Origin of the sequence: Vibrio sp. 1CM24A, from assembly GCF_023161725.1 — a bacterium.
Lineage (GTDB): Bacteria > Pseudomonadota > Gammaproteobacteria > Enterobacterales > Vibrionaceae > Vibrio > Vibrio coralliirubri.
In genome coordinates this window covers 274,926-332,596 of the sequence record NZ_JALNTS010000004.1, presented here as the reverse complement: position 1 = coordinate 332,596, position 57,671 = coordinate 274,926, and the positions used below count along the sequence as shown (strand labels likewise).

At 45.7% G+C, this 57,671-nt stretch carries 39 protein-coding genes, 3 tRNA genes and 1 pseudogene (1 of these 43 only partly in view); 24 read left to right on the top strand and 19 right to left on the bottom strand.

Annotated elements, in window-relative coordinates:
- The 3 genes in view from MSG38_RS11375 to MSG38_RS11365 are tightly spaced (each overlapping or abutting the next) and all read right to left on the bottom strand, a layout consistent with a single transcriptional unit that may run on beyond the window.
- A protein-coding gene (locus tag MSG38_RS11375) for a beta-ketoacyl synthase N-terminal-like domain-containing protein (protein WP_248401888.1) crosses the window boundary here: on the bottom strand, positions 1-5,531 show its 5' portion. 382 nt of this gene lie to the left of the window's left edge; only the first 5,531 of its 5,913 coding nucleotides appear in the window; its start codon is at positions 5,529-5,531; its stop codon lies off the left edge, out of view.
- Positions 5,528-7,576 carry a PfaB family protein gene (locus tag MSG38_RS11370; protein WP_248401887.1) on the bottom strand — a complete coding sequence of 683 codons (2,049 nt, stop codon included), beginning with the start codon at positions 7,574-7,576 and terminating at the stop codon, positions 5,528-5,530. Before MSG38_RS11370 ends, MSG38_RS11375 begins: the two co-directional genes overlap by 4 nt.
- On the bottom strand, positions 7,576-15,417 hold the full coding sequence (locus MSG38_RS11365) for a type I polyketide synthase (RefSeq protein ID WP_248401886.1): 7,842 nt from the start codon (positions 15,415-15,417) through the stop codon (positions 7,576-7,578). The genes MSG38_RS11370 and MSG38_RS11365 overlap by 1 nt, the downstream gene beginning before the upstream one ends.
- 709 nt (positions 15,418-16,126) lie before the next feature.
- Here MSG38_RS11365 and MSG38_RS11360 point away from each other — a divergent pair.
- Complete coding sequence (locus tag MSG38_RS11360; RefSeq protein WP_248401928.1) at positions 16,127-16,954, top strand: 4'-phosphopantetheinyl transferase superfamily protein; 828 nt, start codon at positions 16,127-16,129, stop codon at positions 16,952-16,954.
- Positions 16,955-16,974: 20 nt separating this feature from the next.
- Here MSG38_RS11360 and MSG38_RS11355 read toward each other — a convergent pair whose 3' ends face one another.
- Positions 16,975-17,382, bottom strand: a complete 408-nt coding sequence (locus MSG38_RS11355; protein ID WP_009847292.1) for a thioesterase family protein — start codon at positions 17,380-17,382, stop codon at positions 16,975-16,977.
- A gap of 346 nt (positions 17,383-17,728) precedes the next feature.
- Here MSG38_RS11355 and MSG38_RS11350 point away from each other — a divergent pair, with 346 nt between their 5' ends.
- From MSG38_RS11350 to MSG38_RS11340, 3 genes are all read left to right on the top strand, one after another.
- Positions 17,729-18,724 carry a TRAP transporter substrate-binding protein gene (locus MSG38_RS11350; protein ID WP_016788636.1) on the top strand — a complete coding sequence of 332 codons (996 nt, stop codon included), beginning with the start codon at positions 17,729-17,731 and terminating at the stop codon, positions 18,722-18,724.
- A gap of 64 nt (positions 18,725-18,788) precedes the next feature.
- Positions 18,789-19,544: a TRAP transporter small permease gene (locus MSG38_RS11345; protein ID WP_048607896.1), complete on the top strand. Its 756-nt coding sequence runs from the start codon at positions 18,789-18,791 to the stop codon at positions 19,542-19,544.
- Positions 19,545-19,546: 2 nt separating this feature from the next.
- Positions 19,547-20,908 (top strand): TRAP transporter large permease, encoded by a 1,362-nt coding sequence (locus MSG38_RS11340; RefSeq protein WP_048661477.1) that lies wholly within the window; start codon positions 19,547-19,549, stop codon positions 20,906-20,908.
- Positions 20,909-20,954: 46 nt separating this feature from the next.
- Here MSG38_RS11340 and MSG38_RS11335 read toward each other — a convergent pair whose 3' ends face one another.
- From MSG38_RS11335 to MSG38_RS11325, 3 genes are all read right to left on the bottom strand, one after another.
- Complete coding sequence (locus tag MSG38_RS11335) at positions 20,955-21,128, bottom strand: hypothetical protein (RefSeq protein ID WP_170930203.1); 174 nt, start codon at positions 21,126-21,128, stop codon at positions 20,955-20,957.
- A 78-nt stretch (positions 21,129-21,206) separates the two neighbouring features.
- Positions 21,207-22,556, bottom strand: coding sequence for a sigma-54 dependent transcriptional regulator (locus MSG38_RS11330; protein ID WP_248401885.1), 1,350 nt, complete (start codon positions 22,554-22,556; stop codon positions 21,207-21,209).
- Positions 22,557-22,585: 29 nt separating this feature from the next.
- On the bottom strand, positions 22,586-24,406 hold the full coding sequence (locus tag MSG38_RS11325) for an ATP-binding protein (RefSeq protein ID WP_248401884.1): 1,821 nt from the start codon (positions 24,404-24,406) through the stop codon (positions 22,586-22,588).
- 163 nt (positions 24,407-24,569) lie between these two features.
- Here MSG38_RS11325 and MSG38_RS24035 point away from each other — a divergent pair.
- The 8 genes and pseudogenes from MSG38_RS24035 to MSG38_RS11290 all read left to right on the top strand — a co-directional run.
- A pseudogene (locus tag MSG38_RS24035) lies at positions 24,570-24,752 on the top strand (hypothetical protein); the annotation flags it as partial.
- A 294-nt stretch (positions 24,753-25,046) separates the two neighbouring features.
- Positions 25,047-26,345: a trigger factor gene (tig, locus tag MSG38_RS11320; protein WP_017106221.1), complete on the top strand. Its 1,299-nt coding sequence runs from the start codon at positions 25,047-25,049 to the stop codon at positions 26,343-26,345.
- A gap of 105 nt (positions 26,346-26,450) precedes the next feature.
- On the top strand, positions 26,451-27,077 hold the full coding sequence (clpP, locus tag MSG38_RS11315) for an ATP-dependent Clp endopeptidase proteolytic subunit ClpP (RefSeq protein ID WP_004736080.1): 627 nt from the start codon (positions 26,451-26,453) through the stop codon (positions 27,075-27,077).
- Between the two features lie 81 nt (positions 27,078-27,158).
- Entirely contained in the window at positions 27,159-28,439 is a 1,281-nt protein-coding gene (clpX, locus tag MSG38_RS11310) for an ATP-dependent protease ATP-binding subunit ClpX (RefSeq protein WP_009847283.1), read from the top strand.
- Positions 28,440-28,571: 132 nt separating this feature from the next.
- On the top strand, positions 28,572-30,923 hold the full coding sequence (gene lon / locus MSG38_RS11305; protein ID WP_019824784.1) for an endopeptidase La: 2,352 nt from the start codon (positions 28,572-28,574) through the stop codon (positions 30,921-30,923).
- Positions 30,924-31,091: 168 nt separating this feature from the next.
- Positions 31,092-31,385 (top strand): HU family DNA-binding protein, encoded by a 294-nt coding sequence (locus MSG38_RS11300; protein ID WP_012604504.1) that lies wholly within the window; start codon positions 31,092-31,094, stop codon positions 31,383-31,385.
- A gap of 218 nt (positions 31,386-31,603) precedes the next feature.
- Positions 31,604-33,469, top strand: a complete 1,866-nt coding sequence (gene ppiD / locus MSG38_RS11295; protein WP_048607903.1) for a peptidylprolyl isomerase — start codon at positions 31,604-31,606, stop codon at positions 33,467-33,469.
- A 225-nt stretch (positions 33,470-33,694) separates the two neighbouring features.
- On the top strand, positions 33,695-33,994 hold the full coding sequence (locus MSG38_RS11290; protein ID WP_248401883.1) for a ComEA family DNA-binding protein: 300 nt from the start codon (positions 33,695-33,697) through the stop codon (positions 33,992-33,994).
- On the opposite strand, the gene rrtA is transcribed toward MSG38_RS11290, so the two are convergent.
- Complete coding sequence (gene rrtA, locus MSG38_RS11285; protein WP_248401882.1) at positions 33,985-34,533, bottom strand: rhombosortase; 549 nt, start codon at positions 34,531-34,533, stop codon at positions 33,985-33,987. The genes MSG38_RS11290 and rrtA overlap by 10 nt on opposite strands.
- 9 nt (positions 34,534-34,542) lie before the next feature.
- Here rrtA and MSG38_RS11280 point away from each other — a divergent pair, with 9 nt between their 5' ends.
- Positions 34,543-35,142, top strand: a complete 600-nt coding sequence (locus MSG38_RS11280; RefSeq protein WP_248401881.1) for a DTW domain-containing protein — start codon at positions 34,543-34,545, stop codon at positions 35,140-35,142.
- Positions 35,143-35,168: 26 nt separating this feature from the next.
- On the opposite strand, the gene MSG38_RS11275 is transcribed toward MSG38_RS11280, so the two are convergent.
- The 3 genes from MSG38_RS11275 to MSG38_RS11265 all read right to left on the bottom strand — a co-directional run bounded on the left by MSG38_RS11275 (position 35,169) and on the right by MSG38_RS11265 (position 38,554).
- On the bottom strand, positions 35,169-36,512 hold the full coding sequence (locus MSG38_RS11275; RefSeq protein ID WP_248401880.1) for an anti-phage deoxyguanosine triphosphatase: 1,344 nt from the start codon (positions 36,510-36,512) through the stop codon (positions 35,169-35,171).
- 55 nt (positions 36,513-36,567) lie between these two features.
- Positions 36,568-37,152 (bottom strand): 5'-deoxynucleotidase, encoded by a 585-nt coding sequence (gene yfbR / locus MSG38_RS11270; RefSeq protein WP_017060613.1) that lies wholly within the window; start codon positions 37,150-37,152, stop codon positions 36,568-36,570.
- A 169-nt stretch (positions 37,153-37,321) separates the two neighbouring features.
- Complete coding sequence (locus MSG38_RS11265; RefSeq protein ID WP_048613093.1) at positions 37,322-38,554, bottom strand: pyridoxal phosphate-dependent aminotransferase; 1,233 nt, start codon at positions 38,552-38,554, stop codon at positions 37,322-37,324.
- A gap of 296 nt (positions 38,555-38,850) precedes the next feature.
- Here MSG38_RS11265 and MSG38_RS11260 point away from each other — a divergent pair, with 296 nt between their 5' ends.
- The 6 genes from MSG38_RS11260 (at position 38,851) to menE (ending at position 46,230) form a co-directional block, all read left to right on the top strand.
- Positions 38,851-40,158, top strand: a complete 1,308-nt coding sequence (locus MSG38_RS11260; protein ID WP_061039306.1) for an isochorismate synthase MenF — start codon at positions 38,851-38,853, stop codon at positions 40,156-40,158.
- The gene (gene menD / locus MSG38_RS11255) at positions 40,155-41,879 is read left to right on the top strand and encodes a 2-succinyl-5-enolpyruvyl-6-hydroxy-3-cyclohexene-1-carboxylic-acid synthase (protein WP_248401879.1); all 1,725 of its coding nucleotides are present in this window, start codon (positions 40,155-40,157) and stop codon (positions 41,877-41,879) included. Before MSG38_RS11260 ends, menD begins: the two co-directional genes overlap by 4 nt.
- 9 nt (positions 41,880-41,888) lie before the next feature.
- Positions 41,889-42,689, top strand: a complete 801-nt coding sequence (menH, locus tag MSG38_RS11250) for a 2-succinyl-6-hydroxy-2,4-cyclohexadiene-1-carboxylate synthase (protein ID WP_248401878.1) — start codon at positions 41,889-41,891, stop codon at positions 42,687-42,689.
- 102 nt (positions 42,690-42,791) lie between these two features.
- The gene (gene menB / locus MSG38_RS11245; RefSeq protein ID WP_017060170.1) at positions 42,792-43,658 is read left to right on the top strand and encodes a 1,4-dihydroxy-2-naphthoyl-CoA synthase; all 867 of its coding nucleotides are present in this window, start codon (positions 42,792-42,794) and stop codon (positions 43,656-43,658) included.
- Between the two features lie 75 nt (positions 43,659-43,733).
- Positions 43,734-44,741, top strand: a complete 1,008-nt coding sequence (gene menC / locus MSG38_RS11240) for an o-succinylbenzoate synthase (protein ID WP_248401877.1) — start codon at positions 43,734-43,736, stop codon at positions 44,739-44,741.
- 52 nt (positions 44,742-44,793) lie between these two features.
- Entirely contained in the window at positions 44,794-46,230 is a 1,437-nt protein-coding gene (menE, locus tag MSG38_RS11235; protein WP_248401876.1) for an o-succinylbenzoate--CoA ligase, read from the top strand.
- Positions 46,231-46,355: 125 nt separating this feature from the next.
- On the opposite strand, the gene nagE is transcribed toward menE, so the two are convergent.
- A complete protein-coding gene (nagE, locus tag MSG38_RS11230) occupies positions 46,356-47,801 on the bottom strand; it encodes an N-acetylglucosamine-specific PTS transporter subunit IIBC (protein ID WP_170930211.1) in 1,446 nt (481 codons plus the stop codon).
- 193 nt (positions 47,802-47,994) lie between these two features.
- Between nagE and MSG38_RS11225 the strand changes: the two genes are divergently transcribed.
- Both MSG38_RS11225 and MSG38_RS11220 read left to right on the top strand, forming a co-directional pair.
- Positions 47,995-48,873, top strand: a complete 879-nt coding sequence (locus tag MSG38_RS11225) for a LysR substrate-binding domain-containing protein (protein ID WP_048613079.1) — start codon at positions 47,995-47,997, stop codon at positions 48,871-48,873.
- A 106-nt stretch (positions 48,874-48,979) separates the two neighbouring features.
- On the top strand, positions 48,980-49,147 hold the full coding sequence (locus MSG38_RS11220; RefSeq protein WP_248401875.1) for a hypothetical protein: 168 nt from the start codon (positions 48,980-48,982) through the stop codon (positions 49,145-49,147).
- Positions 49,148-49,280: 133 nt separating this feature from the next.
- Here MSG38_RS11220 and MSG38_RS11215 read toward each other — a convergent pair whose 3' ends face one another.
- The 3 genes from MSG38_RS11215 to MSG38_RS11205 all read right to left on the bottom strand — a co-directional run bounded on the left by MSG38_RS11215 (position 49,281) and on the right by MSG38_RS11205 (position 52,830).
- Positions 49,281-50,201: a putative sulfate exporter family transporter gene (locus MSG38_RS11215; protein WP_248401874.1), complete on the bottom strand. Its 921-nt coding sequence runs from the start codon at positions 50,199-50,201 to the stop codon at positions 49,281-49,283.
- A gap of 146 nt (positions 50,202-50,347) precedes the next feature.
- Positions 50,348-52,222: an MFS transporter gene (locus MSG38_RS11210; protein WP_248401873.1), complete on the bottom strand. Its 1,875-nt coding sequence runs from the start codon at positions 52,220-52,222 to the stop codon at positions 50,348-50,350.
- A gap of 17 nt (positions 52,223-52,239) precedes the next feature.
- The gene (locus MSG38_RS11205) at positions 52,240-52,830 is read right to left on the bottom strand and encodes a TetR-like C-terminal domain-containing protein (RefSeq protein WP_248401872.1); all 591 of its coding nucleotides are present in this window, start codon (positions 52,828-52,830) and stop codon (positions 52,240-52,242) included.
- Between the two features lie 196 nt (positions 52,831-53,026).
- Here MSG38_RS11205 and MSG38_RS11200 point away from each other — a divergent pair, with 196 nt between their 5' ends.
- From MSG38_RS11200 to tsgA, 3 genes are all read left to right on the top strand, one after another.
- Positions 53,027-53,935: a TIM44-like domain-containing protein gene (locus tag MSG38_RS11200; protein WP_248401871.1), complete on the top strand. Its 909-nt coding sequence runs from the start codon at positions 53,027-53,029 to the stop codon at positions 53,933-53,935.
- 267 nt (positions 53,936-54,202) lie between these two features.
- Positions 54,203-54,910, top strand: coding sequence for a purine-nucleoside phosphorylase (gene deoD, locus MSG38_RS11195; protein ID WP_081230547.1), 708 nt, complete (start codon positions 54,203-54,205; stop codon positions 54,908-54,910).
- A 72-nt stretch (positions 54,911-54,982) separates the two neighbouring features.
- Positions 54,983-56,155, top strand: a complete 1,173-nt coding sequence (gene tsgA / locus MSG38_RS11190; protein ID WP_081230546.1) for an MFS transporter TsgA — start codon at positions 54,983-54,985, stop codon at positions 56,153-56,155.
- Positions 56,156-56,205: 50 nt separating this feature from the next.
- On the opposite strand, the gene MSG38_RS11185 is transcribed toward tsgA, so the two are convergent.
- The 4 genes from MSG38_RS11185 to MSG38_RS11170 all read right to left on the bottom strand — a co-directional run bounded on the left by MSG38_RS11185 (position 56,206) and on the right by MSG38_RS11170 (position 57,502).
- A complete protein-coding gene (locus MSG38_RS11185; protein WP_248401870.1) occupies positions 56,206-56,880 on the bottom strand; it encodes a Crp/Fnr family transcriptional regulator in 675 nt (224 codons plus the stop codon).
- A gap of 163 nt (positions 56,881-57,043) precedes the next feature.
- Positions 57,044-57,128 (bottom strand) — tRNA-Tyr (locus MSG38_RS11180).
- Positions 57,129-57,230: 102 nt separating this feature from the next.
- Positions 57,231-57,315, bottom strand: a tRNA-Tyr gene (locus MSG38_RS11175).
- Between the two features lie 102 nt (positions 57,316-57,417).
- A tRNA-Tyr gene (locus tag MSG38_RS11170) sits at positions 57,418-57,502 on the bottom strand.
- Between the last annotated feature and the right edge of the window lie 169 nt (positions 57,503-57,671).

The window sequence follows — 57,671 nt, the reverse complement described above, 5'->3', positions numbered from 1 at the left end:
AGGTAACCAAGACCATCTTTACCGCCATCACTGGTGATTTGCACGGTATCGATGAAGTTCAAGCGACCGCCAGCCAATTGGTAGTGCTCTTGCACTTCACCAGTAGCAGAAACCGGTGCGTTGAAGTAACGAGTCGTTTTATCTAGCAGGTTGATGTTTACATCCGGCGTGCGGTTGTTATCAACGTGCCAAGGGTGCGTCACTTTACCGTTGTCCAAACCAAGTTGATCTTTCAGTGCAGCGCCTTTGAAGTAACCAAATACCGCCGTACCTTGGTAGAAAGGCACGCCGTCAGTACTCAGTTCGAAGCTGAAGCTCTGTACGATGTTAGTGCCCATCATTACGGTTGAAAGCAGACGAGAATCGTTGGTAATCGTTTTGCCACGCAAGTCGACGTTACGCAGCATTTTGCCGCTGCCATCTAGGTTGCGGAAAAACAGTTCTTCACCCGGGAAGCCCAGTGTTGTACCCATGTAGCCAGAGATGAAGCCGTTTGGCTGCAGTGAAATCTCCATCAATACCGAATAAGGCATCAATGTGTGGTGGCTGTTTTCATCAAAGTACCATGCATTTTCTGGCACTTCGTATTCTGCGATACACGATGAAGGCTTCTTGAAGTCGCCACGCTTGCCATCAATCTCTACGACACGAGTGGTTAGCTGTAGGTCGCCACACGGAGTACGTGGTGGAATCATCCCACGGTAGATTGAGAAGTCAGGGCCGAAACATTTCTCGATATCACCGGTTGCGAATTCGAACATGTGGTAAGGCGTGAACGGAACCGTATCGGGTGTGCGGTTCGGGTAATCAGGCGTCACCGGCGCTTCAACGTGTTGAAGTGGAATCACGCCTTTGTTTGGCGCAGTTTCTAGGTCTTCAATTTGCGCCATCAATGGCGCATTCGCTGAAGCCTGTTGGTTCACTGCTGGTGTATGGCCCAAGCTTTTATGGTCCAAGCTTTCGATAACAGGGGTCGCGACAGCTGTTTCTAAAGAAGGCAGGTAACGAGTACATTCGTCGTCTTCTTTGATCATCACACCCAAGTTTTGGAAATCAACAATCACTTTGCCGTTCAGTAAGATATCAATATTAGCTTTCGCATATGGGCGAGGGCTTAGACCAATCTCGGTCACTTCCATGCGGTAAGTCAGTTCTGCCGATTGCGGTAGAACTTGGCCACGACAACGTACTTGTTGAGGGGCATTTTCAAGCGGTTGGAAACGACCATTTTGAACAAGCGTGTGCATGCCAAGGTGCATCATGAAAAACTGAAGTAGTTGACCACAACCTTCTGCCATCAAAGATCCAGCCATTACCGAGTCATCTTTGAAGTGACAAGGGAAGTACCAGTGCTCAGGCTCTAGCTGTTTGTGACCTTCAATCAGACCGAGTCCCCATGTGCCGCCTTGTGGTTCAACGCGGCTAACCTTTTCGATCATCATGAACTTCTCTGAGCTGAAGCACAAAGAAGGCTGGTGGCGATTGGATTGGTGAGTTGGACCAAAACACTCTGCAATGTTGGCAGTCAGCAGGTGGCGCAGTTCTTGGTGGTTAAACTGGGTTTTAGGGCAGTGCAACATAGGGTCGAAGCGTTGCTTAGTCGCAAGCTTACGAGCCTTGATTTCATCTTCAGTGTGAATCACACCTTTGCCATCTGCTAGCTCTTCATCAGTGAAGAAGCCCGCACAGCCGTTATCCATTTTCAGGATCATCTTGTCGCCAACGAAACATTCGTACGAGAAGAAGAACAGCAGCGTGTCGCCATTGCGAGCAAAGCTGTTGATTGAGATATCGTAACGCAGCGTATCGCCACCACGAGGCAAGTCACCAAGGAAAGTCAGCGTACAATCAAGCAGGCGATAAACACGCTCACCTTTGTTTTCAAAATCAATGCCTAAGTAGCTGATCAGCATGAGGTCACACTGACCTGATTCTACCGCCACTGCCCAAGGGATCTGACCATCGACAAGATACGGCGCATCAACTGGGATGTCGTATTCGGTGGTCATTGTGCTTGGCTTGTACTCGTTCACGGTCGCGTTGAGCTTAGTGACACGAGATACCAATAGGTAGTCTGTGGTTGGTAGGCGAACGCGGCGCGAGTAGCTATCGATGATCGCGTAGTCAGGGCCAAATACATTGGCGATGTCGCCTTCAGCGTATTCAACCAAATCATCGTAATCCCAGATACATGGTTTACGGATAGGTTTTACTGGTGCAGGTGTCGCAAGTGCGTTTACTGGCGCTGACTGAACCTGAGCTGGTGTTTCGGCTGAGCTATCTAAACCAGACGTCACTGCGTTTAGCTGTGCTTTTAATAGCGCATCAGCCATCTGCATGCCTTGGGCACGAGTGTGCAGGAATGCTTTGTGTACCTGTTGAGCTGCTTGCTGATTTTGAGCAAAAGCTTGGTTGTGTGGTGTTACAGACGGCTGTAATGCTGCATCCGTCTTAGCGTCGATTTGAGACGCGCCATTTTTAGCGGATAGGACATGAGTCATATTGCTGTGGTTACCTGTTAGCTGACTGTGGCGAGTTGGCGCCAGAGTAGGGGATACTGATGTAGGAGTTTCGATGACTGGGTCTATCGTGTTCTGCGTTAGTGCTTTCTTCTCTAACTCTTTTTGCGCAAGGGCTGCTTGAATGCTTGCTGTCGTTGGAATCGACGCCACTCTTGCGGCTTGTTTGCCAGAAGCTTTCTGCTGAATCGTTGCTAAGTTAGTCACTGCGGTTTGGGCAATATGTTGATATATATCGCGTCCACCAAGAGTCACTTGTTTAACCAATTGACGCTTAGCATCACTTGCCAGTTCACTGTTTAAACGAACCGAAAGTGATTGAGATTCGACACTCGATTGGCTCAGTAGCAGCTGTGAACATTGTCCTTCGCTGATGTTGGCAACAATCGCATTCTTAGAGCGGACATTTGGATTCAGAGACTCAAGGTTCAGATTGAGCAGACCGTGTAGCAGGCTTGCCATGCCAGAAGCAGCAGAGCAATGACCAACACGTTGACTCGCTTGAGTGGTCTTTGTGTTCGCGAAACTTAGAGACGAAGACTGATGAGATGAAGACTCTGGTGCATGGTTAAGCTCAAGCAGAGAAACATCGTTCGAGCTCATACCGACCTGAGTCAGTAACTCATCAGCAACGGCGTTGTTATTCTCGCTTGAACCAAAGGCCAATGCGTTGATGCTGCCGTAAGCCGTATCTTGGTTAGTCGTTACTCGACTCTCGTCAACAAGAACAATTGCACCTGCGCCTTCGCCCACATTCCAACTGCCGTCTTGCGGTTGTCCGAATTTTGGAGAAAGTGACACTGGGCTCACGCTGTTCTTCAGAATCACATGTTCTGCACTGCCGCTTAGGTCAACGGCTGCAATCACGACTGCGTCCATTGATTCTTGCGACATTAGGTTTTGCGCAACATCGATACAACGAGCAACTGACTGTTCAGCGGCTGAAATCGTAAAGGCAGGGCCGTTAAAGTCCCACAATGACGAGATACGCGAAGCCATGATATTGCCGATGAAACTGGTGTATTGGTTCAGCTTGGCTGCGTCCATCACACTGTCCATCGCGATGGTTTCTAGCGATTGGTATTCATCTTGTGTTAGCTCAATCCCCATGTTGGCAAAGCTGTCAGCCAATTGGCTATGCAGGTTTACGCGTCCACGGAATTGGTGCATTTCAAGCTCAGTTTCCATCGCGACTAAAACCGCAACCTTTTGGCCAGCAACAAGCTTGGCATCTTTGATCGCTTCGTCTGCCACTTTCATCAGTAGCAACTGCTGAGAGATCAAACGGTCATCTTCATTAGGCGGCACTTTGAAGCGTAGGAAATCGAGATCGAATTGATCGATGTACGCTCCGTTTGGAATTCCGTGTAAACCAAACTGATTCAGTAGTTCTGGATGTTGGTCTAAACCTTTCCAGCGTTTCTTAGGCAAAGCAATGAAAGCATCGTTGTTGGTTTCAATCGCAGTGCTCAGTGCGTTGATGCTTTGCAGAGAACCGAAGTGAGACGCGAGACCAGTAATACTTAAATTAGACGCTTGTAGGCTTGGAGATGCCGACTCTAAAGTCTGGGTTACATGACTGGTGTCTGAATAGGCTTCAAGCAGTAAGTGTGCGTTACAACCACCGAAACCAAATACAGAAACACCCGCACAGCGCTCTTGGTTGCCCGCTTTACTTGGCCAAGGTTGAACCTGTGTTGGTAGCGTCTGTGAACCAAATAAACCTTCTGGTGAAGACAGTGGCTTGTCCAAATTAATACTTGGCGGAAGTACACCTTCTTTCATCGCAAAGATCATCTTCATGATCCCCGGCATACCTGCCGCAGTCAGTAAGTGACCGAGGTTTGACTTCGCAGAGCCAATCAATGGCGGGTTAGAACCATTCAATTTGTCAGCAAAGAAACGCTCCATTGAGGTTAACTCAACCTTGTCACCTAATGGCGTGCCGGTTGCGTGACACTCAATCACTTCGATGCTGTCTGGTGATAGGTTAGAAGCTTCGTATGCGCGTTCAAAGGCTTGCACTTGTCCTTTGCTATTTGGACTTAATACGAACTGGCCACGGCCATCGTTCGACAAGCCAATACCGCTGACAACTGCATAGATATTGTCGCCATCACGTTCTGCATCAGCTAAGCGTTTTAGGACTAAAACACCGGCACCTTCGCCAGCAAACAGCCCTTTACTGTTGCTATCAAACGGAACTGAAACACCGTGGTCTGGGTAAGCGTGGAAAATGGAGAAACCCATGTTGATAAAGAATGGGTCAGCACCTGATACCGCGCCTGCCAACATCATGTCGGCTTTGCCCGTGTTCAAGTAATCACACGCTAGCTTTAATGAATAGACTGAGCTTGCACATGCCGCGTCTAGGCTAAGTTGCACGTTGCCTAAACCCAATGCATCAGCCACTAATTTAGAGGCGTTATGTGCTGCAGCACCATTGATCGGATTAAGGTCTTGCGCGGTTTCATTGGTTGGCAGCAGTGAAAACTGGTCATTAGCCAATTTATCTTTAAGTGCTTTCTCGACCACTGAGTGATACATCGGCAGAAACAAGTCGTTTGAGCGTGTGGTTGGGAACGAAAGGGCACCCATGATCACGCCTGTGCGCTCTAAAACATCGGCATTTAAATTAATGCCTGCGTCGACTAACGCCTTACGACTGGTATCCAAAGCCCATAGGAAACTTTGGTCGACACCGTTGAACGATTCTGCTGTTAAGCGGTAGCCATTGCTATCGAAATTGAAGTTTTCGATGTAGCCGCCTTTGTCACAGTAAAAGCGGTCTGACTCACCTTGAACGCCCTGATAGCTTTCAGGTTTAGCACCTAACTTTTCAGCGCTTAATGTGGTTCGAGAATCTTTTTTATCCAGCAAGTTTTGCCAAAAGTCTTTTGGCGTATCCGCTTCTGGGTATTGGTTAGCAATACCGACAATCGCGATCTTATTGCACTTCACTTGCTGTTTGTTCTGAACTTGAGCCTGATACTGGTTCGATTGAGAACTCATACTAGCTCTCCTTGATGATTCACTGCACTGCCTTGAGACACACCATTTAATTGCTTAATGGTGGTGATCTGTTGTTCTAGCCCTTGAATAAGTGGCTCGACAGACAGTGGAATTTGATGAGTAATGAGCTGACCAATGCATTTGATGAGCGTGACAATATCGTCACCGCCTTTGGCATTGGAAGCGATTGTGCAGTATTGGTCTGCTACGTTGTCGCTACGATTGATCTTGTCGATCAATGTGCTGGTTTGACGATCGGCACCTACTTCGACAAACAGGCGCGCACCTTGTTGACGTGCACTTTGAATCAACGCGGTGAAATCCAGCGTCGAACAGAAGGTGTCGGCAATCGAAAGGGCGATGCTGTCGCTGTCGATATTGATTGGTGCGCCAGTCGGTAGACCTGCTGCGCTGATAAAGCGGATATGCTTTGGCAATTCGTCGAACAGTGGTTGCGTGTAAAATTCACGCACTTGGCTATGTTGGCTTAATGCTGGTGTAGTGTGCATTGCAGTAACACGATTCGCGGCAATGCCACGTTTACCCAGTTTTTTGAGCAATGCACGACATGTGCTTTCACAACCGGCCAGTACGCAGGTGTCACCTTGGATAATGGCAAGGTAAGCGCGTGGGAATTCTGGTAACAGAGCCTCAATCGCTTTCGCATCACTGCGAACCACAAAGCTATTCCATTGGATGCTTTCGTCACCGTTCAGCTGCCAATCTTGACGTACTGCGGTGAGTTCGCCAGAAATAGCCGTGGTGAAGATAGGACTGGTTTGAGTCATCTCAATCAGCGCATGTGGGTTCTTCCAAACATTCAAGCTAGCCCACATGGAAGCTTCACCCTTGGAGTAGCCCAAGGCGAAATCTGGCTGCACTTTGAATTCATCACATAGCAGTTGTGTTAACAGATAACTACTGCCTACACCGGCAATTGCCAATTCACTAAGCGACATTTCTTGCGAGTCTTCAGCGTAGGTTTTCTCTGCCTGCAGCATCTCTTTCAAGTTACCTTCACGTTCTAAACGAGCAAATAACTGTGGGAAATGGTGGTGAAAATCGCGCAACATACCGGGATAAACCGTGCCAACACCAGGGTAAACAAATGCAACGCCACCTTTGCTTTGAGGCTTTGGTGAGAAACAACTGCCTGCTGGCGTTTTGTAGTGGCTATTGTCAGCCATTACTTTTGGCAACGCATTTTCTAGCGCTGTGATCTCTTGCAATGCAGCCTCAACTGAAGCTGCCTGAATCACGACGTTCGCGCTAAGGCCAGCATTGTGCTGAACGCTTTGAAAGTGGCTTAGGTTTGAATGTATCAAGGTGGCGATAGCGAGTTCACGGTCTGCCGAATCACTAACGCATTTAAGCTCTTCTCTTAGTGAGGCCAACTGAGAAGCCAATTCAGCTTGTTCGTTGCCTGAAACCACAAACATCAAACGCTCGCTGGATAGCAAGGGCTTTGGTTCGTGCAAACCGGTCGCTTGAGTCAATATCAGACTGGTGGCTTTTTGGCTATCGTCATTGAAAGTTAACGCAGCAACACGTGCTTTGTTCGGCTCAGTGAACCAATAATGGCCCGGTAAAGAATGGTTTGGCAATGAACGGCGCGATATTGCCTCAATCATATTCAACAACTCATTAAACTGCTGCGAAGCAGATAGGGTTGAGTATTGTTGTTGATGGCTTAAATCTGAAGCGGGGCGGCGTGCAATATCCAGAGAAAGCTGAACGCTATCTTCGGTAGCTGCATCTACAAAACTCGCTAGATAAGCGTGTGGGTGAATCTTGTTTTGAGCCGCGGTCAGTGCACTCAACATCACCAATGATGGAGAGTGATGATCCAAACAGAGCTTAACAGCACTACCTTGATGGACTGCCTCAATTGCTTGAGTAAGTGCTTGATTAAAATTGCCATCAACCACAACAGTAACTATCTCTGGAAGCGAAGGTGATAAGTCGGCAGAAAGCTCAGCCGCGTTTGCTGGCTGAGCTAAAAGAGCGATGCGCAATGGCATCGCTTTATTAGTAGGAACAGTCACTATGACAATTGCTCCTTTTCTGCGTTCTTAGTCGCCTCTTTCTTTGATACTGCAGAGCTAGACTTCGGCAAAAATGCGTCGTTTAAGCTCTTGCTGATGGTGACTTTGGCACCTTTCATTACCGCACTTAAACGACCATCTTGGTGGTAAAGCGAGATATCAGCCTGCAGTGAACGAGCCGTGCTTTTTATCACGCTCAGCTCTAGCCAACCTTGGTCACCATTGTGCATCGGTGCGTAACAAACAAACTCACCGATTGCAGACGGTAGGCTTGCCGCGCCGTATTTCAATCGAGCCCATACCAGCATGGCTTGCAACAGATAATCTTCAGCAAATGGTTGGCTATCGCCAAAGCCTTGCTTAGGAATAAATGATCCGCAGTCGCTGTTTTCAATCTGAGGCAACTGGCATTGAGCCAATAAGCCTAAGTCGTCAAAGCGTTCAACTGAGGTAATACCTTGCAGTCTTGGTCCGTGAAACAGAGTACCGTCACTGTATAGAGCTTGTGCCGTTGTTACAGGTGCTGAAGTGTTGGTTGCAAAGCGTTTTTCTGACGCTTGTTGAACATCTTCAGACACTTGCACAGAGGCAACTTGCAACTGAGCTTGATACTGTGGTCGCCCTTGGCAACTGATCACTGCTTTTAGCTGATCTTTTGATTTAGCGTCTGAAGACAAGACAAGCGTTAGCTCTTGCACTTCATCAGTATCAAAAATCACACCTTTCAGCAGTTTGTAGTTGTGAACGCTAACGTTCACCCCTAACAGTTGCTCAGCGACTTCACGCATCCATTGGATGGCACACACTGTCGGTAACACTGGGTTACCGGCAATGCAGTGATCTTGAATGAAAGGCAATGCCTTTGGATCAAGATGACGTGTCACAGTAATGCTTGTATTCAGCGGACTCTCTGCAAGATGCACAGACTCCGCATTAAGCTTTTTTACAGCAGCTTCCTTGTTGTCAGAACCTTGCATGCTCGTGCCAACCAGCAGTTGAATACCAGTTTCGTTCAGTAGTTGAGAACTAAACAACTCTGCACCCGCTTGAAGAGGAATTACGTAAACACCGCGCTCTGTGAACATACGTTTCAGTGCTGCGTTGACCATGCCGCCGTCCCACGGTCCCCAGTTGAAGCTCATCACTTTCGCTTGAGGGTTACGAGCTGACAGTTGTAGAGCCGCTTTGTTTAGGATCTCGTTAGACATTGAGTAATCACTTTGGCCTGTGTTTCCGTAGAAACCCGCCGCCGAAGAGAACATCGCAATCAGTTTTAGCTTGCTGCTATCAAGACCACCAAGAACGGCTTCTAGTCCGCCCACTTTCGTGCCGTAAACCATGTTCAGCTCATCAAGCGTTTTATCTTGAATATGTTTGTCAGCCAGTACACCTGCACCGTGGATAAGGCCTGTAATGTCGTCGAAGTTTGCCAGCGTTTTCGCTACTGACTCATGGTTCGACACATCTAAGCTTAGGTATTCAGCGCTCGCGCCAATCTTGTTGAAAGCAGTAAGTGCTGCGTTGATTTCAAGGCTGCTCAATACCGGTTTTAGCAGAGCATCAACTTTTTTCGGTGTTGGTTTGTCACCTGTTGCTTGTAGGTGAGCGATAGCTGCTGGTTTTAGCTCTTTCTCTTGCTTGTCTTGAGCCCATTGAGGTAGCTCTTGTGATGTAATGTGTTTGCTACGACCTGCAAGAATGAAGTGAGACTTACATTGCTTAGCAAGTGTTAGTGCACATTCAAACGTCACGCCTTTAGCGCCACCCGTCACCAGAACTTTGTCGCTCTTGGTGAGTTGAGCTCCTGCGTTTTTGGTTTGTGCAGCGCCTGGTGTTGCAGCAATCAATGTTGCACGACCAGATTCACCGTTTTCCGCATGGCTAAGGCCGATTTCAACCGTGTTGGTATCGATATCGAACAGTTCGCCAGTAATAGCTTCCGCTAGGTGACGAGCATCAATAGAAGCGTCAGCATCCAATGCACGGCAGAACACGTTTGACCATTCATGGCTCAGTGTCTTCGTTAGGCCAGACAGCGCGGCTTGGTTGAGTTCTGCATTCGCTAATTGCTTAGTATCTAGGTAACCAAAGCCACCATCGATACGGCTTAGCGTGAAGAACACACTGCGACCAGAAACGGCATTCAATTGGCCATTTAGGTGCTTCGCGAATAAGAACGCTGTGGTTAGCGAAGCTCTTGAGTCTGCATTCAAGTTAACCGCTTGCTCGTTGCTTTGTTTTGCATCAACGATAGCTTGTAGGTGAATGAAGCCAGCAATCACTTTGTTCGACGTTTTAAGGTCTGCTTCGATGTCGTTAATAACTGCAGTCACACCCGCATCATCGACGCTGTTGAGTGTGTAGCTTGCGATTTCACTGTTTAAAGGTGACGCGGCAGAAAGAGCACTACGCACTACAGCAACTTGGATGCCGTTAGCGGTCAACTTTTCTGCTAGAACACCAGCGTTGTGACCATCATCTGTGATCACGACACAAGCGTCTTTTGAGAAACAATCGACGAGTTTATCTGCCGCTGGTAGCTTTTTTAGCGCTACCTCATTGTGTGGAGGAAGTTCCGCTGTCGCTGTTTCTGCGATAGGCGTTACTGATTCAACTTTTGGAGTCGCTACGGGTGCTGCAGCGGATAGCTTGCTTTGCATGTAGGTAACGATTTCACCAAGCGTACGACACTCAGCTAGGTCTTCAGGGTTTAGCTCTGGCAGCGTTGGTAGTTGGTCTTGAACTGTACCTAGAATTTCAACGCGTTTGATAGAGTCGATACCAAGGTCTGCTTCCATGTCCATCGCTAGGTCGAGCATTTCTGCTGGGTAACCTGTTTTGTCGGCAACCACTTCCATCATGGTTGATTGAACATGAGCAGGGTTTAGGTCGTTGCTCGTGCTTTCTACAACTGAATCTGAAACAGGTGCTGCGTTAGGAGCTTCATTAGCGCCTAGCTTGCTGTTCATGTAAGCAACGATTTCACCCAGAGTACGACACTCAGCTAGGTCTTCAGGGTTCAGCTCTGGCAGCGTTGGTAGCTGGTCTTGAACCGTACCTAGAATTTCAACACGTTTGATTGAGTCGATGCCAAGGTCTGCTTCCATGTCCATTGCTAGGTCGAGCATTTCTGTTGGGTAGCCTGTTTTATCAGCCACTACGCTCAGCATTGTGCTTTGAACTTGTTCTGCGTTTAAACCGTTTGATACTGCTTGTACTGGTGCAGATGCTTGAGCCGCTACTGGAGCAGAAGCTGGAAGCTTGCTGTTCATGTAGTCGACTATCTCGCCTAGAGTACGACACTCAGCGAGGTCTTCAGGGTTCAGTTCTGGAAGAGTCGGTAGCTCGTCTTGAACTGTACCTAGAATTTCAACACGCTTGATTGAGTCGATACCAAGGTCAGCTTCCATGTCCATTGCTAGGTCGAGCATTTCAGTCGGGTAGCCCGTCTTCTCTGCGACTACTTCTAACATGGTTTTTTGAACGACAGCCGCATCTAGTCCGTTGTTAGCTGCTGCTGGCGCCACTACTTCAGTTTGTGCTGCAACTGGTGCAGACGCTGGAAGCTTGCTGTTCATGTAAGCAACGATTTCGCCAAGAGTACGACACTCAGCTAAGTCTTCAGGGTTTAGCTCTGGAAGAGTAGGCAGTTCATCTTGAACCGTACCAAGAATCTCAACACGTTTGATTGAGTCGATACCAAGGTCTGCTTCCATATCCATTTCTAGATCAAGCATTTCCGTTGGGTAACCTGTCTTCTCAGCAACCACTTCTAGCATGGTTTGTTGAACGACTTTCGCATCAAGACCATTAGCTACAGCAGCTGCTTGAACTGGTGCAGCTTCATTATTTGAAACTCCAGAAGGCATCTTGCTGTTCATGTAAGTAACGATTTCGCCAAGAGTACGACACTCAGCTAAATCTTCAGGGTTCAGCTCAGGTAGGTTTGGCATTTCGTCTTGAACGGTACCAAGGATCTCTACGCGCTTGATTGAGTCGATACCAAGGTCTGCTTCCATGTCCATTTCTAGGTCAAGCATTTCCGTTGGGTAACCTGTTTTCTCAGCGACCACTTCTAGCATCACTTTTTCAGCATCGGCTGTTTGTACTGCTACTGGCGCAGCCACAGGAGCCGGTTTCGCTTTAACTGGCACAGGCTGAGCTGCAACAGGTGCTGCTGCTTGAGCCACTACTTGTGGTGCAGGAACGGCTTTCTGGACTGGAGCTTGTTGAGTTGCTGTCTTTTGAAGCGGTGCAGCTTGAACTGGCGCCGCTTGTACAGGAGCAGTTTGCACTTTAGCTACAGGCTGTTGAACGATAGCTGTTGGAGCCGCTGGAGCTTGAATCGCTGGTTGAGCATTGACTGGCGCAACGAAGGTTGGTTGTGCCGTTTGCACGGAACCTTGCGTCAGCATATTAAGTGCAGAGCTGTTGCTGTGCGCTTGCATCTCTAGGTAATGAGCGTGGGCTTTTAGCGTTTCAGCTTGGTGCTGGTGGAACATCTCCATAGAACGCTGTAGGTTCTCAGGAATTGCTACGCCTGCTGTTGCCATTTTCGCTTGCTCAGACATTAGGGTGTTGAACGTGTCACCGTATTGCTGAGGAATTGCAAGGAACTGCTGATGTACTTCTGCTGCTTGTTGTTGAGCATTGAAGAACGATTGCAGTGAAGATTCATCAACCGTTACTTGAGCTGCTGGCTGAATAGTCGCTGGTGCAGTTTGTGTCACTTGAGGTTGCAGCGCTGCTGTTGCTACTTGTGCACTTGGTGCTGGAGCAGCTGACTGTTGTACATTTGAAGCTTGAGGAGCAGCCACAGGTACTTCAACGATTTCTGTTTTAATCACTTCTTTTTCCACGATTTTCTCGACTTCAACTTTCACTTCAACAATCTCAGTCTTTTCGGTGACGTTGCCTGAAGCCAATGATTGATCCATTTTCTTACGAGTAGCAGGGCTGATGTAGTTGGTTGCATTCAGCTTGATGTTCATTGGTGATGCCTTTGCAGGTTCAGCAATGTCAGCTTGGTAAGGGTCAATGTTGTCTAATGAAACACCAGCCACACACAGTTGAACCGCAGCTAAGCGAAGTTGTTGGTCACTGTCGCCTTTAGGGCTTGGGTTGATGCTGATTGCGTAAAGTTCTTCGTTCTTATCAGCCAATGTTTTCTCAACCAGCTTTTGAAGAATGTTCTTAGGACCGAACTCAACGAATACGCGCGCGCCTGCTTCATACATCGCTTCAATTTGCTCGCTGAAACGAACCGATTGCAGCATGTGTTGCTTGAACGCTTTCTTGATCGCTTTAGCGTCTTTGCTGTGAAGTTTGCCTGTTGCGTTTGAGTAAAGCGGCAGCGTTGGAGCGCTGAATGAAGCTTTATCAATTGCAGAAGCAAATGGTTTTTGAGCGTGGGCAACAAGCGGCGTGTGGAACGCGCCAGAAACAGGCAGAGCAATTGCTTTGAAGCCTTGTTCTGTTAGCGCTTGTGCTGCTTGTTGAACCGTCGCAGTTGGACCTGCAATAACCAGTTGAGTCGGAGCGTTGTAATTGGCAATACTCACGCCTTCGAATTGGCTGATACAGTTTTCAACGGCTGGAAGTTTGTCTGCGTCTAGGATGACCGCAAACATAGTACCGCTGTCACCTTGTTCAGGTGTCGCAGCCATCGCATCGCCACGAGCGAAAGCTAGCTGGTAGTAATCGTCTTGCGAGATAACACCCGATGCACATAGTGCACTTAGCTCACCAAAGCTGTGGCCTGCAACCATGTCTGCTTTGAAGCCTGCTTGAGTCATGATGTCGAACTGACCCATAGACACAGTACCAATCGCACTCTGCGCATTGGCCGTGTTGGTTAACACCGCTTCTTGAGCTTTGGTTGCTTCTGGTGTGAAGGTTGGAATTGGGAACAGAATTTGTGACAGAGCCGTTTTCTTGTGCTGACCAAATACTTGATCCGCTTGAGCAAGCTGTTGGCGCATTTCAGGGTAATGACAAGCAAGCTCGCGACCCATGTTCAGGTATTGCGAACCTTGACCTGCAAATAGCGCCGCTACTTTACCCGCACCGTTTTCAGCAATCAGTGCTGACTCACGGTAGCTAGTACCGTTTGGCATCTGCCAATGTGTTTTGGTTTGACTCTCAAGCATAGAAATCGCTTGAGTCAGTTGCGCTTGAAGGTCTGCTTGGTCAGTGACAACTAAACCAATACGAGCGTACTTAGCGTTAACTTCGCGTAGAGCATGTTGCTCAGCAAGCGCTTCTAGTTTGAACGCAGCATCTGCCGCTTGAGTTGAAACCTGTTTTAGTTCATTGATCAGTGCTTGACGAGATTCTGCGCTGAATAACAGTGTTTGTGGCACTTGGCGCTGACGGTATTTGTCACCGCGAGCGTGCTCTGGTGTGTACTCTTCCAATACAACGTGGAAGTTAGTGCCACCAAAACCGAATGAGCTGATACCTGCACGGCGTGGGGTGCCGTCGACACGTTTCATCCAAGGACGCGTTTGTGTGTTTAGGTAGAACGGTGAGTTCTCGATATCCAGCTTAGGATTCGGAGCCGATACGTTGATCGTTGGCGGCAGTACTTTGTGGTGCAGTGCTAATGCAGCTTTGATTAAACCTGCAGTACCCGCAGTTGATTTGGTGTGACCAATTTGAGATTTCACAGAGCCTAACGCAATGTGTTGCTTCTCTTCATTGTTTTCACTGAATACCGAGTTTAAGCCGCCAAATTCAGCAACATCACCCGCAGCTGTACCTGTACCGTGCGCTTCTAAAAGGCCAAGCGTGTGCGGTGCGAAACCAGCATCATCGTAAGCACGTTTTAGTGCTTTTGCTTGTCCTTCAGGGCGAGGTGCGTAAATACTCTTGAACTTGCCATCCGAAGAAGAACCGACACCTTTAATCACTGAGTAGATTCTGTCGCCGTCGCGTTCAGCATCTTCAAGGCGCTTAAGAGCAACCATGCCGATGCCTTCACCAATCATCATGCCTTTTGAGTCGATGTCGAAAGGTTGAATGGTTTCATTGGTGGTAAATGCAGGTGTTTTAGAGAAACTCATGTACATGGTTGGCGAGTTATCAGTACACACACCACCTGTGATCATCATTTCGCTGCGGCCTTCAACCAGCTCGCTCAGTGCCATGCGCATTGCGGCTAGAGAACCTGCACACGCAGCGTCTACCACACAGTTGATGCCACCAAGGTCAAAGCGGTTAGCGATACGACCTGAAATCACGTTACCCAATGAACCAGGGAATGAGTTCTCTTCCCAGTGGATGTATTGGTCTTGGAACTTTTTGATCAGCATTTCGCTGTCTTCGTCGTTGATGCCACTGCTCTTGAATACTTTTTTCAAAACAGGGTATTGAAGACGAGCATTCAAGCTTTGAGCGATCTTCTGACCACCGCCTACACCGAGTGTAATACCGATCTTATCGCGATCGTAACCTTCAGGAAGTTTCGCATCTTCAAGTACTTCTTTTGCCACGATCAGAGAAAGCAGCTGTGAAGTATCTGTCAGTTCTAGGATATTTGGCGGAAGGCCGAACTCCATAGGGTTGAAGTCAACTTCAGGGATGAAACCGCCGCGCTTACAGTAAGACTTGTCTGGCGTAGTACGATCTGAATCGTAGTAATCTTCTGGGCGCCAGTGCGTATCAGGCACTTCGGTAATTGCATCGATCTTTTCGCTGATCAAATCCCAGAATTTGTTTAGGTAGCGAGAGTTCGCAAACATGCTTGCCATACCAACGATAGCAATTGGCATGTCTTTTAGGCGTTTATTAAGTCGAGTGTCGTCGACTGATTCCGGTGTATTTTTTTCGGGTTGGCTCATTATGAGTCTCCACTTGAAATCACTGAGGGCGATGTCGTGTTTTGAGGCTGCGCTTTTAAATAAATCGAAAATAAATCTGAGACAGATTTGGGCAAACGCAGCTGAAGAGTAAGGCTACCGAAAGTCGGCCACCTGACTGAAATAGGGGGTGCGAAGTACAGTGACTTGCAGGGGTTGATTACGTTTTTCATGCGAGAAGAGGGCATTCGAATGTGAGGTTAATGTCCATTTAAATCCTGTCCAAAGTACTGCTTTATGCAAAGCAGGTATCCGCAATGAAAACGTGTGAATTTGTTTAATGGTTGAGCAGGCTACCCGAGGTGAGTGGCCGATACAATGCTCCCAGAGGCCACTATGATCTGTTCAGACCAGATGATTTTGCTGAACTTTTGTTTTTTGTATTTTTAATGGAATTAACTTATTGATAATTAATGGGTATGGGTGGTTTTTTAGTGTTTATACTCTATTTTTTGACTTGGTGGGATCTATGTCAGATTTTTGTAAGTAACATTTAATAGATGCCTGTTCCGTAAGGTGGAGTGTGATCTGTGTTTTAATTTGTTATTATTTTGAAAGTTAGTTTTAAGTCCCTATATGAAGGGTGTTTCCTGCGCAGATTCTCTATGTTTATCTCAAATTATAGGTGAGTTAAATTTGTTCGTTTGGGTGTTTTTTTGATAAGTGGTTTGAAGAAGTGAGCGTGAGTAAATTGGAAAATCCAATCGTTGATTTGTGGTTATGTTCTTTGAGTGATTTGCGTGATGATGTCGGCAGTAAGTCACACCTCAAACAGACACTCACAGCTGATGAAATAGCGAAAGTCGAGCGGTATCGAATGCCCTCATCTCAAGTTCAAGCCCTGTATGTTCGCAACTACCTAAGAAAGGTGTTGTCTAGCTATTCTGATTTAATGCCCGAAGCGTGGCGCTTTGAATATGGCGAGAAAGGAAAGCCAAGTTTAGCCGCCGAACAGCAATTTAAGACGGGGTTAAACTTCAATATCAGTCATAGCAAAGAACATTTGTTGATTGCAGTTTGCCAGAGAGAAGGGAAGCAAGTTCAATTGGGTGTCGATATCGAACATGCAAGAAGTTCGACCAATATCGACTCGATCATGAAGCACTACTTTTCAGATAAAGAATTGGCGGATTTACTTGAGCTCAGCAAAGAAGAACAGAGAGAGCGTTTTTTCGATCTGTGGGCGCTGAAGGAGTCGTATATCAAAGCGACAGGTAAAGGGCTAGCCACATCGTTGCGAAGCTTTTCGTTCGATTTCTCCAATCTGACGGAGCAAACACTGTCACTTCACGCTTCGGATTTTCAACCAAACTTGCAGGATGAAATTAGATTGCATGGTGAAATCAGCATATACAGTGGAGTTGGGTTGGATGTTACTGAGAAAACCGATAGTTCTACAGATTGGCAGTGTTGCTTAGGGCGGCTGGATGAGCAGTATCGCTTTGCGGTTACGCTTGGTGGGGCGAGTCTACCAATGCAATTAGAGATGAGAACCTTTTCGTCGTTTCATCTCTTTTAAGCGAGTTTGGTGAGGTGAAGTTAGCTCGTTTCGCCAAGCATCGCTTTTAATACTTCAGCAGGCACGGGCTGCAGTTGCTTGTCTTTGTCTAGGCAAACCATTTCGATATCACCAATCACCGCAGGTTTGGTTGCATCTTTACGCCACACTTCTTGTCGCCATAGCGTTTTGTATTTGCCATCAAGTTCAAAAGAGGTTCGGATGTCGCAGATCTCAGCGAACTCAACCCCATCTTGGAAAGTCATGTTGGCTTTATATACCGCAAAACCTAATCCATGTTCATTCCACAATGTTGCCAGTTTATCGCTACCCAATACATGTTCGCGTGCACGCTCGAAGTATTTAAGAAAGTTAGGGTGATAAACCACACCTGAGTGATCGGTATCTTCATAGTAAATTTGTACTGGGTGATGGTAGATCTGACTCATTAGTATCAACTCTTGGTAAGTAGTGGGACAGTAAATCTGGCTAAGTTGTGCAGCACTCTACAGGATAGGTCGAAATTACTTCAAGACATCATCGGTAATGTGGCTTTTGGTCAGACCTCATTCATTACTATTACATTGGTCAGCTTCCACCCATTTACAAATATTCTATGTGTCATTTTCCACCCATTAATTTTTGTAGCGAGTTAGCGACAACTGCAAGCAGATCTGATGAAGCCTTGTGGTTAAAGGCTTGTTAATGAATTGTGTTAATGTGGCGCGCTAATTGCCTTAGTGAAAGCACGCAGTTCCCATTGAAGGGCTGCTTTGTTTACTAAGGAGAATAATAATGTTTAAGCCTCTTACCCTGCTGTCTGTATCTGCTCTGGCGCTCACAAGTTTTAATGCTGCTGCAAACTGTGACCCTGGTGAAATCGTGATTAAATTCAGTCATGTAACCAATACCGATAAGCACCCGAAAGGCATCGCCGCTTCTTTACTGGAAGAGCGAGTAAACACGGAAATGAATGGCAAAGCTTGTATGCAAGTTTTCCCTAACTCAACGCTTTACGATGATAATAAGGTACTGGAAGCCCTGTTAAATGGTGATGTTCAAATGGCGGCGCCATCGTTGTCTAAATTTGAGAAGTTCACTAAGAAATACCGCATTTTTGACCTTCCTTTCCTATTTGAAGACGTAGAAGCCGTTGACCGTTTCCAAAACTCAGAATCTGGCGAAAAACTGAAGAATGCGATGAAGCGTCGTGGCCTTCAAGGTCTAGCGTTTTGGCACAATGGCATGAAACAGATGTCGGCGAACAAACCTCTTATCAGCCCTGAAGATGCAAAAGGTTTGAAATTCCGTGTTCAAGCATCGGATGTATTGGTGGCTCAGTTTGAACAACTAGGCGCTAACCCACAGAAGATGTCTTTCAAAGAAGTGTACGGTGGCCTGCAAACTAAGGTTATCGATGGCCAAGAGAACACATGGTCAAACATTTACGGTAAGAAGTTCTTTGAAGTACAAGACGGCGTGACTGAAACCAATCACGGTATCTTGGATTACCTAGTTGTAACGTCAAACGACTTCTGGAAAGACCTACCTGAAGATGTACGCACACAGCTTGGCACTATCGTTCAAGAAGTGTCTGAGACGCGTAATGCAGAATCTTCAAAAGTTAACCTAGCGAACAAAAACAACATCATCGAAGCGGGTGGTGAGGTTCGTACACTTACGCCTGAACAGCGTGAAGCGTGGGTAGCTGCACTTCAACCAGTATGGAAGAAGTTTGAAAAAGACATCGGTTCAGACCTTATCGATGCAGCGTTAGCTTCAAACCAATAACACCGCTAAGGGAGTGGCGAGTATTCGTCACTCCTTATTAAAACAATTATAAGCGGAGTCAATTATGGAAAAGCCTCAAATGGAACAACCAAATTCTAGCGAATCAGCACTGGAAACCTCTCTTTTTTCCAAAGTCGGAAGAGTTACGGATGTGATTGAAGAGTCATTAATCGCATTTTTTCTTGGCGCAATGACGCTACTTACTTTTGCCAACGTGGTATTTCGATACGCATTTAATGACAACATCTTATGGGCACTGGAACTGACCGTGTTCATGTTTGCTTGGATGGTGTTAGTGGGCGCATCTTATGGCGTTAAAAAACATTTCCACATTGGTGTTGATGTGATTATCAACCTTGCCCCAGAAAAGCTACGCAAAGTGTATGCGCTCATCGCCGTGACAAGCTGCCTAGCATTTTCAATCTTACTTCTTATCGGTTCTTGGAATTATTGGTACCCATTCGCGACCGATCGCGCATGGTACGAGACCGACGATATTCCAATGCCAGAGATGCTTCAGTTTCTTGCTGACTGGCTGAATGAAGGCGAGCGATACGAGAAACTGCCACGTTTTATTCCTTATATGGCGCTGCCGATTGGTATGGCAATGCTGACGTTTCGTTTTGCTCAAGTTGCTTACCAAGTCGTCACAGGCAAGCTTGACCGCATGATTGCAGGACACGAAGCCGAAGAAGAGCTGGATGCATTGAAAGCGGACGTGCTAGCGGGCTCTGACGAAGATGCAACAGCGGTATTGAATTCGACTCCGCAGAACAAAGCGAATGAGTCGAGTACAAAATCTAACGGTAAGGAAGACTAATCATGGCAATGTTATTTCTATTTTTAATGGTAATTGCTTTCATGTTGGTCGGTGTACCAATTGCAATTTCCCTCGGTTTATCGAGCGTAATATTCTTATTGATGCATTCAGATGCGTCATTAGCTTCAGTCGCACAAACGCTGTTTAATGCTTTTGCAGGCCACTACACACTCTTAGCGATCCCTTTCTTTATCTTGGCCTCTAGTTTCATGTCTACTGGTGGCGTGGCGAAACGTATTATCCGTTTTGCTATAGCGATGGTGGGTTGGTTCCGCGGCGGCTTGGCGATGGCGTCGGTTGTGGCGTGTATGATGTTCGCAGCGTTATCTGGTTCATCTCCTGCAACGGTAGTGGCAATCGGTAGTATTGTTATCGCGGGTATGATCAAAAACGGCTACACAAAAGAGTTCGCGGCAGGGGTTATCTGTAACGCGGGTACTTTGGGTATTTTGATTCCACCGTCAATCGTTATGGTGGTTTACGCTGCGGCGACGGATGTATCTGTCGGTCGTATGTTCTTAGGTGGCGTGATTCCTGGTCTGTTGGCGGGTGTGATGTTGATGATAGCTATCTACATTGCAGCACGTATTAAGAAGATTCCTGCACAGCCATTCGTGGGTTGGGGCGAGATGTTCGCAGCCGCGAAAGATGCGAGCTGGGGCTTGTTGCTGATTGTTATCATTTTAGGTGGTATCTACGGAGGTATCTTTACACCAACAGAAGCGGCGGCTGTAGCAGCGGTTTACGCATTCTTTATTGCCAACTTTATCTATAAAGATATGGGACCTTTCGCTGACAAGAACAATACCAAGCCTGCGCTGGTGAAAGTGTTCCAAACCTTTTGTCACAAAGACACCAAAGACACGCTCTATGATGCGGGTAAGCTGACTATCATGCTGCTGTTTATTATTGCCAACGCGTTGATTCTTAAGCATGTACTGACAGAAGAGCGTATTCCTCAAATGATCACTGAGTCTATGCTTTCTGCTGGCTTAGGACCGATCACCTTCTTGATTGTGGTGAACGTTCTACTCTTGATTGGTGGGCAGTTCATGGAGCCATCAGGTTTGCTGATAATCGTAGCGCCGTTGGTATTCCCAATTGCCATTGCACTGGGCATCGACCCAATTCACCTTGGCATCATGATGGTGGTGAATATGGAGATAGGGATGATAACGCCACCTGTGGGGCTCAACTTGTTTGTGACCGCAGGGGTTGCGAAGATGTCGATGATGAACGTAGTGAAAGCTGCATTGCCGTGGGTAGGCGTGATGTTCTTATTCTTGATTATCGTCACTTACGTGCCGTGGGTATCAACATGGTTACCGACCACATTGATGGGACCGGAAATCATAACCAAGTAGTTATTTGGTGACATGGAATTTAACCCATAAAAAAATGAGGAGGTCACTAGACCTCCTCATCTATATTTCTGCCACGATTTGAATGAGGGTTTATCTGCTCATACAGAGCGCGTTTTGCCTCTAATTCTGGCGTGTATAGATCGACATGATTGTCAGTATAAAAAATACCATCTATCTCGAAAGTATCGGTAATCGATGGCACTTTTGTTTTCTCACCCATAACGACTTCCTTATTATATTTATTGCATAACATCCTGTTGTCGAAATAAGTATAGGTGATCTTGCTCCCAAATCTAATTTAGTTTGGTTCTACCTTATAAGATTCTTTCGTTAGCTGGTGTTTTTGCATCTTATCGTAGAGGGTTTTCCTCGGTAATTGCAGCCTCTCCATGGTCTCTTTTATACTGCCATTGCATTCAATAAGTGCCTGCTTCAACGTGTTTTTTTCAAAGTCAGATACCAATTCTGCCAAAGACAGCTCTTGAGTAGTTTCAGTGGCGCTGTCTGATAAGTGAGAAAGCTTACCTAAAAGCACAAAACGCTCTGCAGTGTTACGTAATTCTCGAACATTTCCCGGCCAATCATGAGCTAAAAGGGCATGCAGCTCCTTTTGTGGAAGGGCTGGGGCTGTCTTGCCATAACGCGCCGCAGCGACCAGTAAGAAGTGGTGGAAGAGTGCTGGGATATCTTCTTGTCGGCTTCTTAACGGTGGCAAATCTAGGGTCACAACATTGAGTCGATAATAGAGATCTTGGCGGAAAGTGCCTTCTTCAGCAGCCTTTTTTAAGTCAACTTTGGTTGCGGCGATTACTCGAATATCAAGTGGGACTAATCCGTTTGAGCCAACCCTTTCGATGACGCGTTCTTGCAAGACGCGCAACAAGCGAATTTGTGCCTGCATTGGCATGGATTCAATTTCATCTAAGAACAGAGTTCCGCCTTGAGCAAATTCAAATTTACCGACACGTTTGCTTTCAGCGCCAGTGAATGCCCCTTTCTCATGGCCATACAGTTCACTCTCAATTAGGTTTTCAGGGACCGCTCCACAGTTGACCGCGACGAAGTTTTGTTCCCGCCTGCTGCTTTGTTCATGCAGAGAACGTGCAACTAATTCTTTGCCTGTACCTGTTTCGCCAAATAGCAATATGTCGGCATTAGTATCGGCAACGTGAGTGATGATAGACCGCAGATCCGTCATTGATTGCGTGTCACCAATGATCCTTGGGCCAAGCGCTTGGCTGGCCTTGAGTGAACGTTTTAACTCAAGGTTCTCGAGGGTGAGCTGACGTTTTTCTATCGCTCGTTTGGTGGTTTCGATTAGGCGTTCATTGGCGAACGGCTTTTCGATGAAGTCATAGGCGCCGTATTGGATTGCTTGAACGGCCATCGAAATATCGCCGTGACCTGTAATCATGATCACGGGGATCTCTTTGTCTTTGTGCATCACGGTGTTGAGCAGATCATGCCCGGATAGACCTGGTAGACAGATATCAGTGATGATCACGTGAGGTAAGCCGTTTTCTTGAATCGCGAGCAGAGCCGACTCCGCATCGGGAAAGAATTCGGCATCAATGTCGGCGAGCTCGAAGCTCTGTTCAATCGCCATTCTTAGGTCGGGTTCATCATCAATGAAATAGACGTGACACATAGTGATTCCTTTACTTCTTTGTATTCTGGTTATTGCTGAGTTCTTACTTGCTGTTCTTGTTCAACAAGGGGCAACTCTATGCTGAATCGAGCACCACCTTGAGGGCTGCTTCCTGTAACGAGCTTGCCATTTATTCCGCTGATTATTTGTTGAGAAATTGATAGCCCAAGTCCAAGTCCGTTTTTCTTGGTGGTATGGAAAGGTTCAAAAAAGTTTCCGTTCGAAGGGGAGGTGAAGCCGGGGCCGTTATCATCGACATGAATCAGCAAGGTCTTGGCTTGTTGATGGTCGGACTCCCTAATCTCTAACAGAATAGTTAATTGTTTGTCGTCTTGTTGTTCCATCGCCTGAATCGCGTTGGTCAGCAGGTTAATGATCACCTGTTCCAGTTGAATGGCGTTGGCGAGCACGCAAGCATCAAAGGTCTCAGGGAGTTCGTTGACCTTAACTCGCTCGCTCTTGAGTTGTGGCTTCATCAGCTCTTTCGATGAATGTAAAACTGGAAGTATTTGTAATGTGTGTAGCTCTTCCGCGGTGGATTTCTTGGCGAAGGAGCGAAGCTGGTGGCTGATTTTCGCCATACGATCAGTGAGTGCTGAGATTCGAGATAGGTTGTCGTCGACTCGATCGGTTTTATCTTTGGCAAGGAAGAGTCGGCCATTGTCGGCATAACTGCGAATCGCAGCGAGCGGGTTATTTAGCTCGTGACTGATGCTCGCTGACATCTGCCCTAGCACCGCCAGTTTAGCGGCTTGGATGAGCTCGTCTTGAGTTTGCCTCAGCACATGCTCGGTTTCGATACGGTGTTTGATCTCGACATGCAACTCCGATGTACGCTCAAGCACTTGAAACTCAAGCTTTTGTTTAGCTTCGGATTGCAGCCTGTCGATCTGAGCTCGTCTTTGTTGTCTATGGTGGTTGAGCTGCATTGTTAGATAAACAATCGCAAAGATTAGGCTCAAAACCACAAGGTAAGCAACCAAGTCCCACCAAACTAAGTGGGTTGGAGAAAATACTCGGATTGTGAGTTTTGGTTCGGCTAGGAAACGCGAAGAGCTAAAGAACTGCTCTTGGACGAGTTTGTGTGGCGACTCAATACGACTAGTGGCACTGTCTAAATCGCCAGAGAAGTGCAGGCTTTCTATTTTTGTATCGAGATACTGCCTGCTTTCTTGAATTCGAGTGTGTTGCGCTTCGCTTAGCGGCTGAAGACTTTTGAAAAGCCATTCAGGGTTACTCGACATAAATACGATCTGGTCTTTATCGTCAGCAACAAAAAAACTCTGTTTGCCTTTCCAACTTGCTTCAATCAGCGATAAATCCATCTTTACGACAATGACGCCAATAATCTCGGCGGCATAGGAGACAGGGTAAGAATAATAATAGCCGCGCTTTCCTGAGGTTGAACCTAGCGCAAAATATTGATTTTCATTACCAATAATCGCTTCTTGGAAGTAAGGACGGAAAGCAAAATTACGACGAATAAAAGAACGCGGTTGATTCCAGTTACTGGCTGCAATGGTGGTGCCGATACTGTCTAGTAGGTAGGTGTCGGATGCTTGAATCACCGAGTTTACGTGCTCTAGATAGCGATTTGTGAGTTCGATTTGCGCAGAGTTACTTGGAGAGTGCAGGGCATCGACCAGCTCTTTGTCTTTTGAAAGCAGCTCGGGAATGTGCGCGAACTTATCCAATTGGCTTGAAATATGAACAGAAAAGCGGTCCAGCTTAGATTGATGATCATTTAACAAACTTTCATGGCTCGTGCTCCACACCCAATGACCGCCAAACACCATCAGTAAACTGTATGTGACCATTAACAGTATTGGGATTCTAAAAGCTTGAAACATGAAGGCTCTCCGCTGATTTCTTTGGTAAACAATCAAGCCTGTCTTCTCTCGTTTATGGTAGCAAATAGCGGTAGTTTTTGCTGAAAGCAGAGAGTGAACAGATGGATGTAGGTTAAGGGTTTGTAACGGGGATTGTTGAAAAAGTTATCGACTCTGAGGGGTAAAACAAGAGCAAGATCTCTTTTTAAGGTTTTTAGCAAAAAAAGCCCTCGATTCCCTTGAAAAAGTCGCTATTGTCCCCATTTCTGTTGTGCTAAGTGATGATTTGATCGTTTTTGTATCACTTAGTTGGACGAATTTAGAGCATTCATCATCATGCAGAGGTGAACGGCTCGACAGAGATTAAACAGATCGCTAGAATGTCGCATCTAAAATTTCTGTCCTGAGGCTAATCGGAGATACCTTTCTTGTTTCTGAAAACAAGCTTTATTGCGTTTTAATCGACGTGTGAAGAACGAAGATATCGCTGATTAGTCTGGTGTTTGGTTGAATAATCAATTCAGACATCAATGCTCGATTTTAAATTAGGTGTTCGGATAGAGCACTACACAAGGATGCAGCCAACAACGTCTGCTTTTGAATTAAAGCTAAGTTACGGCTCATATGCTCAGATTACTGAGCCAGTTTTGAGGTTTATATAATGCAAGTTACTGTTGAAACGCTAGAAGGCCTAGAGCGCCGTCTTAATATTACTGTTCCTGCTGCTAACATCGAAGATGCAGTTACAGCTGAACTACGCAACATCGCGAAAAACCGTCGTTTCGATGGTTTCCGTAAAGGCAAAGTGCCAATGAAGATGGTTGCTAAAATGTACGGCAAAGCAGTACGTCAAGACGTGATGGGCGAAGTAATGCAACGTCACTTCATCGAAGCGATCGTTAAAGAGAAAATCAACCCAGCTGGCGCACCTACTTTCGCACCAGTTGAAAACAACGAAGGCGCTGACCTAGTATTCAACGCAACTTTTGAAGTTTACCCAGAAGTTGAGCTGAAAGGTCTAGAAAACATCACTGTTGAGAAACCAGCAGTAGAAGTTAAAGAAGCTGACGTTGAAGAGATGATCGAAACTCTACGTAAGCAACAAGCAACTTGGACTGAAGTTGAAGCTGCTGCTGACGCTGGTTCTCGTGCAACTATCGACTTCGTTGGTTCTATCGACGGTGAAGAGTTTGAAGGCGGCAAAGCTGAGAACTTCCCACTAGAGATGGGCGCTGGTCGCATGATCCCTGGCTTCGAAGACGGTATCGTTGGTAAAACAGCAGGTATGGAATTCGAAATCGACGTAAACTTCCCAGAAGATTACCACGCTGAAAACCTAAAAGGTAAAGCAGCTAAGTTCTCTATCAAGCTGAACAAAGTTGAAGCTCGTGAACTTCCAGAACTAAACGAAGAATTCGTTTCTAAGTTCGGCGCTGCTGACGGCGTTGAAGGTCTTAAAGCTGAAGTTCGTAAGAACATGGAGCGTGAGCTTAAGCAAGCTGTTAAGAACCGCATCAAAGAGCAAGCTATCGACGGTCTAGTTAACGAAAACAACATCGACGTACCTTCTGCTCTTATCGATCAAGAAATCGGTGTTCTACGTCAACAAGCTGCTCAACGTTTCGGTGGCAACACTGAAGCTGCTGACCAACTTCCACGTGAGCTGTTCGAAGAGCAAGCTAAACGTCGCGTAGTTGTAGGTCTTCTTCTTGGTGAAGTAATCAAGACTGAAGAGCTAAAAGCTGACGACGAGAAAGTTAAAGCTATCATCGAAGAGATGGCTACAGCATACGAAGATCCAACAGAAGTTATTGCTTACTACGAGCAAAACGAGCAAATGATGAACAACATGCGCAACGTTGCTCTAGAAGAGCAAGCTATTGATGCAATCATCGCTAAAGCTCAAGTTTCTGATAAAGAAGTTAGCTTCAACGAGCTAATGAATCAGCAACCTGCTTAATATAGTAATATCTGACGTAGAAGGTTGACGTACGGTCAACAATTCTGCTAACAATGGTCCGTATGATTTAATCATTCGGGCCATTTATTTTAGGGACATAAGAATATGAGCTACCAAGAAAAAAATACAATGCCATCGATTATGGACGCACTAGTTCCTATGGTGGTTGAACAGACTTCCCGTGGTGAACGTTCTTACGATATTTATTCTCGTCTATTAAAAGAACGTATCATTTTCTTAACAGGTCAAGTGGAAGACCACATGGCAAATCTTGTCGTGGCTCAACTGCTTTTCTTGGAATCAGAAAACCCAGACAAAGATATCTATCTTTACATCAACTCACCTGGCGGTAGCGTAACAGCAGGCATGTCTATCTACGACACAATGCAATTCATCAAGCCAAACGTGAGCACAGTATGTATGGGTCAAGCTTGCTCTATGGGTGCATTCTTACTAGCGGGTGGTACTCCTGGTAAGCGTCACGTGCTTCCAAACTCACGTGTAATGATTCACCAGCCACTTGGCGGCTTCCAAGGCCAAGCGTCTGATATTCAAATTCACGCGCAAGAGATCCTAACGATCAAACAAAAGCTAAACAAACTATTGGCAGAGCACACTGGTCAGCCTCTAGAAGTTGTTGAGCGCGATACAGATCGTGATAACTTCATGTCTGCTGATCAAGCAGTAGAATACGGCTTGGTGGATTCAGTTCTTAATCACCGCGGTCAATAATTGCAGGGCAATTGTTTAACGCAAAGTGATTCAAATTGATATACACTCAAGCATAGAGAGTTAAGGCTAAGAGGTTAGCGAATGACAGATAAAAGCAAAGAGGGTGGTAGCGGTAAACTGCTTTACTGCTCTTTCTGTGGCAAAAGCCAACACGAAGTTCGCAAGTTAATCGCAGGTCCTTCTGTTTACATTTGTGATGAATGTGTCGATCTTTGTAACGACATTATTCGTGAAGAAATTAAAGATGTTCTTCCTAAGAAAGAATCGGAATCGCTGCCAACGCCGCGTGAGATTCGTGAGCATCTTGACGACTATGTAATCGGTCAAGAATACGCGAAGAAAGTGCTAGCAGTTGCAGTTTATAACCACTACAAGCGTTTACGTAATGGTGATACGACAGCTGAAGGCGTAGAGCTAGGTAAGAGTAACATTCTTCTTATCGGTCCTACTGGTAGTGGTAAAACACTACTGGCTGAAACACTGGCTCGTTTCCTAGACGTTCCTTTCACAATGGCCGACGCAACAACACTAACCGAAGCAGGTTACGTGGGCGAAGATGTTGAAAACATCATCCAGAAGTTGCTTCAGAAATGTGATTACGACGTAGCGAAAGCGGAACGCGGCATTGTTTACATCGATGAAATCGACAAGATTTCTCGTAAAGCTGAAAACCCATCAATCACGCGTGACGTGTCTGGTGAAGGTGTACAGCAAGCTCTACTAAAACTTGTTGAAGGTACAGTTGCTTCAGTTCCACCTCAAGGTGGTCGTAAGCATCCACAGCAAGAGTTCTTGCAAGTGGACACGTCTAAGATCCTATTTATCTGTGGTGGTGCGTTTGCAGGCCTAGATAAAGTGATTGAACAGCGTGTAGAAACAGGTTCAGGTATCGGCTTTGGCGCAGAAGTGCGTTCAAAAGACGAAACCAAAACGATTGGTGAATTGTTCACTCAAGTAGAACCTGAAGATCTAGTGAAATATGGTCTGATTCCAGAATTCATTGGTCGTCTACCTGTGACAACAACACTGACAGAGCTTGATGAAGAAGCGCTAATCCAAATCCTATGTGAGCCAAAGAATGCACTGACAAAACAGTACGCAGCATTATTTGAGCTTGAGGATACAGAGTTAGAATTCCGTGAAGACGCCCTACGCGCAATTGCGAAGAAAGCAATGAACCGTAAAACAGGTGCTCGTGGTCTACGCTCTATCTTGGAGGGTGTTCTACTAGAAACTATGTACGAACTGCCATCTTCAACTGATGTAAGCAAGGTTGTGATTGATGAGTCGGTAATTAATGGTGAGTCAGAACCACTGTTGATTTACAGCAACTCAGATAATCAAGCAGCTGTTGCAGAGTAGGTCTTTTTTAGACAAGTCACTCAAATTGAAAAAGGAGGTAAGCAATTACCTCCTTTTTTTTATTCTTCCATTGAATCCAGTCGTTTAAGCCCCATATACTGCTTTATAAGTTAAAGCGGAAGAGAGAAATATATGAACTTGGAACGTTCCGAGCGTATCGAAATCCCCGTGCTACCTCTACGTGATGTAGTGGTTTACCCACACATGGTTATTCCATTGTTTGTCGGTCGTGAAAAATCGATTACATGCCTTGAATCGGCAATGGAAGCTAACAAACAAGTACTACTTGTAGCGCAGAAAGAAGCGGACACTGATGAGCCTTCAATCGACGACCTATTTAACGTAGGTACAGTCGCTACTATTCTTCAGTTACTAAAGCTCCCTGATGGTACGGTTAAAGTACTTGTTGAAGGTCAGCAGCGTGCAAAAATTCACCAATTCAAAGAAAGTGAATTCTTCTTAGCGGATGCCGAATACGTTGTTACCTCAGAACTTGACGAAAAAGAACAAGAAGTGGTTGTTCGTAGTGCGATCAATCAATTCGAAGGCTTTATTAAGCTGAACAAAAAGATTCCACCAGAGGTTCTAACGTCTCTGAACGGTATTGATGAGGCGGCTCGCCTTGCTGATACGATTGCTGCGCACATGCCACTTAAACTGGTAGACAAGCAGCACGTTCTAGAAATCTTAGATGTAACTGAACGTCTGGAATTCTTGATGGGCCAAATGGAGTCAGAAATTGACATCCTGCAAGTTGAAAAACGTATCCGTGGCCGCGTTAAGAAGCAGATGGAAAAATCTCAGCGTGAGTACTACCTGAATGAGCAAATGAAAGCGATTCAGAAAGAACTTGGCGAGATGGACGACGCACCTGATGAATTCGAGACTCTGAAGAAGAAGATCGAAGATTCTAAGATGCCTCAAGAAGCTCGTGAGAAAACTGAGCAAGAACTGCAAAAACTGAAAATGATGTCGCCAATGTCTGCTGAAGCAACAGTAGTACGTAGCTACATTGATTGGATGGTTGGCGTTCCTTGGGCTAAGCGTTCAAAAGTGAAAAAGAATTTAGCGAAAGCGGAAGAGATCTTAAACGAAGATCACTACGGCTTAGAGCGTGTTAAAGAACGTATTCTTGAGTACTTGGCAGTACAAAACCGTATCAACAAGCTAAAAGGTCCAATCCTTTGTCTTGTCGGTCCTCCTGGTGTAGGTAAAACCTCGCTAGGTCGTTCGATTGCTGCGGCAACGGGTCGTAAGTACACACGTATGGCACTAGGTGGCGTTCGTGATGAAGCTGAGATTCGTGGTCACCGTCGTACGTACATCGGTTCACTTCCGGGTAAATTAATCCAGAAGATGTCTAAAGTTGGCGTTAAGAACCCACTGTTCCTATTAGATGAAATCGATAAGATGTCTTCTGATATGCGTGGCGACCCATCTTCAGCGCTTCTAGAAGTTCTAGATCCTGAGCAAAACAATGCATTCAACGATCACTATCTAGAAGTCGATTACGATCTGTCTGATGTGATGTTCGTGGCAACGTCTAACTCGATGGACATTCCTGGCCCACTACTGGACCGTATGGAAGTGATTCGCCTGTCTGGTTACACCGAAGATGAAAAGCTGAACATTGCTAAGAGCCACCTATTGGACAAGCAAGTTCAACGCAACGGTCTTAAGCCTCATGAGATTGAGATTGAAGACTCTGCAATCATCGGCATCATTCGTTACTACACACGTGAAGCGGGTGTACGTAGCCTAGAGCGTGAAATCTCTAAGATCTGTCGTAAAGCAGTGAAGAACATCTTGCTAGACAGCGACCTTAAGTCTGTAACGGTTAACATTGATAACCTGAAAGAGTACTTAGGCGTTCAACGTCATGACTTCGGTAAAGCGGATGAAAGCAACCGTATTGGTCAAGTGACTGGTTTAGCTTGGACTCAAGTTGGTGGTGATCTACTGACTATCGAGACTGAAGCAATGCCGGGTAAAGGTAAGCTAACGCAAACCGGTTCACTTGGCGATGTGATGAAAGAATCGATCCAAGCGGCAATGACCGTGGTTCGTTCTCGTGCAGAAAAACTGGGTATTAACTCAGATTTCTACGAAAAGCGCGATATTCACGTTCACGTACCAGAAGGTGCTACACCGAAAGATGGCCCGAGTGCGGGTATCGCAATGTGTACTGCACTAGTGTCTAGCTTGACGGGTAACCCTGTTAAAGCTGAGGTCGGTATGACAGGTGAAATTACCCTTCGTGGTGAAGTTTTACCTATCGGTGGCTTGAAAGAAAAGCTGCTTGCAGCACACCGTGGCGGCATCAAAACTGTACTGATTCCTAAAGACAATGAGCGTGATTTGGAAGAGATTCCAGACAACGTAATCGCTGACTTGAAGGTGATCCCGGTTCAGTGGATTGATGAAGTACTCAAAGTCGCGCTAGAACGAGATCCGTCAGGGGTCGAGTTTGACGTGAAAAAATAGTGATGCATAGCAAAAATAAGTAAAGAATTACGCTGATAGGCCCGAAAAGGCTTGTCAGCGTTTTTTTTGGACGCTAAGTTATTGATCAAAGCGGCAGCCCTTTTGCAATAAGGCTTGCGGCTAAATTAAAACCAAAATGGAACGTACAGTCATCAGAAGTAGTCACAGATGACACATAGGGGAAAAACAGTGAATAAAACACAACTAGTAGAATCAATCGCAGAAAACGCAGACATCTCTAAAGCTTCAGCTGGCCGCGCTCTAGACGCATTCATCGAAGCAGTTGGCACAACGCTACAATCAGGCGACCAAGTTGCACTTGTTGGCTTTGGTACTTTCAGTGTTCGTACTCGTGCTGCTCGTACAGGTCGTAACCCAAAAACTGGTGAAGAGATCCAAATCGCAGAAGCTAAAGTACCTGGCTTTAAAGCGGGTAAAGCACTTAAAGACGCATGTAACTAATTTTCACTGCTGAAACCTCCATTTAAGAGGGGAAGGCAGTAAAATGCGTTTACTGTTTGAAAAATGATGTTTCATTCTTAAACAGTATGTGTACAAAGCACATTGAACTTATTTAAATTATGCGCATCCTACTGATGCGCATTTCTTTTTCTGATAATATCGCGTGAATAGATTTTTATTTTGAAGCCAATGCTTCATATCCGGAGAGCACTTAAATTATGATGGATCGATTACGCGAAGGCGTGAATAGCATCGCGGTAAAAATTATCCTTGGGTTGATTATCCTGTCATTCGTATTCGCAGGTGTAGGCAGCTACATCACCGGTGGCGGTAACAACGCAGCAGCTAAAGTTGGCAACACAGAAATTGCTCGTGGTGAGTTTGAACAGGCTTACCAAAACGAACGTAATCGTATGCAGTCTCAACTTGGCGATTACTTCGCGCAAATGCTTGCAGACCCTGCTTACGTAGAGTCTTTCCGTAAATCAGTACTTGATCGCATGATCAATGATGTACTGCTTGAGCAGCAAGCTGAGTCTCTAGGCCTACGAATCAGTGATTCTCAAATCCGTACCATGATTCTAGAAATGCCTCAGTTCCAAACGGCTGGTCAATTCGACCAAGAAGTTTACCAAGCAGCACTACGTCGTGCAGGTTTCAGCGCAGAGAGCTTCGCTGAATACATGCGTCGTGATCTAATGCGCAACCAGCTTGTGACTGCACTTCAAGGCAGTGAATTCGTTCTTCAGGGCGAAATCGATACTCAGAGCAAGCTTATCGCACAAACTCGTGATATTCGCACAGTGACACTGTCTGTTGCTGACCTTGCAAAAGGCATCGAGTTAACTGACGAGCAAATCGAACAGTACTACCAAGAGAACCCAGCAGCTTACACTCGTCCAGAGCAAGCTAAGGTATCTTACATTGAGCTTTCTGCTGAAGCGCTTAAGTCTCAGCTTGAAGTAAGCGATGAAGAAGCACAGAAATACTACCAAGAGCACCTAGACAAGTACTCAACTGAAGAGCAACGTAAAGTTAGCCACATCCTAGTTCAAGGCGATGACGAAGCGAAAGCTCAGTCAATCCTAGATGAGCTAAATGCAGGCGCTGATTTTGCTACGCTAGCGGAAGAGAAATCTGACGACTTCGGTAGTGCAGACGTTGGCGGTGATCTAGGTTGGATTGAACGCGATGTTATGGACCCAGCATTCGAAGACGCGGCTTTCGCTCTTGAGAATATTGGCGATACTACTGGCCTAGTTAAATCTGATTTCGGCTACCACATCATCAAGCTAGACGAACTAAAAGCGTCTCAAGCTCAGCCTTACACTGAAGTAGCGGCAGAGATTAAGACAGAGCTTCTAGACCAACACGCAGTTGATCAGTTCTACGAGCAACAAACTGAGCTAGAAAAAGTAGCGTTTGAATTCCCAGATTCTCTAGATGATTCTGCAGAAGCTATCAACGCGAAGATCACAACAACAGATTTCATCTCTCAAGTTGACGCTCCAGAAGTTCTGATGACGCCTGCAGTTATGCAAGCTATCTTGAGCCCTGAAGTGAAAGAAGACGGTCTAAACTCGGAAGTTATCGAAGTTGCACCTGAGCACGTAATTGTTGTTCGTGTAGAAGAGACTCGTGACGAGACAGTTCTTCCTCTAGCTGAAGTGAAAGATCAAGTTGTTGCTGCATTGTCTGCTGTACAAGCTGAGCAACAAGCGGTTGAGCTAGGTGTTTCTCTAGTGAACGAACTTGAGCAAGGCAATGAAGCAGTTCTAGCGGACAACAACCTTGAGTTCACTGAACTTGAAACGATTGACCGTAACTCGCCATTAGCGGCATCTGTATTCGCTCTAGCGAAACCAGAAGCAGGCCAAGCTGTGTTCGGTCAATCTAAAGACCAAGACGGTAACATCGTTGTTGTTGAGCTTTCTAAAGTGACTGCTGAAATCAACCCAGCTTACAGCACTCAAATTGGTGCACAGTTGGAGCGAGTTGGTAACCAACAAGATCTGACTAACGTACTAAACGTGCTTCGTAAAAACGCAGACGTTGAATACTACGTAGTGGGTCAAGGTCAGTAAGCGTTTGATTCCCTCAGTAGCAAGCTCAAGTTAGAGTTGACTACTGAGAATCAACATATGATTGTTAAGCTTCAATTCAGATTTGTGAGCCAACAAACAAGCTGATGAAAATAAGATGTATAACGAAGCGGGTCACTTAGGTGACCCGCTTTATTTTTATCTGGTGATTGTGTTATCTAGCGCGGCAAATGCATAAGTTACGTTTTTTGAACAAAGGAACGATTTATGCGCACGATATATTCAACACTATTTCTTTCATTTCTGATGCTCTTAAGCCCTGCTGTGTTTGCAGACAGCCCAACCAAGGCTGAGCTTTACGATGGCATAGAGATTACGGTCAACATCAATACCGCGACAGCAGAAGAACTTTCAGCACTATTGGTGGGTGTGGGTGATAAGAAAGCCAAAGAGATCGTCGATTACAGAGATCAGAATGGGGCATTTACGACTGCTGATGATTTGGTGAGTGTCAAAGGGATAGGTGAAGCGACGGTTGAAAATAATCGAGAAAGAATTCAGCTTTGATCGGTTTTTTTATTCATTAGAAATGAAACGACAGCCATGAAGCCTCCAGCCAGTGCTCCTGCTAGGTGGGCTTCAATTGCAACACGAGCGTTAATCAGTTCGCCAGTCGTACTAGAAGGACCAATAAGCTGCTCCCAAGCGATTTTAGCGACTAATCCGAACACTAACAGCCAACTAGATTTCCTGCCGTTTAAAGCCTCTCTGAGCGCGAACAAGCCAAACAACCCATGCAAAGTGCCCGATAGGCCAACGTAGATCTGAATACTTGAAAACAACAGAGCGACGCCAGTCACTAAACTAATCACAAGCAAAGCAACAACAAGCTGTTTTTTACTCGGTTGAAACAGGTAGCTGATGATCCACAAGCCTGCTAGATTCATCAGAAGATGCGAGTAGTTGGTATGTGAAAAGTTTCCTGTTAGGATTCGCCACCATTGCCCCTCGGCAATCGCATTGCTATCCCAAACGACCCAAGCTTGTATTGGCTCAAATTGGAATAAGACGCATAAAAGTGAAGTGAAAATTAAAACAGGGTACACATTAAATCCATGTCTCGTTATTGCCCCCAATGCAGCAAGGCTTTGAAAGCTTGTATTTGTCAGTGGGTTACACCACTCGAATCGAATGTTGAGCTTATCATTCTTCAGCATCCATCAGAAGAGCATCGCCCGATGGGAACAGCGCGTATTCTCTCGTTATCTCTAAAGAACAGCGTGACGTTTGTTGGCGAAGACTTTTCAAACAACGAAAAACTCAACGCATTACTGACCGATGAACAGTACCAACATGTGATTTTATACCCAAGCGAAAACTCTGTTTCAGTTGAGTCGGCGACATGTCCCAATAAGAAGCTGCGTGTGATTTTATTGGATGGCACGTGGAAGAAGGCGTTCAAGATGTGGCAAGTATCGAGTAACTTGCATGCGTTGAACACGGTTCACTTACCGAAAGATCTCAAGGGTAATTACCGAATTCGCAAAGCACCCAGTGAAAACAGCCTTTCAACCGTTGAAGCTGGCTATCATTTGCTTAGCTTGTTAGAGAGTAATGGCGACTTTAGTCCTTTGCTAACGGCATTTGACCAAATGATTCAGTTTCAAATCAATCAAATGCCGCCGGGTGTGTTTGAGAAAAACTACTTAGATTAAGGCGTTTTAGTAAAGTGAGTCAGGAATTAAAACTCGGTATGAGCCGAGAATAATTGCTGATGCATCTTCTGCGCAAGATCATCAGTCATCGATGAAATGTAATCCGCAATCACGCGCATTTTTCTTGATTCATCTTGATGCTGTAGCCATTGCTTCTTGATGGGCAATGGCAGCAAGCGTTCAGGATCAGCACTGAATGCTTCAAACATATCCATGATGATCTGTTGGCCTTTGTATTCGATGACTTGAACCTGAGGCACTTGAATCACAAACTCGCTGACAAAGTGTTTCAGTTTATCGAGTGTGCCATCCATGCTCGGTTCAAGCACCGCATTGTAAGCCAAAAGCACATTCTCAAAGTTAGCATCCACTCGCTTAATCGAGATACTGGTTAACAGTGCGTTGACTATCCCACCAATCGCATCTTTTCGACGATACTGTTCACCAGAGAAAAGCATTTCTGTAATTGAATCTAGGTGCTCACAAATCCATGGGTCGGCCATCTCTTTCAGTTGAGGGTAAGCCGATTCGACCCACTGAGCTTTGGTCACAGAGCCAAGCACAATCGCATCTTCTAAATCATGCACGCCATACGCGATGTCGTCAGCAAGCTCCATGATCGAACAATCCAGCGACTTATATTTGGTCTTGTTATGTTCAAGTGGCTCGGTGTGTGTTTTTCTTTTCTGTTTTAGAAGCTGTTGATCGCTGCTTGAAAGCGGTTCAAGTACCCAGTTAAACAACTCTTCATCATGATCGTAGATGCCTTTTGCTGGCATCCAATCTTTGGCTCGGAGTTGTCGTTGATGCTTTACGGGCTCAGACTGCAATTTAGCTTGAACCTCACTCAGCAGAGAAGGGTACTTAATTAGACCTAACAAAGTGCGTCGAGATAGGTTCATCCCGTGATGTTCAGTGTAAGGTTCTAGCTGTGTGACTATGCGAAACGTTTGAGAGTTACCTTCAAAGCCGCCGTGGTCGCGCATCATGTAGTTGAGTGCGACTTCGCCGCCATGTCCATAGGGTGGATGACCGATGTCGTGAGCCAAACACAGTGAATCAATCAAACTGTCTGAGGGTAATAGGTCTCGAAATTCGGGCTGCTTTTTCTTCAGTTGAGCGACGATACCGGTGCCAAGCTGAGCGGCCTCAAGAGAGTGGGTAAGGCGCGTTCGGTGAAAGTCGTTGACCGTGGTGCCATGGATCTGGGTTTTCGCTTGTAAGCGACGGAAAGCAGCAGAGTGAAGCACGCGCGCACGGTCACGCTGATACGGGCTTCGGTGATCATCACGTCTTATTTTGTGTTCATCGTCATTTCGATGCTGCCATTCTTGTTCGAGTACAAAGGGTGGTTCGAGTTGAGAATTCAAAATAGCACCTATCAAATTGATTTTATTTAGCTAATTAAAAACAACTTATACCCAGCTAGCTTATCTCGTCTAGTGATAATTCAAAGCTCGGCGCAAATGTGGTGAGAAAGTAGTCCATTTCTGGGCTTTTGCGTTGTTCGAGTGTCTCTTCCAGTCGGCGCTTGGCTTGCTCGTATTCATGATTGCCCGCACTGAGCTCTTCCAAGCATTTCAGGTACGCACAGATAGTATCTGCCTGCTTGACGATGCTTTGCTCTTCTTTACTCGCAGTACCAGATATTAAGAAGGGGGCGAAGTCGTCTCGGAACTCTTCTGGCAACATCGAAAGCAGTCTTTGTTCTGCTGCGGCTTCTATCTTCTTATACTCTTGTGCAATATCCGGATTGTAGTATTTAACTGGCGTTGGCAAATCACCTGTCAGTACCTCACTGGTGTCGTGGTACATGCCAAGCAGAGCTATGTGCTCGGGGTTAAGCTGACCATCAAACTTCTTGTTTTTGATCAGCGCCAAAGCGTGTGCCACGAAAGCAACCTGTAGGCTATGTTCTGAAATGTTCTCGCTTGAGACCGAGCGCATCAGGGGCCAACGTTGAATCAGCTTCATGCGAGCAAGGTGGGCAAAGAAATGGCTCTGCTTCATAAGTGTCCTTTCTAAAGAGTGCTCCACTCGTATTTTGTGTTTGCACAGGCATACGAGACAGCGGATACAAAAAAGGCTCCTAAACAGGAGCCTTTTAAGCATAGAAGTGAATGAATACAAGTTAAAGTCTTTTAAAACAGCAAATTGTAGCCATCTTTCTTTGTGCTTATTAACCTTCTACGAGGTCGTCTTGGCTGTAAGTCTGTAAGAAGCGCTCTAGACGACCAATCGCGATTTCTAGATCTTCGATGTGCGGCAGAGTCACGATGCGGAAGTGATCCGGTTTCGGCCAGTTGAAGCCAGTACCTTGAACCAATAACACTTTCTCTTGCTTAAGGAAGTCGAGTACAAACTTCTGATCGTCTTTGATGTTGTACATGTTGGTGTCGATCTTAGGGAACAGGTACATTGCGCCTTTCGGTTTCACACAAGAAACGCCCGGGATCTTGTTGATCAGTTCCCATGCACGGTCACGCTGTTCAAGCAGTCGACCGCCTGGAAGAATCAGCTCATTGATACTCTGATAGCCACCGAGTGCGGTTTGGATGGCGTGTTGCATCGGAACGTTGGCGCACAAACGCATTGAGGCCAGCATTTCTAGTCCTTCAACGTAGCCTTTCGCTAGGTGTTTAGGGCCTGTTAAGAACATCCAACCACCACGGAAACCACATACACGGTAAGCTTTAGATAGGCCGTTGAACGTGACCATTAATACATCTTCAGCAAGCGTTGCCACTGAAGTGTGTACCGCACCGTCGTAAAGTACTTTGTCGTAGATTTCATCGGCAAAGATGATCAAACCGTGCTCACGAGCAATCTCAACCACTTGTAATAGGAAATCACGGCTGTAAACCGCGCCTGTTGGGTTGTTCGGGTTGATAAGAACGATGCCGCGCGTCTTTGGTGAGATCTTCGCGCGCATGTCGTCTAAATCTGGATACCAATCAGCATCTTCATCACACATGTAGTGAACCGGTGTACCACCAGAAAGCGCAACAGACGCTGTCCATAGTGGATAGTCCGGAGCGGGAACTAAGATTTCATCACCATTATCCAGTAGCGCTTGCATAGACATAACGATAAGCTCTGATGCGCCGTTACCAATGTAAACGTCTTCTACATCAAGGTTACGTAGGCCTTTTTTCTGGTAGTGCTGAACAACCGCTTTGCGGGCTGAATAGATGCCTTTTGAGTCGCAGTAACCTTGAGATGTCGGTAGGTTACGGATTACGTCAACAAGGATTTCATCAGGGGCGTCAAAACCAAATGGGGCGGGGTTACCAATATTAAGCTTCAGTATTTTATGCCCTTCTTCTTCCATGCGCTTAGCATGTTTGAGTACAGGCCCCCTGATTTCGTAGCATACGCTGTTGAGTTTTGACGACATCCCGATATTTTGCATTGCCGATTTCCTGAAATTAATTTAAATACTTTATTAAAGTACCGCAAAATGGCGTTTGATAGAATAAAAATCTGATGAATGTCGCATTTCAGTGTTACGTTTAGCCTTTTTGTTGTCACTCTTTTCTAAATTTTAATTAATCGCTTTCTTGGTTATTGGCTAAGATGAATAAAGGGGCGGGATCGCTTAAAATCACAGGAATGTTGAAAAGATATAGTACATTCTTGATCTAAGTGGGTACTGCCCATAAAGTATCAAACTAATATAATAATAATTTAGATGTGAACGAGGTCGATTTGTCACATTTCCAGCAAACTATCTCCGCTTTGATTGAGCGAGTACAAAATGCCCAAGCAAGCGAAGTTCGTTGTGTTGAAGTTCTAACGCAAAAACCATCGTTTGCATTTATAGAATGGCTTCATGCTCAACCGCTCTTTCCTAAGTTCTACTGGCAGTCACGCGACACTCGTGAAGAGGTTGTTGCGCTCGGACAGTTACATACGTTTTCAGATCCTGCACCCGCGTACGCGATTCTTGGTGAAGACCAACGAATCTGGGGTGGACGCTCGTTTGACGGGCACACCGCAAAGAACCGCCGCTGCATGGAATCGTTTTTCTTCCTTCCTCAGGTTGAATTGATCCGCTTTGACAATACGTGGTCGCTGGCGGTTAACTTGTCCCCTGATCGCGTTTCTTCTATTAATGCTTTGAATAAGCTTTCTGTAGAAGCCGCGATATTGGCGCCTTTGTCTGCCCATATTGAACAGATCAATCACGTTCCAGAAAGAGAACAGTGGGGCAACCTTGTCGATAAAGTGCTGCAAGGCATTAGCGATGAAGAGTACAAAAAAGTCGTTTTAGCGCGTAAAACCACACTGCAGCTCGATGCGCCTATCTGCGCAGCTCAATTACTTAAAGCCAGCTACCTGCAAAATCATCACAGCTTTCATTTCATGTTGGTGCTGGATTCTAAACACAGCTTCATTGGCTCGACGCCTGAGCGCTTATATAGCCGACATGGTACTGAGCTTGATACCGAAGCGCTTGCTGGAACCATTGGTCGCGGAGAGAACGCTACTGAGGATATGGAACTGGCCAACTGGCTTTCTCAAGACAGCAAAAACCTCAATGAGAACCAGTATGTGGTCGACGACATCATTGAACGTCTCACTCCCCATTCTCAAACAGTCCATGTTGAAAAGGATGCGCGTTTAGTGCGCTTGCGCAAGGTGCAGCATTTGAAGCGCAATATCCATGCTCAGCTCAACAATGGCATTAATGGTGTGCAGTTGCTTGCTGCATTACAGCCAACTGCGGCGGTAGCGGGTTTGCCGCGTAAAGAGGCGATGGATTTCATTCTTGAACACGAACCGTTTGCTCGAGGCTGGTATGCAGGCTCTGTAGGCTATATCAGTCATCAGCGAGCGGAATTCTGCGTGGCGATTCGAAGCGCCTTGATTGTAAATGATCAAGTACAACTGTTTGCTGGCGCGGGGATCGTGCCGGGATCGGTTGCCGAACATGAGTGGCAAGAGCTGAACAAGAAGATGTCTACCTTGCTCAGCCTCATTTCTGATCACCCACCATTGGGTGTGGCGTCATGAGTCACGACCAAGCCGTATTAAATAGAGTTTGGTGTCACACGTTACTTGAAGAGCTTGCACGCAATGGCGTTGAACATGTTTGTGTTGCGCCGGGCTCTCGCTCAACGCCGTTAACTCTCGAAGCTGAAGCCAACTCCAAGTTAACCTTACACACGCACTTTGATGAGCGTGGTCTTGGATTCTTAGCTTTAGGTTTAGCAAAAGCAAGTGATAAGCCAGTTGCAGTGATTGTGACATCAGGAACTGCTGTGGCGAATTTGCTTCCTGCGACTGCTGAATCTGGGCTGACACGAGAGAAGCTTATCTTACTGACTTCTGATAGACCCATCGACTTGGTTGACTGTGGTGCCAATCAAGCGATTCAGCAGCATGGTATCTTTTCTTCCCATGTAGGAAGTGCTTTAAATCTACCAAGCCCAACGACACAGATTTCTTTGAATTGGCTTCTAACATCGGTTGATAGCGCGCTTGCGAAACAACGCAATGTTGGCGGCGCGATTCACATTAATTGTCCGTTCCCAGAGCCGCTCTATTCTAAGAGTAGTGCTGAGATGTATGCTGACTACACTAACAGTATCGCTGGATGGAGCTCGTCAACAAGCCCGTATTCTAATACCTGTTTACCCAATCATTTGACTGTACAGCCGATAGCGCCGGGTGATTACCTAGCGCGTAAAGGTGCGGTGATTATTGGCTCGATTGATAAAGAAGCGGCAACAAAAGCGCAGCAGTTTGCTTCGGCTTTGGGCTGGCCAATTTTCTGTGATCCTCAATCGGGCGTGAGCAGTGATTGGAAGCATTATGATCTGTGGTTACAAAGTGCCTCAGTCAAAGAGCAGCTTAATCAGTGTGATTTTATTCTTCAGTTTGGTGAGCGCATTGTTTCTAAGCGATTAAACCAATGGGTTAAGTCACAAGCGGCTTGGTTCGATTGCACGCAATATGTTGTGGTTTCACCTGATGCGCACCGTATAAATCAAGACCATCTGCCTCAAACTCATATTGTTGCCAATATTGAGTCATGGATAACCGATCAACACCTGCCAACATTGTTAGGCAAACATTCGGGTTGGGCGACGCCTTTAATCGAGGTCGCAAATACCGTTCAGCAACTCGCACTTGCACAAATATCCAATAATGACCAACTGACCGAGTTGAGTGTTGCGGTTGACTTGTCGTCTAGACTTAAAGACAGAGAGTTGTTTGTGGGAAACAGCTTGATGGTAAGGCTGGTGGATATGCTGTCGTCAATATCTGCGAATCAAGTTTATAGCAATCGTGGTGCATCGGGCATTGATGGCTTGGTGGCGACGGCTGCGGGTGTAATGAAAGCCAACCACAATCCCTTATTGATGTTGATTGGCGATACTTCTTTGCTTTACGACCTCAACTCACTGGCTCTGCTGACTCATAATTTAACGCCGATGGTTATTGTTGTGACCAACAATGATGGTGGTGCGATCTTTGATTTATTGCCGGTGCCAGAGCAGCAGAAACAGTCACTTTATCAAATGCCTCATGGTTTCAGTTTTGAACACGCTGCTGCGCAATTCCAGTTGGGATACGCTGCGCCAGAAACCTTGAATTGCTATCAAACCATTATCGAACAACATTTCGAACAGGGTCAGGGTACCTTGCTCGTGGAAGTTAAGACGCCTCCCGAACAAGCGTCTACTTTGCTGAAACAATTCAGTTCAATGCTCACCGAGGCATTAGCCTAAGGACTTTACATGCTTTACTCCGATTATTACCCAGCTGTACAAGATTCTTCTGACAAACCTTTGCTTGTTTTCTTACATGGTTTACTCGGAAGCGGGGATGATTGGAGTGCATGTCATCCATACCTCGAGGATTTTCCTCTCCTTTGCATAGATTTACCCGGACACGGACAAAGTCGCTTTATCGATCCGGTAGGGTTTGATCATTGCTGCAAGAAAATTGTCCAGTGCATCACATCTCAACTGGCTCTCAACGATCTTCCTGCCGATCACCCTATTGTAGTGATTGGGTATTCTATGGGCGGAAGGCTCGCTATGTATGGGGTAACCAGCCCTTGCTTTGAGACGCTCAATCTAGAGAAAGTCATCATTGAAGGTGGCAACTTTGGCTTGGAATGTGATGAAGAAAGAGCACAAAGGTTAGTACACGATACGCAATGGGCTGTTCGCTTTGCACAGCAGTCGATTGAAGATGTTTTAGACGATTGGTATCAACAAAGCGTCTTTTCTTCACTAAATCATGAGCAAAGACAAACTTTGGTCATAAAGCGTAGTGGTAACCTTGGAGTATCCGTAGCAAATATGTTGTTATCTACTTCGTTAGCTAAGCAACCAGATTTACGTGCCACATTGAAATCTCATGAGCATTTATTGCATTATGTATGTGGAGAAAAAGATCGTAAATTCATGGAGCTAGCTGAGAATAGTGGCTTTGAATATAGTCAGGTGGATTACGCTGGTCATAATGTTCATTTTGAGCAACCTGAGCTGTTTTCTAACCTGATAATCCAATGTATCGCCAGTCGTCGTTAATCTGACTGAGCGATTCTCTCGTATCAAGCACTATCAAAAGCAGAGCAACACCGTCACGACTACTCGTTAGTCGTGGTCTCTAATAGAACAATGGGAATCACCATGGCTAAAACAGTAGGCATCACAGAAGAAGAACTTTACGCGGCAGTTAACTGGAGCGATGAAAGCAGTCAATACGAAGATATTCAGTACCACAAATCTGACGATGGTATTGCAAAAATCACGATTGCACGTCCTCAAGTCCACAATGCGTTCCGTCCACAAACCGTAAAAGAGATGATCAACGCACTGGCTGACGCTCGTTACGACGAGAAAGTAGGCGTGATCATTTTGACGGGTCTTGGTGAGAAGGCGTTCTGTTCTGGTGGTGACCAAAGTATTCGTGGTGACTACGGCGGCTACCAAGATGATTCAGGTACACACCACCTGAACGTACTTGATTTCCAACGTCAAATTCGTACTTGTCCAAAACCAGTTATCGCAGCGGTATCAGGTTGGGCAGTAGGCGGCGGTCATGTACTTCACATGATGGCAGACCTTACGATTGCAGCTGAAAACGCGCAGTTCGGTCAGACGGGTCCTAAAGTGGGTTCATTTGATGGTGGTTGGGGTGCTTCTTACATGGCTCGTATCGTTGGTCAAAAGAAAGCGCGTGAAATCTGGTTTTTGTGCCGCTTCTACGATGCACAAGAAGCACTGGACATGGGCCTTGTAAACACCGTTGTTCCTGTCGCTGACCTAGAAAAAGAGACCGTTCGTTGGTGTCGTGAAGTGCTTCAACACAGCCCAATGGCACTGCGTTGCTTGAAAGCGGCTCTGAACGCGGACTGTGATGGTCAAGCCGGTCTACAAGAGTTGGCGGGTAACGCAACCATGATGTTCTACATGACAGAGGAAGGCCAAGAAGGCCGCAACGCATTCAACGAGAAACGTCGACCGGACTTCGACAAGTTCCCGCGTAATCCATAGTCTTTCTCTTCTTCGAAATGAGTCGCTAATAGCGGCTCGTTTTGTTTTGATGTTCCCCGTTTTTTAGGAAACTTTATGAACTCAGTCAATTCTCAGCGTCACGCTAAACTTTACCGTTATCAATTACCTATGGATAGTGGCGTGGTTCTTCGTGACAATAAGTTGAACGAACGCGTTGGCTATATCATCCAACTTGAGTGTGATGGTAAAACTGGTTTTGGCGAAGTTGCGCCTTTGCCCGGTTTTAGCCAAGAAGATGCCGAACAAGCTGGCATTCAGCTTCAACACGAATTAGAGCTTTGGAGCCACAATAAGCCTCAAACGCCTTTCGACGAGCTATATCCTTCTGTCGCGTTTGGTTTTTCGATGGCGATGATGGAATTGCGAGGCGATCTGAACGCTCAAGGTAACTACCAAGCGGCGCCTTTGTGTACAGGCGATCCAGATGAACTGATCCCTGTATTGAATGAGATGAAAGGCGAGAAGGTCGCCAAAGTGAAAGTCGGTCTCTACGAAGCGATTCGTGATGGTATGCTGGTCAGCTTATTCCTTGAGTCGATCCCTGATTTGACCCTAAGACTTGACGCCAACCGCGCGTGGAAACCAGAGAAAGCGAAGCAGTTCATTAAATACATTTCGCCGTCACTGCGTCAGCGCATTAGCTTTATTGAAGAGCCTTGTCAGAAACCAGAAGACAGCTTGGCCTTTGCCATCGACCACGGTGTTGCGATTGCATGGGACGAAACATTGCAAGAAGCGGTGCGAAGCCCAGAATTTGATCTTAGCGACTTAACGGGTGTTAAAGCGGTCGTGCTCAAGCCAACTCTTATTGGTTCTGTAGAGCGTTGTGTGGCAATCATTGAGCGTGCGGAGCAGCTTGGTATTAAACCTGTACTAAGCTCAAGCATAGAGTCTAGCCTTGGCTTAACTCAGATTGCTCGATTGGCACAACAGTACTTGCCTAATGAAGTTCCAGGGCTTGATACGATTGGCTTGTATCAGCAACAGTTAGAAGTCTCTTGGCCGGGTTGTCAGCTTCCAGTTTCAACGCTTGAACAACAGCAATTGATTTGGTCTTCTTAGACTGATCGTTCGATTGGCTTAGACCGTTCTCAATCTATAACTTGGTTATCTTATGATGCGCCCACAATCTAATCCTCACCCGCTCTGGGTACAGTGGGCGCAGCAGAACCCACATCAAGCAGCGTTAGTGATTCCTAACCGCGCTTACACTTGGCAGCAAGTGTCTGTGCTGGTGAGTGAGTACCAACAACAGCTATCTCATCAAGGCCTATCTAAAGGCGATGTCCTTACGATTGTCGGTAAGAACCAAGCTGAAGTGATTCCTGCTTATTTTGCCGCACTCAATTTGGGTGTTATTTGCGCTTTCACCATGCCTCAGCCTAGCTTACGCCTGAAGCAAAAGCTCGATTCCTTATATCAAGCAGGTCAACAAAGCTACCTTTGGCTTTTGGACAGTAGCGGGATAGAGCAATCAGAGACTGTCGATTTGAATACTCAGTTGGTGACCTTGTCTTGCTTAGATGAAGTGAAGGTCGATGGTGATGATAATAGGATAACGACATCTCAAGACTCCAACTTCAATCCGCAAAATCTAGCAAGCATCATATTTACTTCTGGCTCTACTGGAAACCCGAAAGCGGTGGCTCACACGTTGCAGCAACACTTATGTTCAGCTCAGGGTTTATTAGACGTTTTCAACTTTGAACAAGCTGACACTTGGTTGCTTAGCTTACCGATGTACCATGTGTCGGGATTGGCGATTATCCATCGTTGGTTGGCGGCTGGTGGCTCCATCAAAATAGGGTCAGGCCAACTTGAAACTGACATTGAAGGTTGCAGCCATGCCTCTTTAGTGGCTACTCAACTACATAGGTTATTGCAGAGTAAGCAAGCACTTACTTTAACTCATGTGCTTTTAGGCGGTAGCCATATCCCAGAAGCGCTAGGGCTTGAAGCTCAACAAATGGGCATTGAAACTTGGCTTGGATACGGTATGACAGAAGCGGCTTCAACAGTGACCGCGAAGCCCGTTGATGCCAGCAGCACCGCTGGTTTTGTCCTTAACCATCGCCAGCTAAAAATTGAAGAACAACGTATCTTTATTGGCGGCGAGACGCTCGCTTCTGGGTATTACTATCAAGGTAAATTAACGCCATTAGTTGATAAGAGCGGTTGGTTTGATAGCAAAGATCTTGGTGAGTGGGTTGGCGAACAAGTGTCGATTATTGGCCGTGCCGACAATCAGTTTATTTCTGGTGGTGAGAACATTCATTGCGAAGAAATTGAGCGAGTACTCAATCAATTGTCTGAGGTTAATCAGGCTTTTATTGTTCCCATTGAAGATGATGAGTTCGGATTCCGACCTGCAGCGATTGTCGATTGTGCTGAGTTGCCAACCAAAGAATGGTTTATTGAGCAGTTAACTGGTCGTCTTGAACGGTTCAAATTTCCTGTTGAGTATTACCGAATGCCTCAGCAGGAACAACAGGGTATTAAGGTTTCGCGCGCTGGATTGGCGCAGTGGTTACAGCAGACTCGTTCTAAATAGAGCGAAGAGTAATAAAATGAAGCGCAATACACGGTGACTAGTCGTAATTGCGCTTCAGGGGGTTGTGACGGTGGTGAAGCCGTCACAAATTCTTAGTATCTTATCGTGTCATTCAAGATTTGGCGTTAAGCGAGTGCCTTCTTCATTTGCTCAGCGACTTTATCTACCTTACCTAGGCCAATGATAACTTGTAGGCCACCTTTACCAACCGGTACCACACCTGCCGCACCGAGTTTCTTCAGTTTATCGCTGTCTGCTGCACCTGAGTCTTTCACAGTTAAGCGTAGACGAGTAATACAGTTATCGACTTCTAGAATGTTGTCTGCACCGCCAACCGCTTCAATGTAGCTATTGGTTAGGTTAGCCAATGCTTCTGGCGTTTCAGTTTCTTTCTCTGCTTCCATCTCTTCACCACGACCTGGAGTACGTAGGTTGAACTTGATGATAGCGAAGCGGAAAATACCGTAGTAAAGCGCGAAGAACACCACACCTTGAACCAGTAGCATGTACCAGTTAACCGCTAGTGGGTTTTGGCTTGATAGTACTAGGTCAACGAAACCAGCAGAGAAGCCGAAGCCTGCCATCCATTCCATACTTGCTGCAATGTAAAGCGATAGGCCTGTTAATACTGCGTGCAGTAGGAACAACACGGGTGCTAGGAACATGAAGCTGAACTCTAGCGGCTCTGTAATACCTGTGAAGAATGAAGCCATAGCTGCCGCAAGCATGATTGCGAATACTTGGTTTTTGTTTTTCGCATCAGAACAGTGGTACATCGCCAGTGCTGCTGCTGGTAGGCCAAACATCATGATAGGGAAGAAGCCCGCTTGGTACATGCCTGTTTTACCCGGAATACCCGTACCGTTAGCGATAGATTGCGCGCCGCCTAGGAAGTTTGGAATGTCGTTAATACCAACAACGTCGAACCAGAACACAGGGTAAAGAGCGTGGTGCATACCAACTGATAGGAACAAACGGTTGAAGAAACCAAACAGACCGGCACCCACTGCGCCCATGCTTTCTAGTTTAATACCCAGAACGATCAGAGCGTCGTAAACAGCTGGCCAGATGTAAAGTAGAGCAAAAGAGAGAGCCATACCTGCGATTGAGGTCAGGATAGGAACCAAACGCTTACCGCTGAAGAATGCTAAAGCTTGAGGAAGTTCAACGGTTGAGTAGCGGTTGTAGATCTCAGCAGAGATGATACCCACAATGATACCTACGAATTGGTTGCTGATTTTGCCAAATGCCGCTGGCACTTCACTGAGTTCAACATCCATTAATTGAGCAACAGAGCCCGGAGCAAGTAGCGTGGTGACAACGAGGAACATCACAAAACCAGACAGTGCCGCAGAACCATTCTTATCACGGCTCAAACCAAATGCGACACCCACCGCGAACAGAACCGCCATGTTGTCGATGATCGCGCCACCAGATTTGATCAAGAATGCGGCTAAGATACTTTCTGAACCCCAACCAACAGGATCCAACCAATAGCCGATCCCCATAAGGATTGCTGCAGCTGGCAGTGTGGCTACGGGAACCATCAATGCCTTACCTACTTTTTGCATATACCCGAGTATATTCATATGTGCCCCTAAGTTTGTAATTAATTTTTTTAATGTTTCTGCTCGTCAATGCATGGAGTCAAAGATTGATCGAGGCAGGATTTTAAGTAACTGCGGCTATTAAAAACTTATTTCTTAATGCAAACAAACGAAACGGGTAGTAGTATGAATTAAAATTTTTAATGCATGAGTTCGTATGGCTAACCATCAATCTTTACTTAGAAATCTTCATACTTTTAATGTTGCTGCCGAGAAAATGAGCTTTACGCTAGCGGCGAAAAAGTTGCATTTGACTCAGGGAGCCGTTAGCCATCGAATCAAAGTGTTAGAAGGTGAACTCGGGTTTAACTTGTTTGTGCGAGGGACTCGTAAACTGGAACTAACGGAAGAAGGCCAGCGCTTTCAACGAACGTTATCCAAGTCGTTAAGCTCTATTTTTGGTGAGATCGAAGACATTACCAACACAGACTTGTATGGACAGATCAATATCGGTACCAGTCCTGCATTTGCCAACAGTTGGTTACTACCAAGACTGGCTGATTTTAAAAAGCGATACCCTAAGTTTAATCTCAATATTTTCTCGCAAGAAGAGCAGGATTTTCATCAAAATCATCTCGATGTCGCCATTTACTATGGTGCTGAAGATCTCAAAGACATGCATCGACAGCGCCTGTTTGGTGAAAAGTATATTCCGGTGTGTACACCGAGTTACGCGGCTGAGCACGACATCTTTGATGATGGCTTAGAATCGCTGCACCGGATTAATTTCATTCATGCACTAGGATCAGATGTATGGCAGCGTTGGATTAAACACCACGGCTTGGATGTGAACTTGTTTGAGCAATTTTACTGCGTGAGCCACCGGGATATGGGCGTAAGAAGTGCCCTCAGCAATATCGGTGTCGCGATGGGACGCTATCATTTTGTTAAGCAGTATGTTCAGACTGGTGAGCTCATAACACCTTATCCGAGCATGGATACAGACCAAGGGTATGACTTAATCTGCCCGCTAGGCACGGAAAAACGTCCTAAGGTAAGAACCTTTATTAAGTGGTTAGAAGGGCAGTTACGCTAGGTTAGTTAATTTAGCAATTAGATAGTTCAAAACAGAATTTATTATCTTTATAACCATCCATCATAATAAGCCATATAAATAACGGATTATAGAATAAGGTCTTATTATGAAAATTGCCCTCGTCATTGCGGTTTTACTGCAGATAGGCCAAGCGGTCATCTCGTCAGGGTTGACTCGTTCGTTGGCTGAGCTCACCGCATTTGTGTTGGTTGTGGTACTTGTTTTAATGAAAAGAGAGAGTAAGAAGAGTGATAAGCCCCTGTTTGATTCGTGATTGTTGCAACAAAGAATACCCTTACCACAAACGATAAAGGCAAAGCCCATTGGAGCTTTGCCTTTTTGTTTTGTTGCTCGCTAACCCGAGTGTCTAGGTAACCGAACAACCATCTAAAGCATTTCTATGCAGGCTAGGCGAGAGTTAACCACGCTAATGAACCCGTTGAGATCATGACCCACATCGTAATACCAAACATCAGTGGTTTCGGCCCTGCCGCTTTTAACTTCTCAACTGAAATACCACAGCCAATTAAGAACAGACACACTACCAGTGCTCGCTTAGACACATCAAAGATTCCTTGATAGACCATCTCAAATTGTGGCAGTAAGTCACTCACCGCGATAGCGGCGCAATAGAAGAAAATGAAGTAGGGAACCGTAATTTTCTTTTGATCGTTCTTGAAGATCATCGCACTGATTAAAGCGATTGGGATGATCCAAAGTGCACGAGCGAGCTTCAATGTTGTCGCTGTCGTCAGTGCTTCTTCGCCATACGCTGAAGCTGCACCTACTACAGAAGACGTATCGTGAATCGCGATGGCTGCCCAAGTACCAAATGTTTGTTGGCTGAGTTCAAGCGCGTGACCAATCATCGGGAATAAGAATAGAGCAACCGAGTTCAACACGAATACAGTGGCTAACGCCAAGCCAATCTGTTCATCGTCTGCTTTGATCGCAGGTGCCACTGCTGCTATCGCGCTACCACCACAAATCGCAGTACCAGAAGAGATAAGGTAGCCTGTAGTGAGGTCTAGCCCCATTCGTTTGGCCAAGAACCAACCAATGACTAATGTACCGATAATCGTCGTTACAATGAGCCCAATACCATCGCCTGTTACTGCTAATGCTTTTTCAAACTGAATACCAAAACCCAAGCCAACAATAGAGTAGGCCAGTAGCTTTTTGGTAAGTTTGCCGACTTCCAAGTGTTCAGGGACTAAACCTAAACTCGCAAGCAGGAAACCGATAACCAGGGCTGTCGGTGAGCTAACCCAAGGCGTTAAGCAAAACAGTGCAGCAAGATAAAATGGAACGGACTTTTTTAGGTTCATTGTATTTAGAGTCTTGTTTTGTTGTGGCGTTATTGTGATGAGACCACTATACGTTCAATAAAATGATAAGTAAGTCTAAATGAATTGAACAAACGTTAAGGAAAACTTAACGCTTGTTCAGCTGATATGAATAAAGGGTTGGTTAACTAGCGTAGTGATCCACGAAGGTCAGAGACTGACTGTCGAAGCGTTTCACAAGAGGCCTCTTTAGGTGAAATCGGTTCACCCGCTTCTATCTCTAGCTTAGTCCAGAAGCGAGTCGGTAACCCTTTGCAGGCACGGCCTTTGTAACGACTAAAGTAGCTACCCCATAATCCTTTAAGAGCCATAGGAATCACTGGGACAGGGGAACGTTTGATGATCAGCTCCATACCACGCATGAACTCAGCCACTTCGCCATCAGAGGTGAGCTTTCCTTCTGGGAAAATACACACGATGTGGCCTTCATGCAGGGCACGCTCTACTTCTTTGAAAGCATTTCGAATCGAGTTGCGGTTGGTCGCGGAGATTGGAATAACCCCAGCTCTTTTCAAGAAACGTCGAATGGGCGGTAACTTGGTGTAATCCTCTTCCATCACAAAACGGATCAAGCGAGGGCAAACCGCACTCAGTAACAGTGCATCCATATAACTCACATGGTTGCAGACAATCAACGCGCCGCCTTTTTCAGGCAGGTGATGTAAGTTCTTATGTTTAACTCGGTACATGGTGTGAGTGACCACCCACGTAAAGAAGCGGAAAGCGTAGATAGGCACCTGATAAAACAGGTACAGCATCACCAAAGTGTTGCCCACCGCGAGCAAGATAAACAGCTGTGGAATCGAAAGCTCTAGAATACTAAGGCAAACAATACCTAAAACCGCACTTCCCACCATGAACAGTGAGTTATAAATATTGAGTCCGGCAATCACTTGGGCACGTTCATCTGGCTTGGCGCGTAACTGCATCAGTGAATACAGAGGAACGATAAAGATACCGCCAGAGATACCCAATAGAAGAAGGTAAGCAAATAGCGGCCACAATTCTGAATAGGTTACGAATTGATGGAAAGAACTAAAGTCAGGCAAAGACTCCGGAATGGATATCGCCATCAAAAGGCCGAAGATCGAGATACCTAAGCTGCCCATTGGCACGATGCCGATTTCAATTCGGTGATTAGATAACTTATCGCAAGCTAAAGAGCCGATTGCAATGCCTACCGAGAATAGTGCCAGTAAAAAGGCGACCGAGCTTTCAGTGCCGTTTAGATGCAGTTTAGTGAAGTTGGGAAACTGAGTTAGGTAAGCCGCACCAAGGAACCAGAACCAGCTGATAGACATCAGAGCTTGAAAGGTCGGGCGATCTTTTTTGGCAATCGCCAGTGTCGCGCGGGTCAGTTTTACAGGTTGCCACTTTACCTTAAGATCTGGAGCATTACTTGGCGCTTGTGGGATAAAGCAGCTTGATACGTAGCCAAGCACGGCGAACGAAACAATACACACCGCAGCGATGAGCTTCGCGCCTTCTTCAGATGCAATGATGCCTGCGCCTAGAGTACCAATCAGGATCGCTAAGAATGTACCTGTCTCAACAAGAGCATTACCAGATACAAGTTCTTTTGTTTCTAACTGTTGTGGAAGCAGGGCGTATTTCACCGGGCCAAAGAAAGCACTCTGCGTTCCCATAAGGAACAGGAGCAGAAGTAATATTCCGTAACTTTCGTAGATAAAACCGACCGCACCCAGTGACATGATCACTACTTCGAGGAGCTTAACTTTACGGATAAACCACGATTTTTCGTATTTGTCGGCCAGTACACCGGCCAAAGCTGAAAATAAGAAGAAGGGCAGAATAAAAAGGCCAGCGGCCAAATTAATGAATAGATTGCTGGAAATAGGCAGCGTGTCTACGCTTGCGAAAGCAACAAACAGTAACAGGACATTTTTGAATATGTTGTCGTTAAAGGCTCCTAGAAATTGGGTAATAAAGTAGGGTAGGAACCTTTTTTGCGTTAACAGCGAAGATTGGCTGCTGTTGTTCATTGTCTTTCCTTGGATGATTACCAGTTGGTTAAGTAGTTTGAGACTAGGTTATTGATCAGCTCTTTACCATCAATAGGCTCAGAGGCGAAAAATTTATCATCAACGCTAAGTAGAGTAATTCCGTGTACTCCAGACCATAATACACGGCTGGCTTTGACTACTTCGCTTTTCGTATGTTCAGGAGCAATCGCTACCAGCAACTGCTCTAGCATGCCTGTCATTCTATCGATGCGGTTCGATTGCCATTCAGGAAGGTTTTCACCGTTCATGTTGTGCTCGAAGATAAGCTGCCAACGGTGGGGGTGTCTCTGTGCAAAATCGTGGTAGCAGTAGGCAAGGTTGAATAGAGCTTGTTGAGGGTTGCTCGATTGTTCAACAGCCACAGCAGATTCTGACGCCAGTTCATCTAATGTTTGAGCGACCACATGCAAAAGCAGTAGGTTGTAGTTACCAAATACATTTACTAAGGTACTTGGAACGTAACCAATCATATTGGCGATTTTACGTAGACTTAGCTCGTGATAAGAGTGCTCTTCTAAGAAGTCGGTTACCGTTTTTAAGGTTAATTGCACTAATTGTTCGCGAGTATGATCGTTTCGTCTTGCCATGGGTACTTTCTATTAAATGAACATCGTTCAATATTTTAATGCTGCCCCTGAGTGCCGTCAATCCCTTCGCTAGTTTAGTAATCAATTAATAGCCGCAATATTATGATACATGTGTAAACACGGTGAATATTTCATTGTTCTTTGTTAACGAGTATGATTAAGGTGTCGAAAGATAAAAAACCTATAAAGGATAATAATGAAACGATTTTTCTCACTAGTCGCGATCCTGTTGGTAACAGTCGCGGTGACGCCAATCGCGGAAGCGAAAAAGTTTGGTGGTGGTAAGTCATTTGGCAAAAGCTTTAAAACGGCTCCAGCACCAAAACAACAAAACACGAATTCGATCCGTCAAGATCAAACAGGTAAGAACACAGCAGCTAACTCTAGCAAGAAAGGCCTTATGGGCGGTCTGCTAGGTGGTTTACTTGCTGGTGGTCTTTTAGCTGCATTCTTTGGTGGCGCATTTGAAGGTATCCAGTTCATGGATATTCTGATTATGGGTCTGATTGCTTTCCTAGCGTTTAAATTCCTACGCGGAATGTTGGGCGCGAAGCAGGGCTCAATGAACCAGCAGAATGCACGTGGCCAACAGCCAGCATTCGGCGGCATGGGTCAGAACAAGTTTGAACAACCTAAGCAACAACCAAATGTTCATAACTTCGAGCAAGCACAACCTCAATCACAAGGCACTGCTGGTGGTTTCGGTTTTGGTGCACAAAGCGATGTTCCACATAACTACCCACCGGGCTTTGATCAAGCGGCATTCATCAATGGTTCTCGTGAGCACTACCGTACACTGCAAGGTGCATGGAATCACAACGAACTAAACACAATTGAAGAATACGTATCTCCAAGCCTATTTGAAGACCTAAAAGCTGAGCGTAATAAGCTAGACGGTGATCAGCACACTGACGTAATGTACGTTGATGCTGAAATCGTTCGCGCAGACCACGATGGTAACAAAGCACAGCTAAGCCTTCAGTTTAGCGGTCGTTACCGTGACACAGCGGATGGCGTTGAAGAAGATATCACTGATATCTGGCACCTAGAGCGTGACCTAACAACTAACAATGCACCTTGGTTAATTGTTGGTATTCAAGGTTAATTCCAGGATTTAACTCAACATCAATAGGATGTAGTTATTCGGAATAACACCAAATAATAGAAAGCCCCTGCTGAGAAATCAGCAGGGGCTTTTTTGTGGGCTGAGGATAGCAAGCCAGTCATACCTAGGTTCTTAGAACCGTTGCTTCTCTGTTTTGATAGAGAGATTCAAATTTGAGAGGCAGTACTTTGAAAGCGGACATTTGTCCTCAATGCTTTGTGCCATTGCTCCTTATGATTGCGCCAATAAAACAAATAAGGAAACATTATGACTGCACATATTGCTGGCACTGCTGAGGATTTCGCATCTACGGTAATTATGCCGGGTGACCCACTACGAGCGAAATACATAGCTGAAACCTACTTAGAAGACGCAAAACTCGTAACTGATATTCGCAACATGTTTGGATACACTGGCTATTACAAAGGGCAGCGCATCTCAGTTATGGGGCATGGCATGGGTGTACCATCAATGGTTCTCTATGGCCACGAACTGATTAATGATTTCGGTGTTAAGCGCATTATTCGTATCGGCAGTGTTGGTGCAACGCAGAAAAATGTCTTGATGCGTGATGTGATTTTGGCACAAGCCGCCGGTACAGACTCTCCAACTAATGCCAAGCGCAGTAGTGGTTATCAAATGGCGACATCGGCAACGTTTGAGCTTTTACATAATGCTTACCTTTCAGCAAAAGAGAAGAATATAGACGTAAAAGTTGGCAACGTGTTTACTGGCGACCTTTATTACGATCCTGATGAAGATCTTATCCCTGCCTTGGAGCGTTTTGGGGTGCTTGGTATCGATATGGAAGTTGCAGGCTTATACGGGCTAGCACAACAATTTGGTATTGAGTCATTAGCGATCCTGACGGTGTCTGATCATTGTATCACGGGTGAGGAGACCACAGCAGAAGAGCGTCAGCTTTCATTCAACAACATGATTGAAATTGCTCTAGAAACGGCAATCAAAGCTTAAGCCTGTGTGGAGGGCTTAAAGTTAAGCTCTCCCAAATTAAAACATCTAACCTACGAGCCCTTGGAGTGAACAATGAAAAATAAAATGACACTCACTGCTATCAGTTTCCTCGCTAATTTCGTTATGGCGGGCTTTGCGACACAATTTGGTATGTTGGTCGAACCAATAGCCAATGCATTTAACGCGAATATAAATGAAGTAGCATCAATATTTTCTTTATTAAATGGTGGAGCACTAGCCGGCACTATTGCAGCTTTCTTCTTAATTGAAAAAGTCGGTATTAAACGCATGACGGTGTTGTGCTATGGCATTATCGCACTGTCCTCATTAGGCCTTTACATTGCACCTTCGTTATCGATCGTGATGTTATGTATGGCTATCATTGGTTTTTGTGGCGGTGTTGGTCTGTGTATCGCTGGTACTATTGTCGTTTCATTATGGAAAGACAAAATTCAGAGCACAATGTTAGTGGTACAAGACGCAACATTTAACATTGCAGGTGTTGTGTTCCCAATGATCACCACTTACGCACTTACTAATGCAATGAATTGGAGCATCAGTTACTTGAGTGTTGGCGTGGTTGCATTGGCAACAATGTTTATCGCTTTGCTGACTAACTTCAATCAATGTGGTGATGAAAGCGCAACACAAACTGAATCAAAGTCTGAATGGAACTTCGGCATTATTAGTGGTGGTATCGGATTATTCTTAGGAATGCTTGCCCTTTATACTTTCTTAACTTGGGCTCCAATGTTTGTGAAAGAGAAGTTCGATATTCCATTTGAACAAGCGGGTAACATTATTACTCAGTATTGGTCAGCAGCGTTGGTTGGTGCTTTAGTTTCGACTGTCATTGTGTCGCGTATGAAGATTCAGTATTTCTTATTGACGATCATTACACTTGCAATGGTGATAACGAGCGTCATCGTTACTACAAACCAACTAGAATGGCTCTCTTACCTGACTTATGGTTACGGATTCGCTTGTGCCGCACTTTATAATGCTTTCATTGCTTATGGTGTGTCATTTGTTCGCAATGCATCAAGTAAGAATGTTTCTTATATATTGGTTAGCGGCAGTGCTGGTGCAATGTTTAGTCCTGCGATTAGCTCTATGATGGAAAGTATTGTTGGCTTACAAACGGTTATGTATGCCATCCCTGCAATATATGCTGTTGTGTTGGTGATGCTTATTGCATCTACAAAGTACAAAGCAAGCCAATCCAATCAAACTCAAACTGCATAAATAGTTATCGGTTTAAGCGACACTGAAAAGGTCTGCATTTGTGCAGACCTTTATTGCTCTGCAAACTTTCTAAGCCCTTCTAGATCAAGAATCCTTAGCCCTTTTTTTTCTTTAGCAATAAAACCTTTGCTCTCAAGCTCTTTCACTGCGCGGCGGTAGACTCTATCAGTTGTAGCAAAACGTTCTGCTTCGAGGTAATTTTTTTGAAAGCCGTCGACGGGTAAGTCATTCAAATATTGATGATAAATGTCGTAGGCAACATTGTAAGTGATCGGATACAGAAGGCGCCTTGTTAGGATCTCGAGGGTGTCTTGATAGTCAATCGCGATAGCACTGGCGAAGTAAAGAGAAAGCCTAGGTTGCTCTAACAAATACTTCTTTAGTTTTTGTGCATCAATGATAGATACACTAACAGGCTCAATTGGCATAATATCCATTTGGCAGCGGTATCCGGTGAAGAATTCCATCTCTCCGAAAACTTGTTGCTCACATTCGAGAGTACCTAGCAAAAATGTTTTACCGTTTCGAGCCGTCATCCCCATGGAAACTCTTCCTGAATCAACAAGGTATAGGTTCTCTACATGCTCTCCTTGAGTTAATAACTTCTCATTTTCCTCAAATATTCTGCTCGTACAAATACAATCACGAATGGTTTGTTCGATTAGTTGCTTGTCTTCGGTCCACTCAGTTTCGAAGCGACCTTTTCCTAGGGTTTGTAGCTGCATATTTGATTTTAATTCAGTTGTTGAGAGAAGTTTCTCAACTTGGATGATAGGTTATCAAGATCGTTGAACGAGAAAGGTAACGGGTACAGTGAAATATTATACACAGAAACGAAAAAAGCCAACTCAATGAGTTGGCTTTTCGATTTTCCAATTAAGGAGAATATGGTGGAGGGAGACGGATTCGAACCATCGAAGGCAGTGCCGGCAGATTTACAGTCTGCTCCCTTTGGCCACTCGGGAACCCCTCCAGGGTGTGTCTTACTCTTCACAAAGTAAGCCTAAATTGATGTTTTCCCATAAGCCCATCAATCAGGTTGTTCTCTTAACTCTTAAAAGAGGTAAGAAGAATATGGTGGAGGGAGACGGATTCGAACCATCGAAGGCAGTGCCGGCAGATTTACAGTCTGCTCCCTTTGGCCACTCGGGAACCCCTCCAGGGTGTGTCTTACTCTTCACAAAGTAAGCCTAAATTGATGTTTTCCCATAAGCCCATCAACTAGGTTGTTCTCTTAACTCTTAAAAGAGGTAAGAAGAATATGGTGGAGGGAGACGGATTCGAACCATCGAAGGCAGTGCCGGCAGATTTACAGTCTGCTCCCTTTGGCCACTCGGGAACCCCTCCAGGGTGTGTCTTACTCTTCACAAAGTAAGCCTAAATTGATGTTTTCCCATAAGCCCATCAACTAGGTTGTTCTCTTAACTCTTAAAAGAGGCAAGAAGAATATGGTGGAGGGAGACGGATTCGAACCATCGAAGGCAGTGCCGGCAGATTTACAGTCTGCTCCCTTTGG

What these genes read in the sequence shown, in the direction of transcription:
- MSG38_RS11365 (WP_248401886.1), bottom strand. Translation starts at nt 15,417, where the DNA reads ATGAGCCAACCCGAAAAAAATACACCGGAATCAGTCGACGACACTCGA.
- MSG38_RS11355 (WP_009847292.1), bottom strand. Translation starts at nt 17,382, where the DNA reads ATGAGTCAGATCTACCATCACCCAGTACAAATTTACTATGAAGATACC.
- MSG38_RS11350 (WP_016788636.1), top strand. Translation starts at nt 17,729, where the DNA reads ATGTTTAAGCCTCTTACCCTGCTGTCTGTATCTGCTCTGGCGCTCACA.
- MSG38_RS11345 (WP_048607896.1), top strand. Translation starts at nt 18,789, where the DNA reads ATGGAAAAGCCTCAAATGGAACAACCAAATTCTAGCGAATCAGCACTG.
- MSG38_RS11340 (WP_048661477.1), top strand. Translation starts at nt 19,547, where the DNA reads ATGGCAATGTTATTTCTATTTTTAATGGTAATTGCTTTCATGTTGGTC.
- MSG38_RS11335 (WP_170930203.1), bottom strand. Translation starts at nt 21,128, where the DNA reads ATGGGTGAGAAAACAAAAGTGCCATCGATTACCGATACTTTCGAGATA.
- MSG38_RS11330 (WP_248401885.1), bottom strand. Translation starts at nt 22,556, where the DNA reads ATGTGTCACGTCTATTTCATTGATGATGAACCCGACCTAAGAATGGCG.
- MSG38_RS11325 (WP_248401884.1), bottom strand. Translation starts at nt 24,406, where the DNA reads ATGTTTCAAGCTTTTAGAATCCCAATACTGTTAATGGTCACATACAGT.
- tig (WP_017106221.1), top strand. Translation starts at nt 25,047, where the DNA reads ATGCAAGTTACTGTTGAAACGCTAGAAGGCCTAGAGCGCCGTCTTAAT.
- clpP (WP_004736080.1), top strand. Translation starts at nt 26,451, where the DNA reads ATGAGCTACCAAGAAAAAAATACAATGCCATCGATTATGGACGCACTA.
- clpX (WP_009847283.1), top strand. Translation starts at nt 27,159, where the DNA reads ATGACAGATAAAAGCAAAGAGGGTGGTAGCGGTAAACTGCTTTACTGC.
- lon (WP_019824784.1), top strand. Translation starts at nt 28,572, where the DNA reads ATGAACTTGGAACGTTCCGAGCGTATCGAAATCCCCGTGCTACCTCTA.
- MSG38_RS11300 (WP_012604504.1), top strand. Translation starts at nt 31,092, where the DNA reads ATGACACATAGGGGAAAAACAGTGAATAAAACACAACTAGTAGAATCA.
- ppiD (WP_048607903.1), top strand. Translation starts at nt 31,604, where the DNA reads ATGATGGATCGATTACGCGAAGGCGTGAATAGCATCGCGGTAAAAATT.
- MSG38_RS11290 (WP_248401883.1), top strand. Translation starts at nt 33,695, where the DNA reads ATGCGCACGATATATTCAACACTATTTCTTTCATTTCTGATGCTCTTA.
- MSG38_RS11280 (WP_248401881.1), top strand. Translation starts at nt 34,543, where the DNA reads ATGTCTCGTTATTGCCCCCAATGCAGCAAGGCTTTGAAAGCTTGTATT.
- yfbR (WP_017060613.1), bottom strand. Translation starts at nt 37,152, where the DNA reads ATGAAGCAGAGCCATTTCTTTGCCCACCTTGCTCGCATGAAGCTGATT.
- MSG38_RS11265 (WP_048613093.1), bottom strand. Translation starts at nt 38,554, where the DNA reads ATGCAAAATATCGGGATGTCGTCAAAACTCAACAGCGTATGCTACGAA.
- menD (WP_248401879.1), top strand. Translation starts at nt 40,155, where the DNA reads ATGAGTCACGACCAAGCCGTATTAAATAGAGTTTGGTGTCACACGTTA.
- menH (WP_248401878.1), top strand. Translation starts at nt 41,889, where the DNA reads ATGCTTTACTCCGATTATTACCCAGCTGTACAAGATTCTTCTGACAAA.
- menB (WP_017060170.1), top strand. Translation starts at nt 42,792, where the DNA reads ATGGCTAAAACAGTAGGCATCACAGAAGAAGAACTTTACGCGGCAGTT.
- menC (WP_248401877.1), top strand. Translation starts at nt 43,734, where the DNA reads ATGAACTCAGTCAATTCTCAGCGTCACGCTAAACTTTACCGTTATCAA.
- menE (WP_248401876.1), top strand. Translation starts at nt 44,794, where the DNA reads ATGATGCGCCCACAATCTAATCCTCACCCGCTCTGGGTACAGTGGGCG.
- nagE (WP_170930211.1), bottom strand. Translation starts at nt 47,801, where the DNA reads ATGCAAAAAGTAGGTAAGGCATTGATGGTTCCCGTAGCCACACTGCCA.
- MSG38_RS11225 (WP_048613079.1), top strand. Translation starts at nt 47,995, where the DNA reads ATGGCTAACCATCAATCTTTACTTAGAAATCTTCATACTTTTAATGTT.
- MSG38_RS11220 (WP_248401875.1), top strand. Translation starts at nt 48,980, where the DNA reads ATGAAAATTGCCCTCGTCATTGCGGTTTTACTGCAGATAGGCCAAGCG.
- MSG38_RS11215 (WP_248401874.1), bottom strand. Translation starts at nt 50,201, where the DNA reads ATGAACCTAAAAAAGTCCGTTCCATTTTATCTTGCTGCACTGTTTTGC.
- MSG38_RS11210 (WP_248401873.1), bottom strand. Translation starts at nt 52,222, where the DNA reads ATGAACAACAGCAGCCAATCTTCGCTGTTAACGCAAAAAAGGTTCCTA.
- MSG38_RS11205 (WP_248401872.1), bottom strand. Translation starts at nt 52,830, where the DNA reads ATGGCAAGACGAAACGATCATACTCGCGAACAATTAGTGCAATTAACC.
- MSG38_RS11200 (WP_248401871.1), top strand. Translation starts at nt 53,027, where the DNA reads ATGAAACGATTTTTCTCACTAGTCGCGATCCTGTTGGTAACAGTCGCG.
- deoD (WP_081230547.1), top strand. Translation starts at nt 54,203, where the DNA reads ATGACTGCACATATTGCTGGCACTGCTGAGGATTTCGCATCTACGGTA.
- tsgA (WP_081230546.1), top strand. Translation starts at nt 54,983, where the DNA reads ATGAAAAATAAAATGACACTCACTGCTATCAGTTTCCTCGCTAATTTC.
- MSG38_RS11185 (WP_248401870.1), bottom strand. Translation starts at nt 56,880, where the DNA reads ATGCAGCTACAAACCCTAGGAAAAGGTCGCTTCGAAACTGAGTGGACC.